At 55.0% G+C, this 57,671-nt stretch carries 42 protein-coding genes; 30 read left to right on the top strand and 12 right to left on the bottom strand.

Going from position 1 to position 57,671, the window contains the following annotated elements; translation table 11 throughout:
* Window positions 1-74 precede the first annotated feature (74 nt).
* Window positions 75-182 carry a YjcZ family sporulation protein gene (locus AC0LWM_RS30230; RefSeq protein WP_474678758.1) on the top strand — a complete coding sequence of 36 codons (108 nt, stop codon included), beginning with the start codon at window positions 75-77 and terminating at the stop codon, window positions 180-182.
* Between the two features lie 86 nt (window positions 183-268).
* On the opposite strand, the gene AC0LWM_RS30225 is transcribed toward AC0LWM_RS30230, so the two are convergent.
* Entirely contained in the window at window positions 269-1,246 is a 978-nt protein-coding gene (locus AC0LWM_RS30225) for a LacI family DNA-binding transcriptional regulator (protein WP_474678757.1), read from the bottom strand.
* A gap of 134 nt (window positions 1,247-1,380) precedes the next feature.
* On the opposite strand from AC0LWM_RS30225, the gene AC0LWM_RS30220 reads away from it, so the two are divergent.
* The 5 genes from AC0LWM_RS30220 (at window position 1,381) to AC0LWM_RS30200 (ending at window position 6,723) form a co-directional block, all read left to right on the top strand.
* A complete protein-coding gene (locus AC0LWM_RS30220; protein WP_474678756.1) occupies window positions 1,381-2,670 on the top strand; it encodes an ABC transporter ATP-binding protein in 1,290 nt (429 codons plus the stop codon).
* Window positions 2,671-2,672: 2 nt separating this feature from the next.
* Window positions 2,673-3,329 (top strand): ABC transporter permease, encoded by a 657-nt coding sequence (locus tag AC0LWM_RS30215; RefSeq protein WP_474678755.1) that lies wholly within the window; start codon window positions 2,673-2,675, stop codon window positions 3,327-3,329.
* A 23-nt stretch (window positions 3,330-3,352) separates the two neighbouring features.
* Entirely contained in the window at window positions 3,353-4,252 is a 900-nt protein-coding gene (locus AC0LWM_RS30210; RefSeq protein ID WP_474678754.1) for a glycine betaine ABC transporter substrate-binding protein, read from the top strand.
* Between the two features lie 10 nt (window positions 4,253-4,262).
* Window positions 4,263-4,958, top strand: coding sequence for an ABC transporter permease (locus AC0LWM_RS30205; protein ID WP_474678753.1), 696 nt, complete (start codon window positions 4,263-4,265; stop codon window positions 4,956-4,958).
* A 190-nt stretch (window positions 4,959-5,148) separates the two neighbouring features.
* Complete coding sequence (locus tag AC0LWM_RS30200) at window positions 5,149-6,723, top strand: sigma-70 family RNA polymerase sigma factor (RefSeq protein ID WP_474678752.1); 1,575 nt, start codon at window positions 5,149-5,151, stop codon at window positions 6,721-6,723.
* Between the two features lie 63 nt (window positions 6,724-6,786).
* Here AC0LWM_RS30200 and AC0LWM_RS30195 read toward each other — a convergent pair whose 3' ends face one another.
* The 5 genes from AC0LWM_RS30195 to AC0LWM_RS30175 form a co-directional block, all read right to left on the bottom strand.
* Entirely contained in the window at window positions 6,787-8,535 is a 1,749-nt protein-coding gene (locus tag AC0LWM_RS30195; protein ID WP_474678751.1) for an ABC transporter substrate-binding protein, read from the bottom strand.
* 61 nt (window positions 8,536-8,596) lie between these two features.
* Window positions 8,597-9,433: a carbohydrate ABC transporter permease gene (locus AC0LWM_RS30190; RefSeq protein ID WP_474678768.1), complete on the bottom strand. Its 837-nt coding sequence runs from the start codon at window positions 9,431-9,433 to the stop codon at window positions 8,597-8,599.
* 91 nt (window positions 9,434-9,524) lie between these two features.
* The gene (locus tag AC0LWM_RS30185; RefSeq protein ID WP_474678750.1) at window positions 9,525-10,451 is read right to left on the bottom strand and encodes an ABC transporter permease; all 927 of its coding nucleotides are present in this window, start codon (window positions 10,449-10,451) and stop codon (window positions 9,525-9,527) included.
* A 132-nt stretch (window positions 10,452-10,583) separates the two neighbouring features.
* Window positions 10,584-12,152, bottom strand: a complete 1,569-nt coding sequence (locus AC0LWM_RS30180; protein ID WP_474678749.1) for a response regulator — start codon at window positions 12,150-12,152, stop codon at window positions 10,584-10,586.
* The gene (locus AC0LWM_RS30175; RefSeq protein WP_474678748.1) at window positions 12,145-13,950 is read right to left on the bottom strand and encodes a sensor histidine kinase; all 1,806 of its coding nucleotides are present in this window, start codon (window positions 13,948-13,950) and stop codon (window positions 12,145-12,147) included. The genes AC0LWM_RS30180 and AC0LWM_RS30175 overlap by 8 nt, the downstream gene beginning before the upstream one ends.
* A gap of 435 nt (window positions 13,951-14,385) precedes the next feature.
* Between AC0LWM_RS30175 and AC0LWM_RS30170 the strand changes: the two genes are divergently transcribed.
* Window positions 14,386-15,327, top strand: a complete 942-nt coding sequence (locus tag AC0LWM_RS30170) for an MsnO8 family LLM class oxidoreductase (RefSeq protein ID WP_474678747.1) — start codon at window positions 14,386-14,388, stop codon at window positions 15,325-15,327.
* A 252-nt stretch (window positions 15,328-15,579) separates the two neighbouring features.
* On the opposite strand, the gene AC0LWM_RS30165 is transcribed toward AC0LWM_RS30170, so the two are convergent.
* Window positions 15,580-16,353: a phosphotransferase gene (locus AC0LWM_RS30165; RefSeq protein WP_474678746.1), complete on the bottom strand. Its 774-nt coding sequence runs from the start codon at window positions 16,351-16,353 to the stop codon at window positions 15,580-15,582.
* A gap of 282 nt (window positions 16,354-16,635) precedes the next feature.
* Between AC0LWM_RS30165 and AC0LWM_RS30160 the strand changes: the two genes are divergently transcribed.
* The 5 genes from AC0LWM_RS30160 to AC0LWM_RS30140 all read left to right on the top strand — a co-directional run bounded on the left by AC0LWM_RS30160 (window position 16,636) and on the right by AC0LWM_RS30140 (window position 20,851).
* Window positions 16,636-17,697, top strand: a complete 1,062-nt coding sequence (locus AC0LWM_RS30160; protein ID WP_474678745.1) for a Gfo/Idh/MocA family protein — start codon at window positions 16,636-16,638, stop codon at window positions 17,695-17,697.
* 525 nt (window positions 17,698-18,222) lie between these two features.
* Window positions 18,223-18,981 (top strand): RNA polymerase sigma factor, encoded by a 759-nt coding sequence (locus tag AC0LWM_RS30155; protein WP_474678744.1) that lies wholly within the window; start codon window positions 18,223-18,225, stop codon window positions 18,979-18,981.
* An 89-nt stretch (window positions 18,982-19,070) separates the two neighbouring features.
* On the top strand, window positions 19,071-19,493 hold the full coding sequence (locus tag AC0LWM_RS30150) for a VOC family protein (protein WP_474678743.1): 423 nt from the start codon (window positions 19,071-19,073) through the stop codon (window positions 19,491-19,493).
* A gap of 17 nt (window positions 19,494-19,510) precedes the next feature.
* A complete protein-coding gene (locus AC0LWM_RS30145) occupies window positions 19,511-19,885 on the top strand; it encodes a VOC family protein (RefSeq protein WP_474678742.1) in 375 nt (124 codons plus the stop codon).
* Between the two features lie 114 nt (window positions 19,886-19,999).
* Window positions 20,000-20,851 carry an EamA family transporter gene (locus AC0LWM_RS30140; RefSeq protein WP_474678741.1) on the top strand — a complete coding sequence of 284 codons (852 nt, stop codon included), beginning with the start codon at window positions 20,000-20,002 and terminating at the stop codon, window positions 20,849-20,851.
* Window positions 20,852-20,992: 141 nt separating this feature from the next.
* Here the strand turns inward: AC0LWM_RS30140 and AC0LWM_RS30135 are convergent, their stop codons facing one another.
* A complete protein-coding gene (locus AC0LWM_RS30135) occupies window positions 20,993-21,952 on the bottom strand; it encodes an acetylxylan esterase (protein ID WP_474678740.1) in 960 nt (319 codons plus the stop codon).
* Between the two features lie 33 nt (window positions 21,953-21,985).
* Window positions 21,986-24,172: an alpha-galactosidase gene (locus AC0LWM_RS30130; RefSeq protein WP_474678739.1), complete on the bottom strand. Its 2,187-nt coding sequence runs from the start codon at window positions 24,170-24,172 to the stop codon at window positions 21,986-21,988.
* 333 nt (window positions 24,173-24,505) lie between these two features.
* Here AC0LWM_RS30130 and AC0LWM_RS30125 point away from each other — a divergent pair, with 333 nt between their 5' ends.
* The 13 genes from AC0LWM_RS30125 (at window position 24,506) to cydD (ending at window position 47,306) form a co-directional block, all read left to right on the top strand.
* Window positions 24,506-25,513 carry a LacI family DNA-binding transcriptional regulator gene (locus AC0LWM_RS30125; protein ID WP_474678738.1) on the top strand — a complete coding sequence of 336 codons (1,008 nt, stop codon included), beginning with the start codon at window positions 24,506-24,508 and terminating at the stop codon, window positions 25,511-25,513.
* 433 nt (window positions 25,514-25,946) lie between these two features.
* A complete protein-coding gene (locus tag AC0LWM_RS30120) occupies window positions 25,947-28,166 on the top strand; it encodes a helix-turn-helix domain-containing protein (protein WP_474678737.1) in 2,220 nt (739 codons plus the stop codon).
* 266 nt (window positions 28,167-28,432) lie between these two features.
* The gene (locus AC0LWM_RS30115) at window positions 28,433-29,404 is read left to right on the top strand and encodes an ABC transporter permease (RefSeq protein WP_474678736.1); all 972 of its coding nucleotides are present in this window, start codon (window positions 28,433-28,435) and stop codon (window positions 29,402-29,404) included.
* A gap of 14 nt (window positions 29,405-29,418) precedes the next feature.
* Window positions 29,419-30,318, top strand: a complete 900-nt coding sequence (locus AC0LWM_RS30110; protein ID WP_474678735.1) for a carbohydrate ABC transporter permease — start codon at window positions 29,419-29,421, stop codon at window positions 30,316-30,318.
* 169 nt (window positions 30,319-30,487) lie between these two features.
* On the top strand, window positions 30,488-32,149 hold the full coding sequence (locus tag AC0LWM_RS30105; RefSeq protein ID WP_474678734.1) for a type 2 periplasmic-binding domain-containing protein: 1,662 nt from the start codon (window positions 30,488-30,490) through the stop codon (window positions 32,147-32,149).
* 109 nt (window positions 32,150-32,258) lie between these two features.
* Complete coding sequence (locus tag AC0LWM_RS30100) at window positions 32,259-34,574, top strand: glycoside hydrolase family 3 N-terminal domain-containing protein (protein ID WP_474678733.1); 2,316 nt, start codon at window positions 32,259-32,261, stop codon at window positions 34,572-34,574.
* Complete coding sequence (locus tag AC0LWM_RS30095; RefSeq protein WP_474678732.1) at window positions 34,571-37,765, top strand: alpha-mannosidase; 3,195 nt, start codon at window positions 34,571-34,573, stop codon at window positions 37,763-37,765. Before AC0LWM_RS30100 ends, AC0LWM_RS30095 begins: the two co-directional genes overlap by 4 nt.
* 121 nt (window positions 37,766-37,886) lie before the next feature.
* Window positions 37,887-38,549 carry a response regulator transcription factor gene (locus AC0LWM_RS30090; RefSeq protein ID WP_474678731.1) on the top strand — a complete coding sequence of 221 codons (663 nt, stop codon included), beginning with the start codon at window positions 37,887-37,889 and terminating at the stop codon, window positions 38,547-38,549.
* On the top strand, window positions 38,539-40,017 hold the full coding sequence (locus AC0LWM_RS30085) for a HAMP domain-containing sensor histidine kinase (protein WP_474678730.1): 1,479 nt from the start codon (window positions 38,539-38,541) through the stop codon (window positions 40,015-40,017). Before AC0LWM_RS30090 ends, AC0LWM_RS30085 begins: the two co-directional genes overlap by 11 nt.
* Before the next feature lie 112 nt (window positions 40,018-40,129).
* Window positions 40,130-40,546 (top strand): hypothetical protein, encoded by a 417-nt coding sequence (locus tag AC0LWM_RS30080; protein ID WP_474678729.1) that lies wholly within the window; start codon window positions 40,130-40,132, stop codon window positions 40,544-40,546.
* 163 nt (window positions 40,547-40,709) lie between these two features.
* On the top strand, window positions 40,710-42,095 hold the full coding sequence (locus tag AC0LWM_RS30075) for a cytochrome ubiquinol oxidase subunit I (RefSeq protein ID WP_474678728.1): 1,386 nt from the start codon (window positions 40,710-40,712) through the stop codon (window positions 42,093-42,095).
* Window positions 42,096-42,136: 41 nt separating this feature from the next.
* On the top strand, window positions 42,137-43,144 hold the full coding sequence (gene cydB, locus AC0LWM_RS30070; protein WP_474678727.1) for a cytochrome d ubiquinol oxidase subunit II: 1,008 nt from the start codon (window positions 42,137-42,139) through the stop codon (window positions 43,142-43,144).
* A gap of 1 nt (window position 43,145) precedes the next feature.
* Window positions 43,146-47,306 (top strand): thiol reductant ABC exporter subunit CydD, encoded by a 4,161-nt coding sequence (gene cydD, locus AC0LWM_RS30065; RefSeq protein WP_474678726.1) that lies wholly within the window; start codon window positions 43,146-43,148, stop codon window positions 47,304-47,306.
* A 219-nt stretch (window positions 47,307-47,525) separates the two neighbouring features.
* On the opposite strand, the gene AC0LWM_RS30060 is transcribed toward cydD, so the two are convergent.
* The 3 genes from AC0LWM_RS30060 to AC0LWM_RS30050 are packed head-to-tail and all read right to left on the bottom strand — an operon-like array spanning window position 47,526 to window position 51,216.
* Complete coding sequence (locus AC0LWM_RS30060) at window positions 47,526-48,632, bottom strand: Ger(x)C family spore germination protein (protein ID WP_474678725.1); 1,107 nt, start codon at window positions 48,630-48,632, stop codon at window positions 47,526-47,528.
* On the bottom strand, window positions 48,619-49,710 hold the full coding sequence (locus tag AC0LWM_RS30055; RefSeq protein WP_474678724.1) for a GerAB/ArcD/ProY family transporter: 1,092 nt from the start codon (window positions 49,708-49,710) through the stop codon (window positions 48,619-48,621). The genes AC0LWM_RS30060 and AC0LWM_RS30055 overlap by 14 nt, the downstream gene beginning before the upstream one ends.
* 15 nt (window positions 49,711-49,725) lie before the next feature.
* A complete protein-coding gene (locus AC0LWM_RS30050) occupies window positions 49,726-51,216 on the bottom strand; it encodes a spore germination protein (protein ID WP_474678723.1) in 1,491 nt (496 codons plus the stop codon).
* Between the two features lie 249 nt (window positions 51,217-51,465).
* Here AC0LWM_RS30050 and iolD point away from each other — a divergent pair, with 249 nt between their 5' ends.
* The 5 genes from iolD to iolC are packed head-to-tail and all read left to right on the top strand — an operon-like array spanning window position 51,466 to window position 57,356.
* Window positions 51,466-53,331, top strand: coding sequence for a 3D-(3,5/4)-trihydroxycyclohexane-1,2-dione acylhydrolase (decyclizing) (gene iolD / locus AC0LWM_RS30045; RefSeq protein ID WP_474678722.1), 1,866 nt, complete (start codon window positions 51,466-51,468; stop codon window positions 53,329-53,331).
* A gap of 36 nt (window positions 53,332-53,367) precedes the next feature.
* Entirely contained in the window at window positions 53,368-54,246 is an 879-nt protein-coding gene (iolE, locus tag AC0LWM_RS30040; RefSeq protein WP_474678721.1) for a myo-inosose-2 dehydratase, read from the top strand.
* Complete coding sequence (gene iolG, locus AC0LWM_RS30035; RefSeq protein WP_474678720.1) at window positions 54,243-55,316, top strand: inositol 2-dehydrogenase; 1,074 nt, start codon at window positions 54,243-54,245, stop codon at window positions 55,314-55,316. Before iolE ends, iolG begins: the two co-directional genes overlap by 4 nt.
* On the top strand, window positions 55,294-56,127 hold the full coding sequence (gene iolB, locus AC0LWM_RS30030; protein WP_474678719.1) for a 5-deoxy-glucuronate isomerase: 834 nt from the start codon (window positions 55,294-55,296) through the stop codon (window positions 56,125-56,127). The genes iolG and iolB overlap by 23 nt, the downstream gene beginning before the upstream one ends.
* A complete protein-coding gene (gene iolC, locus AC0LWM_RS30025; protein WP_474678718.1) occupies window positions 56,124-57,356 on the top strand; it encodes a 5-dehydro-2-deoxygluconokinase in 1,233 nt (410 codons plus the stop codon). Before iolB ends, iolC begins: the two co-directional genes overlap by 4 nt.
* Window positions 57,357-57,671 lie beyond the last annotated feature (315 nt).

Here is a 57,671-nt window from a genome sequence, read left to right as displayed (position 1 = left end):
TATAGACGATCGACCAGAGCAACCTTAGGTTTATTACATAGGATGCTAATGGAATAAGGGAGGGGGTTGAACTCATGGGCGGCTGCTTCGACGGAAATGTAGGAGGTATCTTTACTTCCACCGGTGTAATCCTGGTATTGTTCATTCTGCTGGTGATTGTACTTCGCGGTTTGTGCTTCTAATCATACCCGTAATGAACTTCCAGACAAGAAGCCGGCTGCAGTGCGAAACTGTGCCGGCTTTCTCGTTTTAGGAGATGCTGTACGGATTATACGGTTGAACGTTCGATTAGCTGAAAATGCATTTCCCGCTTCTGGGGCGCCGATTGCGGATTCGTCACTTGTTCGTGGACGATGCGGAAAGCCGTGCCCCCCATTTCGGCTAACCGGTTGTCGACGGTCGTCAAGTCGAACACTTTGCCGATCGGCTGATTATCGAAGCCGATAATCGCTAGATCCTCCGGGATGCGGATGCCATGCTTTCTCGCTTCGGTCATGATGCCCGCGGCTACGTGGTCGCCCGTTACGAGTAGGGCCGTAGGCCGCTCGTCCATGGCAAGCAGCCGGTGCACGATATCGACGCCGTTTTCGATGGCGATGCACTTCGTGAACAGCCATTCCTCGCGGCAAGGCTCGTTAATTGAAGCAAGCGCGTCGTTGTACGCTTGCCGGCGGATCAAGCTGCTGTCGCTGTCCGGCCTTCCGATGCTGAAGCCGATGCGCCGGTGCCTTTTCTCGATCAAGTAGTCCAGCGCCATCCGGAAGCTGCCGTAATAATCGTGATAGATCGTGGAAATCGCCGGGCTGGCGACATCGGCGCAAGCGACGATCGGGCCAAAAGCGGCAAAAGGCTCGATTTCGTCCCACGACATCGTCCTCGAACAAATGATGATGCCGTCGATTTGTTTCATTTTGAGCAGATTAAGCGTCTTGCGTTCTTCATCGGGATTGTAGTTTGTCTGACACAGCATGAGCTGCACGTTGGCGGGCAAAGCGGCATTGGCGATCCCTTCGACGAGCCTGGAGAAATAAGCGTGATTATGATAAGGCAGCATAATGCCGATGATGTTCGTTTTCCCTTTGATGAGATGGACCGCATTCATGTTGCGGGAATAGTTTAATTGCTCAACGGCTGCCTGTACGGCCTTTCTTTTGTCTTCGTGCACATGGGCGTAGTTGTTGAGCACCCGCGAAACCGTTGATACGGAGACGCCGGCTATTTTGGCAATTTGTTTAATATTCGCCATCGTCGCAGCCTCCTTTGGCCGGAGTATAATGCTATTTTACACATGGAAATGGAAATTGGGAAATGCTCAAGATCAAATCGCGTTGGTAAAAATATCAAAGTTGGGGATAGTATGTCGTAGAGGCGGGTGATTGCATGATTGAGATCAAAAACGTGAACAAAATATACCCAGACGGATTTCATGCGTTAAAAAATATTAATTTGGAGTTCAAGAAAGGCGAAATGACCGTCCTGATCGGCCCGAGCGGCTGCGGAAAATCGACGACGATGAAGCTCATCAACCATCTTATTACGCCTTCCAGCGGTTCCGTATTGATCAACGGCAAAGATACGCGGGAGATCGATACCGTCGAGCTGCGCCGCAGTATCGGCTATGTCATTCAAAGCATCGGTTTGTTCCCGCATATGACGATCGGGAGGAATGTCGGGGTCGTCCCCCGTTTGCGCAAATGGCCGGCTGGCAAGATCGATAAGAAGGTCGACGAGCTGCTCGATCTTGTCGGGCTGCCTCCGGACATTTACCGGGATCGTTACCCGTCGGAGCTGAGCGGCGGCCAGCAGCAGAGGGTCGGCGTTATCCGCGCGCTAGCGGCGGATCCGGACATTATTCTGATGGACGAGCCGTTCAGCGCGCTTGACCCGATCAGCCGCGAGCAGCTGCAGGACGAGCTCGTGCGGCTGCAGCAGGAGCTGCACAAAACGATTGTGTTCGTGACGCACGATATGGATGAAGCGCTCAAAATCGCCGACCGGATCGTGCTGATGAAAAGCGGCGAAGTCGTGCAAAGCGATACGCCGGAAAAAATACTGCGCTACCCGGCGAACGAATTCGTCGAATCGTTCATCGGCCAGAAACGGCTGCACCAGGAGAATATATACGATATCCCCACCGTTGATGAGGTGATGGTGAAGCAACCCGTCGTCGCATACCCGAACAGGGGATTGGCGGAGGCGATATCGATGATGGAGCGGCGCAAGGTCGATTCGCTGTTCATTATCGACCGTCAGCGGAAGCTCAAAGGGATCGTATCGATCTTTAACGTGCTGGAACATTACGGCGAGGAAAATATTAAAGTCGCCGACGTGATGCGGCCGATCGGGTTTTCCGTACGCAGCGGCTCCCCTCTGACCGAGTCGGTCGAAATCATGAGCCGGAACCATCTTTCCAACCTGGCGGTCGTGGACGATCAGGATCGGCTGATCGGCCTTGTTACGCGCGGCAGCGTCGTGCGGCATTTGGCGGAGGTATTGCCTACGCTGAACGAAACCGAAGAAGCGCCTAAATCGGAACCGGCGCCGGGCAACCCGGCGGATGACCCGGCGGGCGACCCGGCAACAGTTACCGGTGAACTTTCGTCCGAAGCGGCCGGAACAAGCGGAAGCGGTCCATCCCCTAACGCCGCGAAGACCGAGGAGGAGCAGTGAGCATGCAAGCGTACTTGAGTTTTTTGCAAGAACGGTATGCGGATATTCTGAAAGCTCTTCAGGAGCATATGGCCATCTCGCTTACGGCCATCGTTCTTGGCACCATTGTCGCCGTCCCGCTTGGGATTGCGCTTGTTTATAACCGGGCGGGGTGGATCAACAGCATCGTCTTCTTCGTAGCCAACCTGCTGCAAACCGTGCCAAGCCTCGCGCTGCTGGCCATCCTCATCCCTCTCATGGGGATCGGCACGAAGCCGGCCGTTCTTGCTTTGCTTCTTTATGCCATTATGCCGATTCTCCGCAATACATATGACGGGTTTGAAGCGGTTGACCGGAGCGTGCTTGAAGCGGCGAGAGGGATGGGGTATGGAACGATGCAGCGCATTCTCCGCATTCAGCTGCCGCTCGCACTCCCCTATATGATGTCGGGAATCCGCGTCACGATGGTTTATATTATTAGCTGGGCGACACTCGCAACGTTGATCGGCGCAGGCGGACTCGGCCAATTGATCGTATCGGGCATGGGGGTCAACAAACCGGAGTTGATCGTTACCGGCGCTCTAGGCGCGATTGTGCTGGCGCTGCTCGCGGACCTGCTGCTGGGGCTGCTTGAGAAATGGCTGACCGGCCGGTTCGGGCAGACGACGAGGACGGCTTGAGAAATAGAGGGAGACGATGGACGATGACAACGAAACTGAAAAAAGCGGCGGTTGCGCTTAACCTCGTCGCAATGCTGGCCGTCCTTGGCGCATGTAGCACGGGAAATAAAATCATCGTTGGCGCTCAGACGTTTACCGAAACCAAAATTTTGGCGGAAATGTACAAAGCACTTATCGAGGACCGGACGGATGTGGGCGTGGACATTATCCCGGATCTCGCTTCCAGCCCGGTCGTTCTTCAGGCGATGAAAAGAAACGATGTTCAGATGGGGACGCTGTATTCCGGCGAAATCTTCAATAACCATTTTCCGATCGAGGACACGAAGGATCGGAAGAAGGTGCTGGAGCAGGCGCAAGTCGGTTTTAAAACATATTTCGATTTTGAATGGCTCAATCCGCTCGGATTCGAGAATACATACGCCTTTACGGTGCGGGAGGATCTGGCAGCATCCAAAGGGTACGACAAAATTTCCGATATTGCTCCCGATGCGGGAAGCATGCGGCTTGGCGTCGACACCTCCTGGCTCGAGCGCCCGTCCGACGGATATCCCGCATTTTCCAGGTACTACGGCATTACGTTCGGCCAAACCTTCCCGATGGAGCTGAGCCTTGTCTATAATGCGGTTGCCCAGAATCAGGTCGACATCGTCCTCGCTTATTCAACGGACTCGCGCCTTAAGGCGTATAAGCTGAGGACGCTTAAGGACGACAAGCATTTCTTCCCGCCTTACGACGCTTCGCCGGTTATCCGCGGCGACGCCGCCAAGCTGCATCCGGATGCGGTAGCCGCCGTGTCGGAACTGATCGGCACCATTGACGTGCAAACGATGATCGATCTGAACTATGAAGTCGACGTGGAGAAAAAAAGCGAACGTGAGGTCGCGCTCGCTTATTTGAAGCGAGTCGGCCTGCTTAAGGCATAGGGAGGCCAAAATGATTGAACGACATCTGACGATCTGGGATTTTTTCGATTATGTGCAGCGAAATTCCGGCATGCTGTGGGGCTATCTCTGCCAGCATGTCTTGATGGTGCTCATCGGTGTTGGCCTTGCCTTTGTCGTTGGCGTCCCGCTTGGAATTTTATGCGCGCGGAACCGGGGGCTGGCCCGTACGATTCTAGCGGTGACGAATATACTGCAGGTTGTACCGAGCTTGGCTATGCTGGTGCTGCTTCTGCTCATTATGGGTCTCGGAACCAAAACAGTAACCGTAGGGTTGTTTCTCTACTCGCTGAACCCGATCGTGCGCAACACCTACGTCGGGCTGCAGCAGGTCAATCCGAGCTACGTGGAAGCCGGGCGCGGCGTCGGCATGAGCCGGCTGCAAATTTTGTTCAACGTGCGGCTGCCGCTCTCGCTCACGTATTTGATGAGCGGCCTGCGGATTGCCGCCGTCATCGCGATCGGCGTCGCGACCATCGCCCCGCTCGTCGGCGGAGCGGGCCTTGGCCGGGAAATTTATGCGGGGATCAGCAACGGCAACTCGCTTCGTATATTTGCCGGGGCGGTTCCGGCGGCTTTGCTGGCGGTCATCGCGGACATTGTGCTTGGCGTGCTTCAGCGGAAGCTGAAGCTGGAGGGCAAACGTTCGAAGAACGTACTGCCGCCTCTGCCGAAGCCGCAGGGATAAAGAATGGAGTAATTAAAGATAAGCCTCCGAACCACTGTCAAAGTGGGAGCGGAGGCTTTATTCGTTTCGATCGATGCGTCCGACTTTTAATAAGTAGGCTTCTTGTCCAATCCTTGTTATGATCTTTAAAGTAACCTTTGTGCTGTTAAGCGGCACTTCTCTATAGAACGGATGAAAGGAGCCGGAGAACATGCTCCAGTGGATTGAAGCGGCGAAGCAAGGAGACCAAGAGGCGTTTGACGGCATCGTCCGGAAGTTCGCTTCGATGGCGTATGCCGTCGCTTATGAAAGGTTGCGCGATGTCCATCTGGCGGAGGATGCGGTGCAAGAAGCGTTTGCGGAAGCTTTCGTGGGCCTTGGCCGTCTGAGGGAGCCTGAGGCGTTCCCCGGCTGGTTCAAGGTGATCGTCGCGCGTCAAGCGAACCGCATCATTCGCCGGAAACGGCATCCGTCCGTGCCGCTGGACAAAATGTCCGGGATGGCCGGAGAGGGGAAAGGCTTGGCGGACATCGTCGAGCAACGGGAAATGCGGCAGCTGCTCCATCAAACGGTAGCCGAACTATCCTCGAACATGCGCGTGGCGGTGCAATTGTTCTATTTTTACGGATATACCTTGCAGGAGATTTCCGCTTATCTGGGCGTACCCGTCCCCGTGCTGAAGAAACGGCTGTTCGACGCGCGGCGGAAGCTGAAGGGCATGCTCCCCGTTGCCGATTTCATTCATGTGTTCAACGATTTGTATGAAGGAGGAAAAGGCATGCTGCACATTGTAAATGGCGATCACGTGGCGGAAACGCTGCGCGGCGTCGTTCAAGGCGATATTCTCGTCTGGAGGGAGGTCTATCCGGACGGGCCGAATTTTGTTGACCCTGCAAAGCCTGCCAACCGATTGGCGCGGGCGCAATATTTGGAGAAGGCGATGGGGGTTCCGGTCGCGGAGTTCACCCGGCTCTCCGAAATGCAGGAGCAAACGCTAGCTCAATTCGATCGTCACGAGGAGGTCGTGTTATGGTTCGAGCACGATTTGTTCGACCAGACGATGCTCTGTTACTTGCTCCATTGGTTTGCGCAGCGGCCGCTCGGCCGTACCAAGCTAAGCTTGCTGTGCATCGGATCGTTTCCGGGCATCGAATTATTCCGCGGCTTGGGGCAGCTGAACGCGGAGCAGCTCGCCACATTATCGGGCACGTGGCAAACGGTCGGGCGAGATCAGCTGGCTCTGGGCACGGCGCTATGGGAGGCTTACGCATCGTCCGATCCTCGCCGGCTCTCCGAGCTTCTGGGCGGGGATACGTCGGCGTTGCCTTTTGCACAGGCAGCGTTCCGGCTGCACCTCGCCAGGTTCCCTTCCGTGCGGAACGGGCTAGGCATCGTCGAGCAGTTGACGCTGGAGCAAGTCGATCGCGGTGTCGGTTCGCCGTACGCCTTATTCCGGCAGGTGGGCGATCGGCTGCACGAGCTGGGCATGGGGGATCTGCAGTACTGGCACGTCTTGGCGAAGCTGTCGCAAGGATCGCACCCGCTGCTGCATATCGAGGGGCTGGAAGCTTTCCCGGATTTTCAAAGCGCGGCGCCTTCTTTTCAAGATTGCCATGTTTCAATGACGGAGCTGGGCCGCCAAGTATTGGACGGCAGGGCCGATTGGGTATCGCTGAGCGGAATCGACACGTGGTATGGCGGCGTTCTTGTGCAAGGGCGGTCGGTGCCGTGGCGGTGGGATGCTGAGGGGCAAACGATTGTCGAAAGCGCAGACACGAAAATTTGACGATTGTATACAACATTAGCCCCGGGGGCCGGCTCAATGCTCGGCAACCGGGGCTAATGTTACTCATTCATTCCATAGCTTGATTCGATCCTGCAGAAGCTTGGTGAACGCTACCTCCATCTGATGGACGCCCGCCGCTTCCAGCTCCTTCATGAATTCGTCCCAAACTTGATCGAAGTTTTCAGGGGCGGCCAAGATCGCTTCCGGTACTTTTTTCTTCACGATGTCTTCGCATTTTTGCGAGATGACGGCCGCTTCCGTATTTTGCGGGATATTGATTTGCCAAGCCTTCCCCCAAGGCTTAACCGGGAATTCCGTGGCCGCCGGGTACAAATCCTTCCACATCTTGGCCTTGTAGTGGGATAAAACGTCTTTTTCCGCATCGGTGTAACTGTCGATGATTTGCTCGATCGAATCGGTAGCATACGTTTGGCCGGTGGAATCCACAACGCCGACGCCGTATTGCGGGAACGGATGGGTGTATAGGCCAATGCCGGTTTTTTTGATGTATTGCGGATCGTTGTTCCGTTTGTCGAGCTCTTCTTTGGGGATGACGCGTTTGCCGTTTTCGATCTTGTAGTGGACGCCTTCAATTCCCCAATAGTTCAAAATTTGCCCTTCGTCGGATGCGAGCCAATCGAGGAATTTGATCGCGCGGACCGGGTCTTTACATGATTTGCTGATCCCGACGCCCCAGCCCGCAGAGTAGCCGGCGTTTTGGAAATCGGCGTATTTAATGCCTTCATGGAGCGTGAGCGGATACATGCCGTACATGCGCTCCGGCTTGCCCGCTTGTCGTAACGCTTGCTCGGCGGTGCCGTATTCCCATTTGGCATCGCTTAAGGCGAGCACGCGGCCCGATGAAATTTTGGCCTGGTACTGGTCGAATTTCTGGACGAAGCTTTCCGGGTCAAGCAAGCCGATGTCGTTCATATGGTTCAACCAGCGAAAATATTCTTTTTCTTCCGGGCGGGTATAGTGAAATACCGCTTTATGCGTTTGCGGATCGATATAAAATTCCCCGTCGTCCGGTCCGCCGGTGGCGAATAAGGCCGGATTCGTTACCGTAATTTTGTACCGCCAATCGTCGGCCAGCAAGGAAAGACCGATCGTCGGCTGCCCGTCGATCGTCGGATATTTGTCCTTGTACGTTTTGATGGCGTTCTCAAAGTCCTGCAGCGTCGACAGCTTCGGATAGCCGAGTTCCTTCACGACGGCATGCTGAAGCTGAAACCCGGTGTTCGGCTGCCATTGCTGGTCGTTTACGCCGAAGGAGCCGAGGAAATAAATCGACTTGTCGGCCAGACTCCAACGCAGCCGTTTCAAATAGTCGCCATACAGCTTCTTAATATTCGGCGCGTATTTGTCGATCAGATCGGTTAAGTCGATGTATGCGCCGGCCTCGACCAGAATGCTTTCATTGCCGTTGCCGTAAATAAGATCGGGATATTCGCCGCTTGCGGCCATCAGCGATATTTTTTGCTTTTCGTCTCCCGCGACATACTCGATCTTGAGCTTGACGCCCGTCAACTCCGTAATTTTGCGCCCGACGGGACTTTCCATGTTCTCATAGTTCGAGTTAGGCTGGCCGGCATACATCGTAAACGTGATCGGCGATTTGTCGTCCGCGGCCGGAGTTGTACCGTCGTCGCCTTTTCCGGTATCGTTCTTCGCCGTGTCTCTTTGCTTCGTATCGTCGGAAGCCGTCTCTGGGGAATCGGACTTCTCGGAGGAGACGCATCCGGCCAGCGGCACCGCGAGCAGCATCAAGACGGCGATGAGAATCAACGACTTGCTCCATTTCCTTTTCACCCTGTACCCTCTCCTTATCTACCCTTATCGTATCAAACGGATTTCCCCCTGTATACGATCTTCAGCTTTTTACGGCGCCGAGCGTCAGTCCTTTGACGAAATATTTTTGAAGGAACGGATAAACGACAAGGATTGGCACCGTAGCGACCATCGTAATCGCCATGCGGATTGATTCCGGCGAAACGCGGCCCGCTTGAGCGGCTTCGCCGCCGTACGCTTGGTTCCGGCTGCCGCTGAATGCCGTGTTTTGCAATATTTTCATCAGCTCGTATTGCAGGGTGGTCAGTCCGGTTTTGCCGCTGTTATACAAAAACGTGTCGAACCAGGCATTCCACTGCCCGACGGCGATGAACAACGCGATCGTCGCGAGCACCGGTTTGCTTAGCGGCACAATGATCCGCCAGAAAATCGTCCAATCGTTCGCACCGTCAAGCTTGGCGGATTCCTGCAGATTGTAGGGCAAGCCGTCCATATAAGAGCGAAGCACGAATATGTTCCAGGCGTTGACCAGCCCGGGGAAAATGTAGACCCAAAACGAATTCAGCAAGTGCAGGTCGCGCAGCAGCATATAAACGGGGATCAGGCCGCCGGAAACATACAACGTCAGCGCCAGCGCAACCGAAACGAAGCGGCGTGCGGCAAAATCTTGCCGGCTGAGCGTAAACGCGATCATCGCGGCGCTGAACAATCCGAGCACCGTGCCGATGACGGTGCGCAGCACGGAGTTTTGAAAAGCGGTGAGCAGGTCGGCATACTGGAAAATCGCCCGGTAATTGTCCAGCGTAAACAAGCGGGGCCACAAATAAATGCCGCCTCGGACAGAATCGGTCGCATCGTTGAACGAAATCGCCAATATGTTCAGGAACGGGTAAAGCGTAACGACGCCGACACAGGTCATGAACACATAGAGGCCAACGTCAAACCTGATGTCGCCGGTGCTCCGGCGTATTCTGGCTGCGGTTCCATGCACCGGAACTCCTCCCTTGTCGTTAAATGACGCTTTCTTTTGTCAACCGTTTGAAAATGCCGTTCGAAACGAGCAGCAGCATAATGCTGACGACCGAATTGAACATCCCGATCGCGGTCCCGTACGAATAGCGTCCTACCTTGATGCCGTAGTTCAGTACGTACAAATCAAGCACTTCGGCATAATCCTTCACGAGCGGATTGCCAAGCAGGTATTGCTTCTCGAAGCCGATGCTCGTCAGCCAGCCGATGGACAGGATCAGCATCACCATAATCGTCGTCCGGATTCCCGGAAGCGTAATATGCCATATGCGTCTCAGCCTCCCCGCACCGTCGACCGTAGCGGCTTCGTACAGCTCCGGATCGATGCCGATAATCGCCGCCAGGAAAATAATCGAGTTCCAGCCCGTTTCCTTCCAAATGTCCGCTAACGTCACGATCCACCAAAACATATGCTCATTCGCCATAAATTGAATCGGCTTATCGATCAGATGCAAGCCGAGTAGAATGTCGTTCACGATGCCGCCGTCGGTGGATAGCATTTTGGTTACTAGGCCGGCCGCGATAACCCAGGAGACGAAATGCGGGAGATAGGCGATCGTCTGGACGGACCTTTTGAAAGCGCGCAGGCGAACTTCGTTGAGCAGGATGGCGAACAGAATGGGCACCGTGTAACCCGCGATCAAATTTAAAAAGCTCATGGCCAGCGTATTGCGCAGGACGAGGTAAAACCTTTCATCGGAAAACAGCTCCGCGAAGTGTTCGAGGCCTACCCACTGCTGGGCCCAAAACGGCTTCCCGGGACGATAATTTTGGAAAGCCATCGTCCAGCCCCAGATCGGAATGTAGTTGAATACGAACAGCCAAGCGATAAAAGGAAACGACATCAGAAACAAATACCGCTGCCGCAGCAGTACGTGCCATCTGCTTTTTTTTCCGCGAGACCCCATACAATCTCTCCCATGTGTCCTTGATTTCCCCGTCCATCAAGCGTAACAAAATCCGCCCGAACGAAATACCCGGCACATTGGCGTTGTTTTCCCGCAACAATTAGAGGTGCACCCGGAAGCGGGAGCACCTCGTTACTCGGGATGTTCGCGATAAGCGGAAGGGGGCATCCCGACATACTTTTTAAATTTGCCGCAAAAATAATCGACGTTCGCATAACCGACCTTTTCCGCCGTTTGGTGCACCTTCCAGCCTTGCCGCAGCAATTGCTTGGCGCCCTCGATCCGAAGGCGGTCCAAATACGTATTGAAGGATTCGCCCGTATGCTGCTTGAACAGCTTGCCGAGATAGCTGCTGTTATAATGGAACATTTCCGCGAGCGCCTCCAGCTTCAACTCTTTGTTGTAATGGCGCCGGATAAAGTCCAGCATGTTCAGCAGCGCAGCGCCCGGCCTATCCTTGTGAAGCGCGTCCGACAGCTCCGACAGCTTGGCGTGAATGTACGCCAGAAGTCCTTCCAGCGTGCGATGCCCGTACAACTCCGATTGAATCGCCAAAAAAGGGGATAATAGGTCGCGCAGCGGTTCGTTCGCATGCATAAGCTGATGGATGGCGGTTACATATAACAGGGCAAGCTGCATGGTCACGCTCTCTTGGGACCAGGCGCCGCACAGCAGTCCGCCCGCCGCTTCGTCCAAGCGTTGCCGGATGATGGCAGAATCGCCCGCATCGATGGCAAAAGCGAGCTTTTCCGCCGCTTTCCCAGGGTCGTACGCTTGGATCGCGGTTGCGGTTTGCACCGAAGCGGAGAATCGCCGCTTCTCGGCTGTTTGCTCCTCAATCCAGAAATCGTCCTCCGGACGAAGGATAAATTTATTTCGCGATAGCGTCTTCGCGCTTTCGTACGAAGCGTTGATCTGAGAAGCTTCCTTCACCTTGGCGCCGGCGCAAACAACCAGATCATGCCCGAATTCGACAAGGATGCCGCTGCGCAATTCCGCCAGCAACGGCTTCATAGCCGCCGGCGATACGTCCTTTGATAAGACGGCTGTATTATCGTCGAGCTTGAGGGCATATCCTAGTGATTCCGCTTCCAGGCGAGATTGCAGACGCTGTTGGACCGTATGGCGGACTTCCGCCGAATCGGGCTTCGGCTCGATCTCCGCCAAGAACACTTGGTAGCTTTTCCATGGGAAACCTAGGCTAGGCAGGGCGGCGGCATACGACGGATCGTCCGCGGCGGAGGTATCGCCTAGCAGAAGTCTTTGCAGCAGCCGTTCTCTCTGCAGTACGAGGGAGCCTTCCCGTTGTTCGCGCAGTGCCTTCTCTTGATCGATCATGGAGCGCAGGCGGCTTAACTTATCGAGCAGTTCGACGGGATCGACCGGTTTAAGCAAATAGCTGTCCACGCCGTATTCAATCGCTTTTCTCGCGTAATGAAACTCGGAATATCCGGTTAAAATGATGAACCGGCAGGACATGCCGCGTTTGATGATTTCTTCGATCATATGCAAGCCGTCCATCCCGGGCATTCGAATGTCGGCGACAACGACATCCGGCTGCAGCTCGGCGCACCGGCGCAAGCCGTCCTTTCCGTTCGCGGCGTCGCCGCATACGGCAAATCCATGCCGATCCCAATCGATCAATGTTTTGAGACCCTCGCGAATCGAAGGTTCGTCATCCACAAGCAGCACCTTATACACGGGGGTCCTCCTCCGCCGGCATCGTAATCGCCACAACCGTTCCCGTTCCTTTTATGCTTTCGATGGAAAGGCCGTATTCCTTGCCGTACGACAGCTGGATGCGCTGATGTACATTGCGCAAGCCGATCCGCGATTCCGTCTCGTTCCCGTCCCGGTCTTCAGGTTCGCTTAGCCGTTTGGCGATTTGCCGCAGCCGATCCTCCTGTATCCCGACTCCGTTATCAACGACGACAATCGAGAGCATTCCATCCGTTTCTTTGCCGATGACGGTAACCGTTCCGGCACCCTCTTTGCACTCCAGGCCATGAATGACCGCATTTTCGACAATGGGCTGCAGGATGAACGGAAATACCAGGTATCGCATCACTTTGCTTTCGATGTTCAAATGAAACGTCAGACGGTCGCCGAAGCGGAATTTTTGAATTTCCAGGTAGCATTTCACGCGTTCGATTTCTTCCGACAGCGGCATTTTTTCGTTGCTCCGCTCCAAGCTTTTACGCATCAATTTCCCAAGCAGGAGGACGGCATTAGCGATTTCACCCTCGCCGTTGTTGTGAGCCTTCATTCGGATCGTTTCCAATGTGTTGAACAAAAAGTGCGGATTAATCTGGCTCGCCAGCATTTTTAATTTGATTTCCTTTTGCTTGATGACAAGCTGGTTTTTTTGCTCGTTGGCGGTTTGGACTTCGTCCATCAAGCCGCGGATGCTATCCACCATCCGGTTGAACTGCCGGGACACTTGCCCGATCTCGTCTTCTCCCTCGAGGGAGGAGGAGACGCGGAAATTGCCGGAAGCGACCTTCTTGATTTCTTTGCTTAAGCGACGCAGCCGCCGTCCGAGAATGTTGGAGAATACGAGGATAAGGACGAATGCAAGCAGCATGCTGGCCAACATAATGAGCAGGCTGACTTTGCTGATTTGATTGGCGTCCCCGACGATGGCTTCGATCGGAAAAACGGAAACGATCCAAACGCCATTGTGACTCGACTCGGGTTCGTACCGTTCGATAATCACCTTGGAAGGTTTTCCGTCGTATACCGCCTCGAACGTTCCGCTACGCGGCTTGTTCGAAGCCAAGGAATATTGCAGCTGCTCGATGCTTTTGCCGATCAATATGTCGTTGTTCGAGGCGGCGACAAGTCCGTCATCGGTAATGATCATCGTTTCGAACGGCTCGCGGTCGAGCAGCGATTGGATGACGCTCATATCGACCCCGATTACGAGCATGCCGTAACTTTTGTCGTTCTGGTAGGCGATTTTCCGGACAAGACTTAGCTCAAACCGGTTTCCTTTGGTTTCGTCGCCGATATAATGCCAGCCCATCCGGCCTTGGGCCGTTAATGCCTGCCGATACCAACCCGATTCGGAAATTTCGCCGGTTTCGCGGAAAAATTCCCAGTTATTCAGCATCGTATCGTTTTTCGTATACATGCGGATCGAAGAAATTTCCTTGTACAGCCGTACGTAATCTTTAAAATCGGTAAACTCGGAGTACGCTTTGACCACGTCAAAGGTTGATTCATAACGCGTATTGACTAGCTTTCTCAACTTCTTGTCGATAAAGATTTGATTGGAAATATCGATGGGCACGCGCAAAATTTCCGCTGTCCGTTTCTTGATGTTTTCCACGCTGTCCGATGATTGCCGGATCGCTCCGTTCAGCGCCATTTCCCGCAGCGAGTGGGTCAGTGCAAGTCCAACCAGCATAACGGGGACGGCCACAACGACGAGGTAGGTGATGATCAGCTTGTTTTGGATGTTGATATTGTTGGCGGCTTTCATGAGTCTGGCTAACATTTATGTATCTCCGGATTGATATGGAATGCCCAGCTGTTTGCAAGCGTCTCCGAACAAAAATGACAATCGATCCATGCCATGATGGATTCCTCCGGTTTCTCTCCATTAGAGTAGAAAAATCTAGAAATCATTGTAGGGCATCCGTTGCAGGTTGGCAATAAGGGAATTTTTAAAGAAATCGGTCATACATGGGTATGCGTGAATGAGACATCGGGTGCAAACCTTACGGCTGTGCGGAACCGATGAGGAGGAGGCGGGGGCTGACCATCTCTAATTTGGATAGGATAAATGCGCTAATTTTACGGGTAATACGCCCCATGCCCGATCATGAACTCGTAAAAAAGCGCGAAGCTGCCCCGCGTTTCGCGCCGCAAAGGCAAAGGTCCATAACATATGGCTTTTCATGGTATATTAAGAGTGAATGGAGGACCAGTGATGATGATCAAATTAAGCCTGCTTGATTTTGCGCCGATTCTGCAAGGAGTCGAACCGCGCGAGGCATTGCGGCAAACGGTGCTGCTGGCGCAAGCCGCCGAACGGCTTGGCTTCACCCGCTTCTGGGTGCCGGAGCACCATGACATGGAGCATCTCGCCTCCATGTGTCCGGAAGTGCTGCTCGCGCATATCGGAGCGCAGACGGAGCGCATTCGGCTCGGCTCAGGCGCGGTATTGCTGCCGCACTATAAGCCGATCAAGGTTGCGGAGACGTTCCATCTGCTGGCGACGCTGCACCCGGGGCGAATCGATTTGGGCATCGGCCGGGCGCCGGGCGGATCTGCTCACGTAACGATGGCGTTAAGCGACAACTTTCTGGACAACGTGCGCCGCTTTCCCGAATCGCTGCAGGCTTTGACGGAGCTGCTCGACGGAAAATACCGGGTGGAGGATACGCCCGTTGCGGCGCGGCCGGTTCCGCCTTCGCCGCCGGAGCTTTGGCTGCTCGGCACGAATAGGAAAAGCGCGGAATACGCCGCCCGTTACGGTACCGGTTACGTGTTCGGGCAGTTCATGAGCGAACGGGATGCGGCCGAGGCGCTGTCCATCTACCGGGGCGAATTCCGGCCGTCCCGGCTGCTGCAGGAGCCGCGGGTGATCATTGCCATCGGAGCGATCTGCGCGGAGACGGAGGCCGAGGCCAGGCGGCATGCCGCAGCAGGGGCGGGCCGGTTGTTCGCAGGTGGCAACGATGCGGACGATAGCGGGGCAGGGCTATCGGATCGGCTGCTAGTCGGGACGCCCGAGCAAGTAAAGGATCGCCTGCTGCGAATGGAAGACGATTACCGTGTGGATGAATTTATGCTGGTTACCCCGGCGCCCGATTACGCTTCCCGGCATCGTTCCATTGAGTTGCTGGCGCGTTCTGTTTTGACGGTATAACAATACCTTATGCGGCATGGGCTGCAATCCGAACGGGAGAAGGCACATGTTGGATAAGTATGCCTTGTCCAGGCTATTATTCGGAGCTAGCTCCTCGATGGATGAAACTGCGTGATAGGTAGCCTTTTTTTAAAATATATGGAAACAATAAAAAACAGCCCCGGTGAACTGCACCTCCTTTGTTAGTCGTGTCTAACAAAAGGGGTGCAGTTCATGAAGGGGCTGCTTAGTAATCGTGTGCCTCAGTACGGGTTATGCCAGGGCTCGTTCCAGAACGATGCGATTGCGCAGCATCCATGCCGCGGCGCGGGCTTTCCAGGCGAAGCCCCACAGCGGGCCTTGTCGATTCGGCGTAACCTTTTGTTCAATGGCTTCATTGGCGGTTTCGCATACGGCGACTTCGATGATCCGTTCGAGAAGAACGCGCCGTACGCCGGCCGCAGCGCCGTAAGCATCGGCGAGCAGCCGCAATTGCCGCGCCCGAACGTCCAGGGAAGGCAGACCGACCCTCTCGGCGACATCGTCGTCATGCAGCTGCGGGTACAGCCAGCATACCCGGGCAAGCTCGGCGATCGGATCAACCGGGCCGGCATATTCCCAATCGATCACGGCGATTGGCAGACCGTCCCTCGTCACCGTGTTCCACGGCGCAAAGTCGCCGTGGCCGATCACGCGTCTTCCTTCGCCCAAGTCGCGCAAGAACCAAGGCTGCCATACGGCATCGGCGGCAGGCTCGAACGTAGCGGTCGCATCATGGAGCCGCCGCAGCATCCGACCGACTTCGACGATTCCTTCGTCGCTCCAAGGACCGGGATGAACGAATTCGCCTTCGATAAAGCCGAGCATATCGCGTCCGTCCTCGCTGAATCCGGAGCCGATTACGCGCGGAGCCGGAAAGCCTTCGTTCTCCAAATGCTTCAATAAAGCGTGTACGCTCGTGGTCCACGGGCTTGCAGGCCGGAGCACGACGTCATCCTTGCGGTTCACCGATTTGTCTGCTGACAATAAAGTTTCCTGATTGTTCATGAGTATACCCCTTTCGGATGGCGAGGGGTCGCGCGGTTTAAAGGGCGAGTGATGCGTGACTCCCTCGATTTTTCGCCCATTCCGTATATACTTTGCTTTCCATATAAACGCCTCCCGATGATATAGTCAAGATTAGCGTACCATACTCGATTTTTCTATTACAGGGAAACTTTCAGTATACTTGAACAAATCGAATCCGCGCTTGGTTTGGCGGCGATAATCGAAATCAGTTACAATGAACGTAACAAAATAAAAACACATATCCAGGAGGCATTGAATGCGATGAGCACGGTACGTATCGGCGTTATTGGAGCAGGCAACATCGGAAATGTACACATGTCCATTTTTGGCGCATTGGAAGAAGCGCAAATCATTGCGGTGACGGACACGTTCAAGGCGCTTGCCGACAAACGGGCACAAGAATACGGCATCCCGAAAGTGTATGAGACGCCGGAGGAGCTGATAGACGATCCGGACATCGACGCCGTCATCGTCTGCGTGCCGAATAAGTGGCATGCGCCGCTTGCGATCCGCGCCATGCAGGCGGACAAGCACGTGCTGCTGGAGAAGCCGATGGGTATCGACGCAGCTTCGGCCAAGTCGATCATGCAGGCGCAGCAGGAAACCGGCAAGGTGCTGATGGTATCGCATCAGATGCGCTGGGAATGGATGGCGCGCCAAGTGAAGGAGCAGGTCGACAAAGGCGCGCTCGGCACCATTTATAACGCGAAAGCGGGCTGGTTCCGCCGCAAGGGCATCCCGGGCTGGGGCACCTGGTTCACGCAAAAAAGCGAATCGGGCGGCGGTCCGCTGATCGATATCGGCGTTCATTTGCTGGATTTGTCGCTGTACTTGATGGGCAATCCGAAGCCGGTTTCCGTTTACGGTTCCACCTACGCGGAGTTCGGACCGAAGAAACGCGGTATCGGCACGTGGGGTACGCCGAACTGGTCCGGTTATTACGATGTAGAGGACTTGGCTACCGCGCTGATCAAGATGGACAACGGCGCCACCTTATCGCTTGAGGTCAGCTGGGCCGTGCATATGGATACGGACAGCGGCTCCTTCATCCATCTGATGGGAACGGAAGGCGGCGTATCGATGCACGGCGGCAAGGGCAAGCTGCTGACCGAGCAGTTCGACCGCGCGGTGGATGTCGACCTCGTAAAGCCGGACAATCCGGAAGACGAGCGGACGCTGATGAGCAAGCATTTTATCGACTGCATCGTGCATGGCAAGCAACCGCTGACCTCGGCGCTGACCGGCTACACGAACAATCTCATCCTCGAAGCGATTTACGAATCGTCGCGAACCGGCAACGAAGTGAAGCTGGTTTGGGACTAGGCGAATGAAGGACGCCCCATGAAAAATGACCGCCGAGTCGGACTCGGCGGTTCATTTTGTTGTTATCCAACGTATTCGTTATCGCGAAGGGAGCGCGGGGGAACCCTATTCGCTTGGGCGAGAAAAGTATACTAGTTTGCTGCAGTCTCAATCCATTGCACAACATGCAATGGTTGCGGAGATAAGCGACCGTAGATCTGATTTCTATTGCACAACATACAATACGAAGACTCGTTTTTGGGCATTTTCGCGATAAAATCGCAAATTCATTGTATGAACTGCAATGTTATTTTATCTCGAGTCCGATTTAGTGAAATCGATTGTACGAAATACAATCGTTTTTTGTTTGATCGCTCTTTCAATCACCGCAGTTAGTGCCTGATCCTCCCTACTGACAAAACGATGATGATCCACTTCTTATTCTGCTACGGGTATATTCCTCCCCATTCCACAGTCATTAGCAGGGAATCCTTTCCTTCCGCCGAAATGATGAGGTATCACTATGCGGGAAAGGCAGGAAGCCGGATGAACGACAAGCATGCTCCGGAGACATCCAAGGCGTATATGATCGATATCGTCAACCGGTATCGAAAAGAACTGTTCAGGTATTGCATGCTGCTGACGAAATCGTCATGGGAAGCCGACGATCTTGTACAGGAAACGTTGACCAAGCTGTTCGCATTAGGCTTGAAGAAGCCGTTATCCATACAAAAAGCATATCTGTTTCGCGCGGCGACGAACGCTTGGATCGATATTTGCCGTAAGAAGAAGGCGTATATCGAAGAGCCGCTGGACGAATATGCCCCCGCGGCGCAAGATGCCGATCCGCTGGAATTGCAGGATTCCATGCAATATATGCTGCATTTGCTGCCCGTCGGACAGGTCGTCGTTGTGCTGCTGATCGATGTTTTTCATTTTACGCCAAAAGAAACGGCCGAAATGTTATCTTCGACCGAAGGCGCGGTCAAAGCGATGCTGCATCGCGCTCGTTCGGCGCTGCGGCGACAAGCACAGCTTGGCGGAGGAGCCGGTTCGCTATGGAAAGAGAAGCGTGCGCCCATTAAGAACGGGCGCAACTCGCCGCAAGAGCCTCCCGGACATTGGATGGCCCGGTTTGTCGCTGCATTCCGGCGCGAAGATCCGCTCGAAATTGCGCGTTTGTACATGTCTCTGCAGCAGAACGAGGTTGAGGTTGGGCATACGCCGGCAGGCAACGGCTTATATTTCCGTTTTCGCGATCCATCCGGCGGATGGTGCGTTGTGGAATCGGAACAACTATTTTAACAGAGTAGAGAAATTTTATCGCGATATCGTATCGATTTCGATTCGTTTCACGTTATACAAGCGAATCCGATTATCGAAGGAGGACTGACATGAACGAAACCATATTAAACCGGATCCGCATGGTAACGCTGCGCGTCTCGAATCTATCCGCTTCCGAGCAATGGTATTCGGCAAAGCTAGGGCTTCGCGTCATTTGGCGCAACGAGTCGATGGTCTGCTTGCAGCCGAGAGAGCCGTGGGGAACGGTTATCGTGTTGGTGGCGGCGGATAGCCCGGGCAGGTTCGAACGGGAATCGGCGGTTCATTTTACGACAAAGGATATTCAAAAGGCTTATGATAAGGTGCGGCAAAGCGGGGTCTATTCGGAACCGATTCGGAAGTCCGGACCGTTGTCGGCTTTTTATTACCGCGATTCGTCGGGACAACCGACCATCCTGTGGTCGCCGGACCCGGTCGAGTATTGCGAAGATATGGCCAATATGATGGCGCGTTTCGCGCCTGCCTTTGCATAGCGGAGAGGAGCGAGAGTATGAGTCAAAATAGTCAGCTATTATCCCATATCGGGGTCGTGTTTCGCCATGTGGACAAGGTGGATGAGCTTCGCGATTTTTATGAACAGGTGCTAGGCATGAAAAGGTGCTGGATCGACGGGAAGACGGGGGCTACCGGCTTACAGGGCGGCCTTGAACCGGGCCCTACCTTTATTGTCGATTCTCGCGGGCACAGCCACGATAGTGAAGTTGTTTGCAATTTTGAGACGGGTGATGTACAGGCGGTTCATTGGCAATTGCAGTCGAACCAAGTTCAAGTCGGACCGATTCAAACCTTCAAAGACCGGTCGGCGCTGTTTCATTTTATCGATCCGGACGGCTATACGCTGATGATTTGGGGCTGCGAGCAATAGTTTACGAAAAACACACCTTTTTCCTGTTGCAAGTTGCCCGGGCGTGCTCTATATTCAATCTGGTGATTGTTAGAGAGCCGATTTTGAAGCAGCTAGAGGAAGGAAGTGTCCAGGGTGTTCGCGCTATCGATAGCGCTCGTCATCGCCTCGGGCTTAACGCATGCGGTGTGGAATTTGTACACCAAGCAAAGCCGTGACAAAAGCGCGTTTTTGTGGCTGATTAACGCGCCGACGACCGCCTTACTATTGCCTTATTTCATTTGGGAGCTGGCGACGAGGGATATCCCGCCGGAGGCGTATGTATACATGCTGGCCTCGTTCCTGCTGCAATTCGTTTACGCCCGCTTGCTCTGCAAAACGTACGAGGCGGGGGACATGTCCCAGGTGTACCCGATCATGCGCGGTACTTCGACGCTGCTCGTTCCGGTATTCGGCGTGGCGATATTCGAGGAATCGTTATCGGTCGTCGCATGGATCGGCCTCGCGGGCATCATCGCCGGTTTTTTCATTAACGGCGGATGGATGGAGCGCCGCGGGAGAGCCGACATCAACCGCAAGGCGCTGCTGCTTGCGATCGGCGTTGGGTTGATCACGACGTTGTTCGTGCTGGCGGATAAGATGAACGTGAACAATTTGTCTCCGTTCTCCATGCTGGAGGTCGCCAATCTTGGCTTTATCCTTGCGCTCACTCCGGCTACGCTGCGTGAATCGCGATGGAAGCGGGAATGGCAGGCGAACCGGAATGTGCTGCTGCTCGGCATCGTTCTGTCGCCGGGCTCGTATATATTGTTCCTGCTGGCGATGAAGCTGGCGCCGATCGCGTACATTTCCCCGATCCGCGAGATCGGTACCGTATTCGGAACGGTGCTCGGAATCGCCGTGCTCAAGGAATTGCAGGGCCGGCGACGCATTATCGGGGCCACGGTCATCGCGTTTGGCATTGTGGCGATCGGCATGGCGGGATGAGCACAAAGTCGCGGATCGCTATCGTTCGGAGGAGTAGACACTCGTAATCCATGATTACAAACAAACCGGCAATACGCAGATTGGAATTCATCCACTCTGCGCATTGCCGGTTTTTTGCGTGCATTCGATTCGTAAATTCCTTTACAAGTCCAGCAGGAACAACATCGTTTGGTCGTTGAAGCCGGGCAAGCCTTCATGGCCGAAATCCGGGTATAATTCGATTCGTTTCTTCGCCGTCATTTTGTTGAAAACGGCGTATTGGGAGGACGGCGGGCAGACGGTGTCCATGAGGCCAACGCCGATGATCGCTTCGCCTCGGATGCGGTCCGCCAAATGCTGAATATCGATATAGCCGAGCTTGGTGAAAATTTCGTCTTCCCGCTTATGCTGAGGATCATAATATCGGAAGTATGTTTTCAGCTCCGCGTAAGCATCCCTCGCCAGATCCATCTCCCATACGCGCTTATAATCGCACAGGAACGGAAAGATCGGCGCGAGCTTCTTGATTCTCGGCTCCAGCGCGGCGCAAGCGATCGTAAGCCCGCCGCCTTGCGAGCCGCCCATGGCGGCGACACGCTCCGGGTCGACCTCGGGCAGCCCCATCACGATGCCGGCCAGCTGCGCGGTATCCAGGTAGATATGGCGGAACAGCAAGTTGTCCGGATGGTCGCTCAGCCCACGGATGATATGGCCCTCGTAAGTATTGCCCTTAACACCGCCGGTATCCTCGGAATAGCCGCCTTGACCACGGCAGTCCATGGCAATGACGGAATAACCGAGCGATACGTAATTCAGCTTGTCGTGCCAGTCGCCTACATGGCCCGAATAGCCATGGAACTGGATGACGGCGGGATGCGGTTTCTTCGCATGCAGCGGACGCAAATATTTGGCATGAATGCGAGCGCCGAGCACGCCGGTGAAATACAGATCGAAGCATTCGGCGTTCGGCACCTGAAAAGCGCTCGGCACGAGCTCGAGCTGCGGATCGACGGCTTTCATTTCGGCGAGAGCCCGGCTCCAATATTCCTCGAAGTCCACGGGCTTAGGATTCCTCCCCTGATAACGTTCCAGCTGTTCCAGCGGCATATCCACTAATGGCATAAAACGATCGTCCTCCCTGTTATCGTAGAAACGTTAATTCACGCGCTTCAACCGGAACATCCAGCTTTGATAATCGCCGTACATCGTCGGCACGTGAGCGCCGCCGTACATCAGCTCGTCGCCGCCGATTTGCTGTCCGGTTTCGACAATGACGTAATCCGCTTCCGCGGCAAGACCTTTCAGCCGCATCCGTTCAAGCGGCTCGTGAGGAACCGCAAGCACGCGGCTGTATACGACAAGCGCCTCGCTCCGGTCTTCGCTGACGAACATCCATGCCGCCTCATTGCCTTCGAACGGATTCAGCAGCCGGTAGAAGTCGCCGAACTGGACCAACGGGCGAATTTCCTTGTACAAGGCAACCTGTTCCTTGACGATTTCCTTCTCCTCTTCGGTGAACTTCGTCAAGTCCAGCTCGTAGCCGAAGTTGCCGGACATCGCGATGTTGCCGCGCATCTTGAGCGAGGTCATCCGCCCGACCTGATGGTTCGGCACCGCCGAGACATGTGCCCCCATGGAGCTAACCGGATACACGATGCTTGTGCCGTATTGGATTTTCAGCCGTTCCACGGCATCGGTGTTGTCGCTCGTCCACGTCTGCGGCATGTAATGCAGCATGCCGGGATCGAACCGGCCGCCGCCGCCGGAGCAGCTCTCGAACAGGATGTGCGGGAACTTCGTCGTGATCGTTTCCAGCACGCGGTAGAGGCCGAGCATGTAACGGTGGGCCGTTTCCCGCTGGCGGTGCGGCGGCAGCAGCGCGGAGCCGATCTCCGACATGTTGCGGTTCATGTCCCATTTTACGTACGTAATCGGCGCGCTGTCCAGAATGTCCGACAGCATCCGGATAATCGCGTCGCAGACGTCCTGGCGCGAGAAGTCGAGGATGAGCTGGGTGCGCCCGAGCGATCTCGCGCGATCCGGCACATGGAGGCACCAATCCGGGCGACTGCGATACAGCTCGCTGTCCGGCGAAATCATCTCCGGCTCGAACCATAAGCCGAACTGCAGCCCCAGCTTGCGCACACGTTCGACCAAGTCCTCAAGCCCGTTCGGCAGCTTGATCCGGTCGACGAACCAGTCGCCGAGCGAGCTGCGGTCGTCGTCGCGCTTGCCGAACCAGCCGTCGTCCAGGACGAACAGCTCGATGCCGAGATCTTTGCCTGCTTCGGCGATCGCTTCGATTTTGTCGGCATTGAAGTTGAAATACGTCGCTTCCCAGTTGTTCACGAGCACCGGGCGCGGTTCGTCGCGATACAATCCGCGGCATAAGCGCGAACGGTATAGTTTATGATACGTGCGGGACATGCCGCCAAGACCTTCGGCCGAATAAACGAGCACCGCTTCCGGCGTCTGGAACGATTCGCCGGAATCAAGATGCCAGCTGAAATCGAACGGATTGATGCCGATCGAAACGCGTGTCGTGTTAAATTGCTCGACCTCCGCTTGGGCAATGAAGCTGCCACTGTACACGAGACTAAACCCGTATACGTCGCCGTTGTCTTCCGTCGCATCCTTCGCAAGCAGCGCCATGAACGGATTGTGCATGTGCGAACTGGAGCCGCGGCGGCTTTCGATCGATTGCATGCCGTGCGCCAGCGGACGCTTCTGCACATGCCGCTCGCGCGCCCACGAGCCCGTCAAATGCAGCATGTCGAACCGGCTGTGCGGCAAATCGACGCTGGCGCTTAAGCCGCGCAGCAGCTTGAGCGGCGCCGCGCCTTCGTTCACGAAGCGGACCGAGCGGGCGATCGCGTCAAAGTTCGCGAATGCGGTATACGAAAGCACCACCCTCAGCCCTGTTACTGCGTCGCGCAGCGTGATCTCCAGCGTTTCCGCTTCGCCCTCCTTCTCGACATACGTTGCGGGAAGCCCTTCGAGTCCCGGCTTGCCCGAAACGATGACGTGCGATTCATAACGCAGGTCGCTGACCGTCGATCCGTTCTCCAATTGAACCTGGTACGCGGGAACGCGGAGGTCGCCTCCACCGTAAGCCGGATATTCCATCGGGTACGTATCCAGAGAAAATCTTGCATCCATGTCGGCCGGATAAGGGGAGAAGGAAGCGCGGACCGTGTGCTGGATGCCTTGCGCTTGGCGGCGCAGCTTGCGCCCCCAATACACATGGGCGATGTAACCGCCTTCTAAGATTTGCAGAATATAGCTCGTTTGCTTCGCTTGCAGATGAAAAATGCGGGAAGATGCATCGTATGAAATGCCCATAAGCGCCTCCTGAGATAGTAGAAATACTTGATTTAAGCGGGTTCTCCCATCTATTATATCGGGGATTTTGTACCAACCATATGGAGCCTTGTTCGCTCGACATGGACAAATGTAGTTTTGCTTTTTGTAAAATCATACAAATGTCCATATAAAAGCTATCACCGCCACAATCGTTCCGATAACGAATGCTGCCGCGGGAACCCAACCAAATGATACAGAATTGCGTAAATTGCGGCGCAACGTTTCTGAAATAATTCTTTTGGTGTATAATGTTTAGCATTGGACGTATGGCAAAGCCATGCCCGTCAAGTCCGGAAGAAAGGAAACCTTTCATTGAAACCGACCATTTACGATGTAGCCAAGGAGGCCGGGGTATCGATCGCAACCGTCTCCAAGGTCATTAACCAAACGGGACGAATCAGCGATAAAACAAGAGCGCACGTGAACAAAGTGATGGAGCGGCTCGATTACCAGCCGAGCGTTGTCGCATCGGCCCTCACCGGCAAAAGCACCTATACGATCGGACTGCTGATTCCCGATTTGGCCAACCCTTTTTTCGCCGAAATCGCCCGCAGCGTCGAGGACCGGGGAAGCGAGCTTGGCTTCAACCTTGTCATTTGCAGCACGGACAACGAACCGAACAAAGGCATTCAGTACATCTCGTTATTGAAGCAAAAAAGAGTCGACGGCATCATCATCGCAACCGGCTTGCAGAACGAGCTGATGAAAGGACTCGCCGGCCAAGGCATTCCGCTCGCCCTGATCGCCCGGGAAATGCCGATGCTTGCTGTTGATACCGTGCTCGTCGATGATTACATGGGCGGTTATTTGGCGACGTCTCATTTGATTCGGCTCGGGCATCGGAGAATCGCCATTATCGCGGAAGACTTGGAGCTCATGAGCAGTAAAGAACGGGTGCGCGGTTACCGCTATGCGCTGGAGGAAGCGGGCATTGCGGCGGAGGAGCGCTTCGTGACCGAAAGCGAGCTGTTCACGCTCGAAGGCGGCAAACAGCAGACGCGCAAGCTGCTGGAGCAGCCGGACGGTCCAACCGCCATATTCGCCTGCAACGACTTGCTGGCGATCGGCGTCATGCAAGCGGCCCGCGAGCTAGGCGTGAACGTGCCGAACGATTTGTCCGTCGTTGGCTTCGACAATACGATTCTGGCGACGATCACCGATCCGCCGCTCACTACCGTCGCGCAGCCGATCCAGGATATCGGCCGGCAAGTCATCGACCTGCTCGTGCAGGAAATCAATCGGCAAAAAACATCGAAGCAGCGCATCATTCTCGTTCCGAATCTTGTCGTACGCAGCACGACAAAAGCGATAGCGGAATAATGGAAAGCCCACGAAGCGGCAACGCTTCTTTTTTTTATCAGAAGGCTCCGAAAAGGAGTTTTTTTTAACTCCGTCGATTCCAAGAAAAAGCGTTGTCCGGCGCGGCTTTTCCGGCGCTGCTGAGGGAAAATGCGACATCGTAGAAAAATGTCCTTTTTGTTCCGATTGCACCGGCGGAAATATGGGATGACGACGGAATAGTGGGGATTGCGGGGGGACCGACGAACATTCACAATAATCGGATATACAAGGATGAACGGCTAACGTCGTCTTTTTCGGCGTAACCGTTTACCGATGAAAAATAAGATAAGTGGACGATAAACATGATCTTCTTAATGTAGAAAAAAGTCACTTATCAATGAAAAAGGCTTATTCTGGATAACTTAAATAAGCCGGTACGGGGCTTGTCCATTAAAGGGGGATCGACCGGGGAATGAAAAAAATTTGGTTGCGCCGTTTGTTGTTGTCGTATTTGCCTGTATTTTTTATTGTGTCGATGATCTTATTTCTGTTGTTTTTTCAGACGTTAAATGAACAAAATCGAAGCGAGGCGATGAAGGCCAACGCTTTTTTGACGCAGCAGGTGGACCGTTATACCGAAAATTCGCTCAAATCGATTGATTATCGAGTCGTTCGCGATATTTTAACGAACGAGGATGTGAAATATTTTTTCAGCCGGAAGAACGAGGACGTCTATGCCAACATTCAAGCGGTGAAGGTGATGGACGATTTGAAGTTCAATTACCCGATGATCGATTCGGTGTATTTCGTCCGATTTGCGGACGGCTTCGTGCTAGGGCCGGGTTCAAGCACGATATCCAATTTTGCGGACGAGCCGTTCATCCGGTCGTATATGCAAAACGGAATGACGGCCAAATGGACCGGACAACGGGACTTTAGGCCGTTCATCAATCCGAAGGACAAGCCGGAGAAGGTCGTTACGCTCGTTCGGAAAGCGCCTTATTTTACTTCAGAAACTCAAGGCTTGTACGTCGTAAATGTCAGTTTATCGAAGCTGCGCCAATTCATCGGGCAAATGTACAACGCGGACACCAGTTTCGTGCGATGGATCGATTCGGACGGGAATAACTTGCTGGCAAGCGGGAAGCAAGAACCGAAATCGAGCGAAGTATTTTCCAGCGTCAAGTCTGCGTACACCGGATGGACGACCGAAAGCGGCCTAGTGAACGGAAGCGTCGTGAAATTCACGTTTACGCTGTACAACATTTGGATGGTGGGCGCCGTTATCGTCGTGCTGATCGGCATCGCCTGGCTGTTCTATGTCACGAAGCGCAACTACAAGCCCGTCCAGCAGCTCGTGTCGCTCATTGAAACGTATTCGCTGAAAACGCAGCCCGCCATCAAGGAAGACCGAAACGAATTCGGCTTCATTCAATATGCGCTCGAAAACTTAATGGAGCAGAAGGAGCAATACCAGCAGAAGTACAAAGAGCATTTGATTATGCAAAAAAAATACCGCTTTCAAGAGCTGCTGGAGGGTACGACCGCAATCAACGAGCAAGAATGGGCGGCCGAGCTGCTTCGTTACGATTTGAACGTGGAAGGCAAAAACGCGATCGTGCACGTGAGCGAAATCGACGGTTATGGCGGGTTTATGCGGGCCTACAACGAGCAGGACCAATCACTGCTTAAATTTGTCGTGATCAGCGTATTGCAGGAAACCGCCAAAAATCACGAAATGCCGGTATGGGCGGAATGGGTGGAAGACAATCGGTTGGCAAGCATTGTCTGGCTGCCGGAAGATGAAGATTCAGAAGCTTCTCACGATCAGCTGATGCAAGCATTCGGGCAATGGATCGAGCATAATTTATCGTTCACCGTAACGATCGGGAAAGGCAAAATGGCGAGGACGGCGGGAGAATTGCGCGAATCCTACGAACTCGCGCTTCAATCCTTGGATTATAAACCGGTCATCGGGGTCAACCGGATCATCGAACCGATGCAAGTGACCCGTTCCGACAATGAAATTCAGGAGTACTTCAAATCGATTTATTTGCTCGCGCAATCGCTCAGGCTGTCCGAGGATGAATGGAAGCAGCATCTCGATTCATTTTTTAACATGCTGAAGGAAGCGTATTCCCCTCGCAAAGAAATCGAGAGCTTGCTCCAATTTCTCATGCAGCATTTGGACCGCGAATTTTTGGAACTTTCGAAGGAATATCGGGATGTTTGGAAAGTCGCCTTGAAGGAAATCAATCAAATCGGCCCTTACTGGGACACGCTTGAGGAATTGCATGCCGCTTTCGAACGGATTTTCTTGACGTTAACGGCGGAGATGCAGACGTTGCGGGATTCGCGCAGCAATCGATCGATGATCGGCGACATCCGCAATTATATCGAAGCGAATTTTGTCAATCCGAACCTTTCGCTGGATTTTCTGAGCGAGAAGTTTCAGCTGAGCGCCAAATATTTGAGCAAAATGTTCAAGGAAGAATTCGGCGAAAATTTCGTCGATTTCATGATCGGGCTTCGCATCAATAAGGCGAAACAAATGCTGCTGGAGACGGATGCCCCGATTCAAGACATCAGCCAGCAAATCGGCTACGTGAACTACAAATCGTTTAATCGGGCGTTCAAAAACGTCGTTGGGCTATCGCCGAGAGACTTCCGCAAGCAATATCGCGAATCGTAATCAGCAACAATTCCCCGTTCGTCGGCAGACGAAGCGGGGATATTTTTTTCGAGACCTCACAAGCGGCGAATAATGGGTCATGCTCCGGGAAAAATGCACCAAGCTCAGCAGCAGCACGGGCGCAGCCGCGCGAAATGAAAAACGGGAAGTCGGCAGAATCTTGCGTATTGAGCAAATGCACCGGGATTGCATACAATCGATTTTGTCGAACGAGGGCGTCAAACGAAATCAAGTTTTCGAATTATTTAGGCAAAGGGGAATTGCGGATGGACGGAATCAACACGAATCCTTCGGCTGGCGGCAGCCTTGCGGTCAATCTGAAGAAGAGCAAAAGAAAAACGACGCTCAAAAATGTAAAGAGACACTGGGAGCTGTACATCCTCGTGCTTCTGCCCGTGCTTTATCTGATTATATTCAAATACATTCCGATGGTCGGCGTGCAAATCGCGTTTCGGGATTTCAACGTCGTGCAAGGCATTTGGGGCAGCCATTGGGTCGGCCTCAAATATTTCGAGCAATTTTTCAATTCGCCGAATTTCTGGCTGCTCATCAAGAATACGATCGGCATCAGCTTCTACAGCTTGCTAGCCGGTTTTCCTGTTCCGATCCTGCTGGCGCTTGCGCTGAACGAAATTCGGACGGGTTTCTTCAAACGGTCGGTACAAATGATTACGTATGCACCGCACTTCATTTCAACCGTAATCATGGTTTCCATCATTATTCTGATGCTGTCTCCGCATGTCGGCGTCGTTGACAAATTGTTTTCGATGTTCGGCTTCGAAACGACGAATTTTATGGGCATTCCGGAATATTTCAAATCGATTTACGTCTGGTCCGGGGTATGGCAGGAGATGGGTTACGCATCGATCATTTATATCGCGGCGCTTGCCAGCGTAGATCCGGCGTTATATGAAGCGGCTCGGGTGGACGGCGCGTCGAGATGGAAAAAGATCATTCATATCGACATTCCGGCACTGATCCCGATTTCGATTACGCTGCTTATTCTGAATTTAGGCAGCATCATGGGCGTAGGCTTCGAAAAAATCTTTTTGATGCAAAATCCGTTAAACGTTAGCGCCTCCGAGGTCATCTCCACTTACGTTTACAAGGTCGGTCTCGTAGGAGCCAACTTCAGCTTCTCCGCCGCCGTCGGGTTGTTTAACTCGATCATTAACTTGATCCTGCTCGTCGTAGTCAATTACATCGCACGTAAAGTTTCGGATACGAGCTTGTGGTAAAGGAAGGGACGCACATGTTTAATAGACGGAAAATAAGGGAATCTATAGGCGATCGGCTGTTTCTTCTTTTCATTTATATTTTTCTTGGGGCGATAACGCTTGCCGTATTGTATCCGATGCTGTACATCATCAGCTCGTCATTCAGTTCGCCGAAAGCCGTCGTTTCGGGCGAGGTATGGCTGTTTCCGGTCGATTTCTCGCTGAAGGCTTACAAATCGATATTCAACAGCAAGCAATTGATGATGGGGTATTACAACTCGATCATTTATACGGTGGTGGGTACGTTCATCAACGTCGCCTTTACGATCATGTTTGCGTATCCGTTGTCCAAGAAGACATTTGTCGGACGGAATTTCCTGACGATTCTGATGATGATCACGATGTTTTTCAGCGGAGGTTTAATTCCGACTTACCTGCTTGTCAAAAATCTTCACATGCTGGATACCCGCTGGGCGATGTGGCTCCCGGGCGCGATGTCGGTATTCCAAGTCATCGTGGCGAGAACGTTTTTCCAAACCTCGATTCCCGAGGAATTATCGGAGGCCGCGCAAATTGACGGCGCCAGAGATTTGCGATATTTGGTCAGCGTTGCGCTTCCGCTCTCCAAGCCGATTATTGCCGTCATGTCGCTCATGTATGCGGTAGGACATTGGAACGCTTATTTCGACGCTTTGGTATACTTGCGCACGGAAAGCTTGTTCCCGCTTCAATACGTGCTGCGGAACTTGCTCCTCCTGAACGCGACCGATCCGGAAATGCTGGCGAACACGGCTCAGCAGCTGCGGGACCAAGGGCTCGAGCAGGTGTTGAAATACGCGCTGATCGTTGTGGCGTCCGTACCGGTACTGATTATGTATCCGTTCGTGCAGAAGCATTTTGTCAAAGGGGTTATGATCGGTTCATTAAAAGGTTAACGGCGCGGCTGAATCTGCTTCGAAGCTAAGCTCCACTTTGTGGGGAATCTTGAGAGGGGGGATGCCGGGAGACGAAGGGAAGGACGTTTCCCGAATCGGATGGAAGACGAAGGGCATTATGCTTCATATTTGTTCATCTTGCTTCATCACAAAAAAGGAGGAGTTCAATTTGAAAAAATCGTTATTTCTGATTCTTTCGCTCGTGCTGACGCTCACCTTGGCGCTGTCGGCCTGCTCCAGCAACAAAGAGAACGGGCAGTCGGAGACGAAAGACAACGCGCAAGGCACCGATACAAAGGCTGAAACGCCAAGCGAACCTGTGAAAATGACCTTTTTCGCACCGCAAGGAAAGGCTCCGCTGGAAGACAACGATTATACGAAATGGGTCGAAAAGAAATTCAACGTCAACATTAAATGGGACCTGGCGCCGGCTGACGCGCTGAAGGACCGCAGACAGCTGCTGCTTGCAAGCGGCGATTACCCTGAAGTATTCCTCGAAGGCGGATTCAATAACTCGGAATTGATGACGTACGGCAAGCAAGGTGTCTTCATTCCGCTGAACGACCTGATCGAGAAGTACGCGCCGAACATTAAAGCGATGATGGAGAAAAAGCCATACTTCAAAGAAGCGATTACGGCGCCGGACGGCAACATTTACGGGCTGCCTCGCCTGAACGAATGCTATCATTGTACGTATTCCCAAAAATACTGGATGAACAAAGAGTGGCTGGACAAGCTCGGACTGCAAGTTCCTACAACGACGGACGAGCTGTATACTGTACTTAAAGCGTTCAAAACGCAAGATCCGAACGGCAACAAAAAAGCCGACGAAATTCCGCTTACGGGCGCACCGAACAAAAACGTCTGGAACGGAAACATGGACGCATTCCTCATGAATGCATTCATCTACAATGACAACGACAAATATTTGACGGTGAACGGCGGTAAAGTTGACTTTGCGGCGAACAAGCCGGAATGGAAGCAAGGCCTCGAGTATATGCATAAATTGTACGCGGAAGGACTGATCGATCCGGCTTCGTTCACGCAAAACGACCAAGCGGTCGGCCAGCTCGGCAATCGCGAAGGCGACGAAATCGTAGGCTCCATCACGACGGCGCTAATCAGCTATCTGGTTAACGTTTGGGACGACAACATTACCCGCCACAAGCACTGGGTCATCGTACCTCCGCTCAAAGGACCTAACGGCGTTCAGCTTGCAGGTACTTCGAGAGGCATCAGCAGCTTCGTCTTTACGATCACGAACAAAGCAACCGAAGAGCAGCAAATCGCGGCGATCAAAATTGCCGACTATGCATTTAGCGAAGAAGGCGCGCTGTACAGCGAATATGGCCCAACCGAAGGCATCGGCTGGAACAAGGCGGGTGCGGATGAGAAAAACATCAGCGGCGAACCTGCAAAATACACGTTCGAAAACTTGAAGAAGCAAGACGAAAACGTCGTAAGAAACGACAGCTGGTCGCTCCTTGGGCCAAAAGACTTGTCCAAAGAGTTCCGCGACTTGTTCGCGACGGCGCAAGATCCGCTGACAAGCAAAGGTTATGAGAGAAGACTGGCTGACGCGACGAGCACCTATGCACCGTATGAGCCAAAAGAGATTTATCCTGGAGGCGTCTACATCAAACCGGAAGATACCGACACTGCGGCGCAGCTGACGACTTCGATCAAGGATTATGTCGAATCGAACATGGCACAATTCATTATCGGCAGCAAGAGCCTCGACAAGGATTGGGACGCATACGTCAAAGGCTTCGACGGGCTGAACCTGGCGCAATACATCGAGATTTATCAAAAAGCGATCGAGAAGAAATAAATTTCCGAAGATCGACTTGAAAAAGCAAAACGGATGACGTAGCGGGAAGTAAACCCTTCGGGTTTGCTTCCTTCTGCTATCCGGGGAGCTGTGAGAGGAGAAGATAAAAATGACCGTAACATATAAGGATTCGTCCGCGCCGATTGCCGAACGGGTGCAGGATCTGCTCGGGCGCATGACGGCGGAGGAGAAGATCGGGCAGCTCGTGCAGCCGTTCGGCTGGAAAACATACGAGAAGGCGGGCGGCAAAGCCGTCCTGACCGAAGAGTTCAAGGAACGGGTTCGCCGGGGAGGCGTCGGTTCGCTGTACGGCGTGCTGCGCGCGGATCCATGGACCGAGGTGACGCTTGCGAACGGCTTGTCGCCGAAGGAAGGGGCGGAAGCGATCAACGACATTCAGCGTTTCGCGGTTGAGGAGTCGCGGCTTGGCATCCCGATCCTGTTCGGCGAAGAATGCTCGCACGGCCATATGGCGATTGGAGCGACCGTGTTCCCGGTGCCGCTGTCGCTCGGCAGCACATGGAACGTCGACCTGTACCGCCGCATTTGCCGGGCGATCGCCGTCGAGACGCGTTCCCAGGGCGGGGCGGCGACGTATTCGCCGGTGCTGGACGTCGTCCGCGATCCGCGCTGGGGCCGCACCGAGGAATGCTTCGCGGAAGACCCGTATCTTATCGGGGAGTACGCCGTTGCCGCCGTCGAAGGCCTGCAGGGTGACGATGTAGCCGGCGAAGACAGCGTGATCGCCACGCTGAAGCATTTTGTCGCCTACGGCAGTTCCGAAGGCGGGCGGAACGCGGGTCCCGCGCATATGGGCATGCGCGAGCTGCACGAAGTCGACATGTACCCGTTCCGCAAGGCGGTTGAGGCAGGTGCCCTGTCGATTATGCCGGCCTACAACGAAATCGACGGCGTGCCATGCACGTCGAACGCGTATTTGCTGCGGGACGTGCTGCGCGACGAATGGGGCTTCGATGGCTTCGTCATTACCGACTGCGGCGCGATCAACATGCTCGCTTACGGACACGACGTCGCCGCGGACGGAGCGGAGGCGGCCGGCATGGCGCTGAAAGCGGGCATCGACATGGAGATGTCCGGCGAAATGTTCGGCAAGTACTTATTGTCCGCGCTGAACAACGGACATATTGATGAGGCCGATCTTGACGAGGCGGTTTCGCGCGTGCTGCGGATGAAGTTCCGGCTCGGCCTGTTCGACAGCCCTTATGTCGATCCGGAGCGCGCGGCGCGGCTGATCGGCAGCGCAGAGCACCGGGAGCTGGCGCTGCAAGCGGCCCAAGAGGGCGTCGTGCTGCTGAAGAACGATGCCGGAACGCTGCCGCTAAGCCGGGAGATCGGGACGATTGCGGTGATCGGTCCGAACGCGAATCATTCGTACAATCAGCTCGGCGATTATACGTCGCCGCAGCCGCGGGAGAACATCGTCACGCTGCTCGACGGCATTCGCGGCAAGCTGGGCGAAACGGCTTCGAGCCGGGTGCTGTACGCGCCGGGCTGCCGCATCAAAGGCGATTCGCGCGAAGGCTTCGAGCACGCTCTTGAGTGCGCGCGGCTGGCGGACGTCGTCGTCTTGGCGGTTGGCGGCTCCAGCGCGCGGGATTTCGGCGACGGTACGATCGACCTGCGTACCGGCGCATCGGTTGTGACCGAGCATGCGTGGAGCGATATGGAATGCGGCGAAGGCATCGACCGCTCCGGATTGCAGCTGCTCGGCGTACAGCTGGAGCTCGTGCAGGAGGTGCACAAGCTCGGCAAACCGGTCATCGTTGTTTATATCAACGGCCGCCCGATTACGGAGCCATGGATCGACGAGCATGTTCCGGCTATATTGGAAGCCTGGTATCCGGGACAGGAGGGCGGCGGCGCCATCGCCGATATTTTGTTCGGGGACGTCAATCCGTCCGGCCGGTTAACCGTGTCGATTCCGAAGGATGTCGGCCAGCTGCCCGTCTATTACAACGGCAAGCGAACACGCGGTAGACGTTATCTGGAAACCGATTCGAAGCCGCGGTACCCGTTCGGCTTCGGGCTTAGCTATACGGAATTCCGGTACGACAATTTGAAGGTGTTCCCGGAAGTCATAACGCCGGACGGCGAAGCGACCGTGCAGGTGGACGTGACGAATATCGGCGAAGTCGCGGGAGCGGAAGTCGTGCAGCTGTACGTTTCGGACAAAGTGAGCAGCGTCACTCGTCCGGAGAAGGAGCTGAAAGGGTTCCGCAAAGTTCATTTGCAGCCTGGCGAAACCCGGACCGTGGCCTTCACGGTCGGACCGGAGCAGTTGCAGTTGCTCGATCTCCGTTTGAATCGAGTTGTGGAAGAGGGCGAATTTGGTATTATGGTAGGGAAACATGTTGAAGACGTGTCGAGTGTTTCGCTTCACGTCCGTAAAGGAGAGCAGAGATGAACCGAATCCGCCGTTTTATCCAATCGATCGCAGGCCGGCAATGGTTCGAGTCGATCGAACTGAACGACTGGCAAGTGCGCAAAGCCCGTTACGTATTGCCCGGGCAATATGAATTCGAATCGGAGGACTATGGCACGATACAGCTGGACCCGCTGAACAGCAAGCATGGCGTCACGTATTTCCTGAAGGCGCAGCCGGAAATTCCGGCCGCATGGGCGGACGGCAGCGGCGCGATCGGGCTCGTATTCGAAGCGGGCGGCGAAGGGCTGCTGCGCGTGAACGGCACGCCGTACCACGGCCTCGACCGCAATCATACGTACGTTCCGCTTGGGCTGAGCGGCATTGGACTCGAGCCGCTGCTTGAGATCGAGCTGTACGACCCGATTCCGGAGCCGGTCGACCCGCTCAACAATCAAGCCGTTATCCAGCCGCCGATCGCCTCGATTCGCAGCAAGCTCGTCCGCGTGAACCGGCCGGTGCAAAGCTTGCTATACAGCTTGCAGGTCGCCTATGACGCCGCAAATCTTCTGCCCGAGCCGGAATTGAAACGGATGCGAATGGTCGAGGTAATGTATGCGACGATGAACGAAGCGGATCGTGAGCCCGAAGGCCGCTGGACCGACGGCGAGTGGGTCGCTTCGCTCGAAGCGAAGCTGCAGGCGTCGATCGAAGCGCTCATGCCGGAGCAGCGGCTGAACGGCGTCATGCACATGGTCGGCCAATCGCACATCGACGTCGCTTGGCTGTGGCCTGTCCGCGAGACGGTGCGCAAGGTGAGCCGGACGTTTTCGACGATGACGACGCTGATGGAGGAATATCCCGACTTTGTCTATTCACAAAGTCAACCGCTGCTGTACGCTTTTGCGAAGGAGCATTACCCGGAGCTGTACGAGAAGGTGAAGGCGAAAATCGCGGAAGGGCGCTGGGAGCTCGTCGGCGGCATGTGGGTCGAGCCGGATCTCAACATTCCGAGCGGGGAATCGCTCGTGCGCCAGCTGCTTTACGGACAGCGATTCTATAAGAAGGAGTTCGGCAAAACATCGGCGATCGAATGGCTGCCCGATACGTTCGGCTATTGCGCGTCGCTGCCGCAAATTTTGAAGCTGGCCGGCGTGAACTATTTCATGACGTCCAAGCTGAATTGGAACGACACGAACAAGTTCCCTTACGACTTGTTCCATTGGGTCGGCATCGACGGCACGTCGATCGTTTCGTATTTGAACCACGGCTTGAACGAGCATACGACGCCGAAAGACGTGCACGAGCATTGGCAATCGTACCGCGAAAAAGGCAAGCACGACGAGCAGATGCTGCTGTACGGCCACGGCGACGGGGGCGGCGGCGTCACTCGCGAAATGATTGAATATATCGGCCGGTCCGGGCTGATGACGGACTTGCCGGTCAGCCGCTTCAGCACGGCGGAAGCGTTCTTCGGCAGCATCGCCGAGCGTCGTCCCGCGCTGCCGAAATGGCACGGCGACTTGTATCTCGAGCTGCACCGCGGCACGTATACGACGCATGCGCGGAACAAGCGGAGTAACCGGAAGGCGGAGGTGCTGTACCGCGAGGCCGAGCTGTGGAACCGGTTCGCTGCGCCGCAGATCGATCCGAACGAGGCGGCTTGGGAGCTGGCCGTGCTGCATGACGGCTGGAAGCTCATCTTGCTCAACCAGTTCCACGATATCGTGCCGGGAACGTCGATTCCGGAAGCGTATGTGACGTCCGCCCGCGAATACGAGCAAGTATTCGCCGCCGGAAACGGCAGCTTGGACCGTTCACTCCGGACGATCGCAGGGCAGATTAACGTCTCGGGGCAAGGCACGCCGTACGTTGTGTTCAACAGCCTCGGCTGGGTGCGCGACGAAGTGATCATGCTCGAAGGCGATATGCCGTGGGTGGAGCTTGCGGCCTACGATGCGGAAGGAAATCGGCTGGATGCCGACGTTGTCCGCACCGACGACGCGGGCGGCAAGGTTTCGCTGGCGGTGCGCGTGCCTCGTATCCCGGCGTTCGGCTACACGACGATTTGGGTGCGGCCGGACGAGGCGGCAAGGATCGGAGCAGACGCAGCTCAGATGCCGGCGTCGGAGCCGCAAGCGGATACGCGGTCGGACTCGCAACCGGCACAGCCGGCATCCGGGCAATCCGACGACTGGACCGTTTGGGAAACCGCGCGCTACGCGCTCGAATTTAACGCCTTGGGCGAAATCGTCCGCTGGTACGACAAGATTGCCGGACGCGAGCTGCTGCCGGAAGGCGGCAAGGCGAACGAGCTGCAGTTTTTCCACGACAGGCCGATGTATTGGGACGCCTGGGACGTCGATCCGCGCTTCGAGGAGCAGCGCGCCGGCGCCGTCGAGCTGATCGACAAGCAGGTCGTGCTGCGTGGGAAAACGAAGGACGTGCTGCGCTTCCGTTGGAAGCTGAACGAGTCCGCCATTTCACAGGATGTCGTCCTGTACCACAAGCATGGCCGGGTCGATTTCCAAACGAAGGTGCAGTGGAACGAAGCGCATAAGTTGCTCAAAGTCGCGTTCCCGGTCGACATCGTGACGAACAAAGCGACGTACGAAATTCCTTTCGGCGCCCTGGAGCGCCCGACCCATACGAACACGAGCTGGGAGCAGGCGCAGTTCGAGGTTTGCGGCCACCGGTGGGCCGACGTGTCGGAGGGCGGCTACGGCGTCAGCCTGCTGAACGATTGCAAATACGGCTACGACATTAAAGGCAGTACACTGCGGCTATCGTTGCTGCGCGCTCCGAAATGGCCGGATGCGACGGCGGATCAAGGGGAGCACGAATTTACGTATTCGCTGTATCCGCACGAGCAAGATTGGCGCGCCGCACACGTTGTTCGCGCCGCAGCCGAGCTGAACCATCCCGTTACGGTCGCAGCAAGCGCTGCCGAGCCTGAGGGACAATGGCCGCACGAGCAGTCACTGATCTCGTTTGAAGCCCGCCACGTTATGCTCGATACGGTTAAAACGGCCGAGGACGCCGACGGCACGATATTCCGGATGTACGAAACGTCCGGCGGCCGCGAGAAGGTCAAGCTCGCCTTGCCGCAAGGAACTACACGCGTCTGGACTGTGAACCTGCTCGAAGAAGCCGTTGCCGAACTGCCTGTTAACGATGGCGCCGTCGAGCTGGATTTTGCCCCGTTTGAAATCAAAAGCGTCAAGTTCGCATAAACCAACGAAGAGATACCGGATCGAGGTCCAGTATCTCTTTTGTTTTGAGCGCGAAGCCCTCATACCTTCACATCAACTCCAGATCGCTTTGCTATAATGGAATCCTGGGAGAGGTGAAACGATGCCGTATCGGATACTCGTCATGGAAGACGACCAAGATATCCAGGAAGTGATCAAAGAATTTTTATCGGCGCAAGATTACAAGGTTCATGTCGCTTCTGACGGACTGGAAGGAATCCGGCTGTTTAACGATTTTCAATTTGATCTGGTCCTGTTGGACATTATGATGCCGAAGCTGGACGGTTATCAAGTATCCGGGTGGATAAGGGGCAGATCGAACGTCCCGATCATGATGCTGACGGCGCTTGAAGACGAGCAGGATCAGTTGAAAGGTTTCGAATCGGGAATTGACGATTACATTACGAAACCGTTTTCGTTCCATATCTTGATTAAACGGGTGGAGGCCGTGCTTAGGCGGAGCCATTCGAAAGACAATCGGAATACGATAAAATTCCATCAACTCGAAATCGATTGCGATCGGTACAAAGCTTATGTGAATGGCGCCGAAGTCGCGTTAACGACGAAAGAATTCGAAATCGTCCAGACGCTGCTCGAAAACAACGGAAGGCTCGTCACCCGGGAAATCATGATGGACAAGCTGTGGGGATACGACTACTACGGAGACACGCGAATTATCGACACGCACATTAAAAATATTCGCAAAAAACTGAACGTGCCGTATATCAAAACGGTGAAAGGAGTAGGTTACAAAATTGACGAATAAACCCCGGCAATGGATCGGCCGCCAGAGCATCACGTTTAAAATTTTTGCCGTGGCTTCGCTGGTGTTATTTGTTTCCGCCGCGGTCATTTATGCGGCGCTGTACTTTGGGCTTCCGAAGTTTTACGAAAACTACAAAAAAACGCAGCTGGATCGTCATGTCGAGGAATTCGCCGAGGAAGTCCGAGACGTCGATTATGCCGATGCCAAAATACATATCGATCGATTTATTCAAAAAACGAACAGTTTGCCGTTTTTAATCGATCGTCGCGGCCAACTTATTTATCCCGAGCTCGGAGGAGGGACGGTCATCCTGAGCGGCAATTCCATCGAAGGCGCTGTTCCGTCCGATCCCGAGACGACGCCGCCGCAGCCGGGACCGATTCCGCAACAATATACCGTGACGGCCGAGATTGCTTTCAAAGACCGAGTCATGACGCTTCGGGCGCATGCGACGCTGCAGCCCGTCGACGAGGCTTCTCAAGTATTATTCATATTGCTTCCATATGTCGGCCTTTTCATTATTGTCATTTCGATCGGCGGAGCTTATGTGTTCTCCAAGATCATATCCAGGCCGTTGCTTGTTATGAATCAGGCGGCCAAGAAGATGTCCAATCTGGATTTCACGGTAAAAATCGAGCTGCATTCCGCGGACGAAATCGGCCAGCTGTCGAACAGCCTCAATGAAATGTCGGCAAACCTGGAGCGAACGATGCGGGAATTAACCGCCGCGAACGACAAATTAAAACACGACATCGTCAAGGAACGCGAAGCGGAAGCCAAGCGAAGAGAACTGTTCGGCATCATTTCCCATGAGCTGAAATCGCCCATCACGGCCGTGAAAGGCCAGCTGGAAGGCATGATTTATGAAATAGGGGCGTATAAAGATCGCAATGCGTATCTGAAAAAATCTTATGCCATCATGGACAACATGGAGCGCATGGTTCAGCAAATTCTTCAAATCTCCAAACTGGAACACCCCGCTTTTACGCCCAAGCTGGAACCAATCCATTTATCCGCGATCATCCTCGCCGCGATCCGAGATCACGATTATTTTGCCAATCATAAACAGATACAAGTCATTCATGAAGTCGAAAACGGCCACCATATCGATTCGGACAAAGATTTGTTGGAAAAAGCGTTAAGAAACGTACTCCACAATGCAATTGTCTATTCCAATCCGTCGGCGCAAGTGCTCGTTCAATTGCACAAGAACGATCGCGGAACGCTGGATTTTAAAGTATTGAACACGGGAGCGCGCATTCGGCAAGAGCATTTGCCAGCATTATTCGAGCCCTTTTACCGCCTGGAAAAATCAAGGAACCGGAATTCGGGAGGAAGCGGATTGGGGTTGTATATTGTCAAAAAAGCGTTCGATGCCCTTTCCATCGACTATAGCTTGAACAATACCGAGCAAGGCGTCCTGTTCCATGCCGAAATTCGCGGAGAATCCGCGCAAACTCCACGATAACTTCACATCGGCTCCATTTCTGATCCATATCGGGCAGTTACATTAAGAACAAGGAGATGATGGAAAGGACGTCATTCGATCTCCTTGAACAAAACAAATGGAGGAATTCAGTATGAAAAAAGTGATTGTAGGAATGTCCGTATTAGCCGCCGCACTTGCCCCGTTAAGCGCATTTGCCGCCAAAGAAGAGTTGCCCGCGGGCAAGCTTCCGAATCCGGTAACGAAAAAATACGAAGCCAAGAACGGAGACGCGTCCAAATCCGCGCCGCCTAAAGCCGTCCCGCCGGGAAAAGCGGCCGGACAACTCGTCGTCATGATCGGCGTGCTGCCTTCAGCCGAAAAACTTACCGCATTGATCGATAAAATCAAAAGCGATCTGGGCAAAAACGAAAAAACGAAACCGGAAACGGCCACATTGCTGTTTCAATCCGCCGACGACCAGCCGCAGCAGTCCATTACAATTTCGCTAAGCGACTCGACGGAACAAATCGTGAAACAAATCAATCAGCCCTCAAAAAAACAAAAATGATGTTTTGAACGAATGCAAATCATCCGAATGATTCAACTCCTGCTTTATGAGCAGGAGTTTTTTTGCTTACCATGCGCCTCGCAGTCGTCATATGTGAGATTTATCACATGTACGTCTTCCGATTGTTTATATAATGAGTTCGACATGAAGGGAGGCGTTGTTTTTGGAAGCAGTGGATTTGGCACGATGGCAGTTTGGCGTTACGACGGTTTATCATTTTTTGTTTGTCCCTCTATCGGTCGGCACGGCGTATTTGATTGCCTTTATGCAGACGATGTACGTGGTTAAGAACGATGATAAATACAAAAAAATGGCGAAATTTTGGGGCAAGCTGTTTCTGCTCAACTTTGCCGTCGGCGTTGTGACAGGCATTATGCAGGAGTTTCAGTTCGGCATGAACTGGGCCGATTATTCCCGTTTCGTCGGGGCGGTGTTCGGCGGGCCGCTGGCCGTAGAGGCGTTAGTGTCCTTTTTTCTCGAATCGACGTTTTTGGGCATCTGGATCTTCGGGTGGGATAAGCTGCCGAAAAAGGTGCATCTCGCATCGATTTGGCTCGTTGCGATCGGCGCGACGTTATCCGCACTCTGGATCTTGAGCGCCAATTCGTTCATGCAGGAGCCGGTCGGCTTCGAAATTCGCAACGGCCGGGCGGAAATGACCGATTTCTTCGCCTTGCTCGGGAACAAGCAGCTGTGGGTGGAATTCCCGCACGTCATATTCGGCGCTCTAGTAACCGGCGCATTGTTCGTTACCGGGATCAGCGCTTATAAACTGCTGCGCAAGCAGCAAACGGCCATGTTCAAAGCATCGTTTACGATCGGCATCGTCGTGGCGCTGCTGTCCAGCTTCATGGTTGCGATGTCAGGGCACGATCAAGCGCAGCATCTGATGAAATCGCAGCCGATGAAGATGGCCGCGGCCGAAGCGCTATGGAACACGACCGGCGAAAGCGCGCCGTGGACGGTGTTCGCTTGGATCGACCCGCAGAAAAAGGAAAACTCGATGCAGGTAGAAATTCCGTACGCGCTCAGCATTCTTTCCTACAATAAGCTGAAGGGCAGCGTGCCGGGCATGAACCAGCTGCAGGCGCAATACGAGGACAAATACGGTCCGGGCAACTACATTCCTCCGGTCCGAACGACGTTTTGGAGCTTCCGCGTCATGGTCGGAGCGGGCATGCTGATGATTGCGCTTAGCTTGTTCGGCGTATACTTGGCCGCGCGGAGACGTTTGGAGAAGTATCGTTTTTATTTGAAATGGATGATTCCGGCCATTGCGCTGCCGTACATCGCGAATTCCGCGGGCTGGATCATGACCGAGGTCGGCAGGCAGCCGTGGATCGTCTTCGGTTTGCAGAAAACCGAAGATGGCGTTTCACCGCTCGTTTCCACCGGCGAGGTAGCCACGACATTCATTGGGTTTACGCTCATTTACGGATTGCTGGCAGCGGCATTCATCTATCTTGTCGTACATTTCGTCCGGAAGCATAACGACGAAGATGAGGCGGCGGAGGACCAAGCGCATGCAACGGCTTCCTCTTTAATATAACGGGCGATTCGGATGCTCAGGAAAGCGAGGTAGTTCAGCCTATGGAAACGTTATGGTTTGTATTAATTACCGTTTTGTTCGTCGGTTTTTTCTTTCTCGAAGGCTTCGATTTTGGTGTCGGCATGCTTTCGCAAATATTGGGCAAAACGGACACCGAACGCCGCGTGTACATTAACACGATCGGCCCGGTATGGGACGGCAACGAAGTGTGGCTCATTACTGCGGGAGGGGCGATGTTCGCCGCTTTCCCGAACTGGTATGCAACTCTGTTCAGCGGCTTTTACATGGCTCTGTTTCTAATGCTGGTCGCATTGATCGGCAGAGGAGTGGCCTTCGAATTCCGCAGCAAGCTCGAAAATCCGAGATGGAGAAAAATGTGGGACATCATTATATTTGCGGGTAGCCTGCTGCCCCCGCTGCTGTGGGGCGTCGCGCTGGCGAACTTGATGCGCGGGGTTCCGATCGACGCGAACATGAACTATGTCGGCTCGTTCTGGGATTTGCTCTCCCTTTATTCGGTGACGGCCGGCGTGAGCATCGTGCTGCTGTTTCTGCTTCACGGCGCCTTGTTCCTGTCGCTGAAGACCGAAGGAGAATTAAAGGAACGAGCACGTAGATTCGCGAACCGGATCGGCGCTTGGACGAGCGCGGCGCTGTTTCTGTTTGTCATATTGAGCTATTTCGAAACGGACATGTTTACGCGTGAAGGAATTAATCCCGGCATGGTGCCGATCTTGGCTGGAATCGCGCTGCTGTCGGTACATTTCTTCCTGAAGGCCGGCCGCGACGGCTGGGCGTTCGTCATGACGGGCACGACCATCACGCTGTCCACAATTACGGTGTTTATGTCCCTCTATCCGCGCGTCATGATTTCTTCGCTGAACCCGGATTGGTCGCTGACGATCTATAATGCCGCATCCAACACGTATACACTCGAAGTGATGACGATCGTCGCCTTAACGACGGTTCCGCTCGTGGTCGCTTACCAGGCATGGACGTATTGGGTGTTCCGCAAACGGGTCAGCGCGAGCGACCATTTGGATTATTGATATGCTGAAAAAATTGTTCCTTCAAGTTAGCGGCGTCCGCAAATTGTTCGCGATCAGCGTCGTGCTCGGTTTGGCAGCGGGCGGACTGCTCATTCTGGAAGCGGCCGGCATCGCGCAGATCGCCGATCGGGCGTTTCTGCGAGGCGAAGGTCTCGTTTCGCTGCTGCCGCTCTTCGGCATGCTGCTCGGCTGGATGCTGCTGCGGGCGGCGATCCAGACGGCGGGGGAACATGCCTCGACGCATATGGCGCTACGGATCAAAAGCGATCTTCGCAAGAGACTGATGCACAAGCTGGCTTTGCTTGGCCCGAATTACGCCAAGGGCGAGCGAAGCGGTGAAATGATCGGCACCGTATACGAGGGCGTCGAACAGCTGGAAGCGTACTTGGCCCGGTATTTGCCGCAGATGGCGTTGTCGATGCTCATTCCCGCAGCCGTATTTTGCGTCGTGCTCGGATTGGATCTCGTGTCTGCGGCCGTGCTGGCGATTACGTTGCCGCTGCTCGTTCTGTTCATGATCTTGGTCGGGGTAGCGGCGAAATCGAAAGCCCAAAAGCAGTTCAAAACGCTGGGCCGGCTCGGCGGCCATTTTCTCGATGTGCTGCGCGGCTTGCCGACGTTAACGGTGTTCAACCGCAGCAAAGCGCAAATCGGCATCATCGCCCGTATGAGCGAAGATTACCGCCGAACGACGATGGGTACGCTCAGGCTGGCGTTTTTGTCGGCATTCGTCATGGAGCTATTCGCTACGCTGAGTACGGCCATCGTCGCCGTGTTTTTGGGGCTCCGTCTCATCCAGGGAGAAATAGGCTTCGAGCAGGCGTTTCTCGTGCTGCTGCTGACGCCGGAGTTTTACGCTCCGGTTCGGGCGCTCGGCACGCAATTCCATGCGAGCACGAACGGCATTTCCGCCGCGGGCCGGATTTTGGCGATTTTAGAGACAGAGTCGCCGGGCTGGGCGGAGCGGGAAGATGCGATCAAACCGGCTGCCTGTTCGCGCGGTTACCGGATCGAATTTCAACAGGTGAGCGTATGTTATCCGGGCGAGAAGCGACCGGCATTGTCCGGCATCACGCTAACGCTGGAGCCGGGCGAGCGGGTTGCGGTCATCGGTCCGACCGGCGCGGGCAAAAGCACGCTCCTCGACCTGATCCAAGGGTTCGTCCGTCCGACGGAAGGACGAATTCTCGTGAACGGCATCGATATGGCGGAGCTGTCGATGGACTGGTGGCGGGGGCAGCTGTCGGCTGTCGCGCAGCATACGCGGCTGCACCACGGCACCATCCGCGACAACTTGACGATGGGCCGCCCGCAGGCGAGCGAAGCCGAGATTGCGGAAGCCGTCCGCGCAGCCGGAGCGGATTTTATCGATTCGCTTCCGGCGGGATGCGAGACACAGGTCGGCGAATCGGTGCGGCTGTCCGGCGGGCAGGCGCAGCGGATCGCGATCGCGCGGGCGATGCTGAAGAAAGCGCCGCTGCTGCTGCTCGATGAGCCGACGTCCGGGCTCGACCTGGTGCATGAAGCCGCCGTGCGCCGCGGGCTGGATGCGCTTCTGCGGCATCGCATGTCGGTGACGGTCGCCCATCGGCTCGAAACGGTGCGCAGCGCCGACCGCATCATCGTCATCGCCGAAGGAAAAGTCGCCGAAGCCGGAGCGCCGGCGGAACTGCTCGCCGCAGGCGGATTATACGCCGCGATGATGCAGGCGTATCATGCCGATGAGCTCGATCAAGGCGGCGATAATCCGCCCGAGCATGGGACATGCGAAGGGGAGAGCGATGGAAACGAGCTGATGGCTGAGGATGCTGCGGCCGCCACAGATGAGGGCGAGCGTGCCTCGCGATCCGTCGACGGCATGGGCGATCCGCAAATGGTTAACGGCACAGGCAATCCGCGAGCCGTAAGCGAGACGGGCAATCCGCAGGTGGTTGGCGGTATCGGTGAGGTGCCGTTGGCCGCTGATAATGGCGAAACTCGGGCGGATGTCGACGCAGGCAATCTGCAAGCGATTGGCCAACCGGACGATGCGGATGTCCGAAACGCCCGGTGGAAGGAAACGCTCCTCCGCATGCTGCGATTCGTCGGCCCGTTCAAAGGGCGAACGGCGCTTGCGGCGCTGCTTGGATTCGCGACGGTTGCCGCCAACGTCGGTTTGATGGGCACATCCGGATATTTGATCGCAAAGGCGGTGCTTCGGCCGGAAACGGTGCTGCTGCTCTGGATGCCGATTGTCGGCGTCCGGTTTTTCGGCATCTCGCGCGGCGTCCTGCGGTATCTCGAACGTCTCGCTTCGCATGATTTGACGTTCCGCATCCTCCACCGCATCCGCGTATGGCTGTTCGAGCGGCTCGAGCCGCAGAGCGGAACGCTGCTCGAAAGCCGCCGCAGCGGCGACGTGCTCGGCTCGATGCTGTCCGACGTGGAGCAGCTGCAAAACCTGTACTTGCGCGTGCTGGCGCCGCCTCTCGTTGCCGTAATGACCGGCGTGCTTGGATTCGCGGTGATGGCCTACCATCATGTCGGGCTTGCGTTCCTGCTGCTTGGCGTTATGCTGGCGGCAGGCGTCGGCATCCCGTGGGCGAGCGGCCGTTTCGGCCGGCAGCGGGGAGCCGACATCGTCGCAACACGGGCGGCATTGTATACGGAAACGACCGATTTGGTCGCAGGCTTGAAGGAATTCACCGTCTTCGGCCGGATTTCCGACCGGCTGAACCGGGTCGGAGCGGCACAAGCCCGCATGGACGACCTGCAGGCCGGGCAGAACAAGCTCAGCGCCTATATGGGCGGCAGCATGCTGGCCGCGGCGCACCTCGCGATGTGGCTAGTCCTGCTCGCTTCGGTATATCTCGCCGAAGCCGGCTCCATCGGAGCGGTCGCGATCCCGGCGCTGGCCATGATGGCGCTCGCTTGCTTCGAGGCGGTCATTCCGCTGCCGGGCGCCTTCCAGCAGCTGAGCCAGACGATGTCGGCGGCCGATCGGTTGTTCCGTCTCGCCGACGGGCGCGGAGAGATCGGCCAGCCGGCGAAGGCGGCAGATCGGGCACATGTGTCAGGGCCGGCGGCGAAACCGCGGGCTGAAACAACGGGTGGCGCGGCGGCGAACCCGGCGCCAGAATCGACGGACACAGCGGCGACGGAACCGACGGACGCAGTGACGCAACAAGAATGCACAGCTGCGAACTCAGCGACGAACCCGACGGACGCAGTGACGCAACAAGAATGCACAGCTGCGAACTCAGCGACGAACCCGACGGTCGCAGCGGCGCAGCAAGAGCGCCTAGCGGCCAGCCCGGCGGACGGGGCGACGTACCGGGCAAGCGCACCGGCCGACCCTAACGTCAGCGCTCCTTCAGCACAGCCCGTCAACGATGCTGCCGCCCCAGTCGCCGCCTGGGAAGCGCGTATCAGCGGCCTTTCGTTCCGCTACGGCCATCATGAGCCTTACGCGGTCCGGAATTTGTCGCTTACGTTGCGGCAAGGGAAACGAACGGCGATCGTCGGCGAAAGCGGCGCGGGCAAAAGCACGCTGCTGCAGCTGCTCCTGAAGCTGCGCACGTATGAAGAGGGCTCGATCACGCTGAACGGAGCGGAGTTGCACCAGTTGCCAGCGGACGCCGTCCGGTCGGCTTTCGCCGTCGTCTCGCAGAACGTGCAGCTATTTAACGCTTCGGCCGCCGCGAACTTGCGCCTTGGCCGAATGGACGCGACGGACGAGGAATTGCGGCAAGCCGCTCGCTTGGCGCTGATCGACGACACCCTTGAGCAGCTCCCCGATGGCTATGACACGCTGATCGGCGAATGGGGAGCCCGGTTGTCGGGCGGGGAGCGGCAGCGGCTCGCACTGGCGCGTGCGCTGCTCCGGCAAGCACCGGCAGTCTTATTCGACGAGCCTGCGACAGGGCTCGATCCCTTGACGGAACAGGCGTTCATGGGCAACATGAACGATCTGCTAAACGACAAAGCCGTCCTGTGGATCACGCATCGGCTGTCGGGACTTGAGCGAATGGACGAAATCATCGTCCTCCACCAGGGGGACGTTCGCGAGCGTGGAACGCATGAAGAGCTAATACGGCGCAAAGGGCATTACTGGCGCTTGTGGCAGCTAGAGCGCGAAACGGATTGGAACAAGGCACTGGAACGGTTAAGCACCGGCGCCTAACAGGTTGTACAATNGCTAATACGGCGCAAAGGGCATTACTGGCGCTTGTGGCAGCTAGAGCGCGAAACGGATTGGAACAAGGCACTGGAACGGTTAAGCACCGGCGCCTAACAGGTTGTACAATCAACCGAACTTCAGAATCGGACCTCAACGGACCTCTAGCCGTTCAAGAGGTTCGTTTTTTTTTTTTTTTCATGTCCCACACGCCTGCAATTCCCTTTACTTGAATTTTCCGAAGTTCGTAATTTTGATGGTGGACAAGCATTGAACGTCAACCTGAGGAAAAGTTTCCCGCCAATCGAGTTGTTTCCATTCCGCATAGCTGAGATGGTTGCGTACGTATCGGCCGATCCCTAAACTGTCGACTTTATGCTTTTGCATCAGCTTGATCAGCCGTTCGGCGTTACGGTTAACATGCTCCGACGTTTTTCGTTCCAATGACCGGAGGTCTTGATCTCGGCTAAGGTGCAATCCGCCGGTATATTCAAGAACCGTCCCCTTTATTTTGATTTCGATTGTGGCGTGAAGTTTTCCGGTGTTGTCCCGGTGTATCCGTATTTTTCTTTTATTGACCAAATAGCTGAACATGACGGTTTCCGGTTTGCCTTTGCTGCGCCCTAGATTAAAGTTGATATCTCCGCTTTTAAAATCATCATACAGCAATGAAAAAAACATCGTATCGTCGGTTCCGATTCGACCGACATATTTATCCTTCGCAAAAAGAGCGACCCCGTCGATCAAAACGTTACTTTTGCCTTCCTTGATCAATGGCGCGACAGGATCAATCCCTTCATCGTAATAATCCCGGGTAAATTTGAACAGCGACGTTTTGGGGATGGCATGGGCTTTTGCTTCTTTTTCCAGCATCCGGTCGATGTATTGCCCCGTTCTCGGGTGCTGCCCGTAATCTTTGGATAACAAACGTCCTGCGTTTCCGTTGACGATAACGACCTTCACCCGCGAAGGGATGGACGGATCGCGGATCAACGTATCGATATAATCCCATATGCCTTGTTTGGCCAAGTCGATACTGAGTAGCGCATTTCGCATTTGTCCGCTGACAAGCAGACGATCCGTTTGCTTCGACAAGTGAATTTTTGCCTCTTTGCTGGTCGTAGCGATCGTTGTCAATACTTCTCTTGCCGTTTTTGCCTTCGGATCCGTTTTGGGAATGCTGTTGGTCACCTTCAATTTATGACCCGGCAATAAATCGTAGGCCGTCGTTTGCGTAAACCCGAGCTTCTCCAGTACGCGTTGGTCGCCGCACCCGGTCAGAACGGCTGCAAGCATCATGAACAGGATGGCGGTCTTCTTACCGCTGCGCATGCTGACGCCCTCCTTTGGCTCGCTCGAACTTAAGCAGGACGATTAAGGCGAGGGGCAATCCGAAGGAAAGGATCGTTTCAACGGTGCCAAACAGTTTCAGCCAATTTTGGACATCGGGAAGCGAGTCAGGTATGAAGGAAATGATGTAGGTGCCGGCCACGATGATGAAGACGATTAACTTTTTCCTGCCTTTTGCAAAAAGGCGCATGCTGGTTTCCAAAGCGGCAAACCAGAACATAACGATGGTGATGACCGTCGTGAATAGAATAAACCCGTATAACAAGTTTTCTAGGCGTTCGATAAACGGAAGCCGAATGTAGGCCAGCATGTCCATTAAAGGATATATCAGCATTTTTAACTGCCCCAAACTAAAAAAACCGAACGCCACGATGCTGAACGACAAATAGGTTAGCGTAACGCCGAAGTTGCCCCAGAACACGCTTTTAAAAAAAGAAGTTTTTCGCTCGATGTAGGGGAACAGCGCCATTAACAATTCATAACCTAGAAACGAAAAGTACACGGCTAACGCTCCTTGGGACCAAGACTCCCCGTCCTGGAATATATGGGTCGTGTATCTTACGAGACGAATTTCGGGTATAAAAAAAAATAGCAGAAAAAACATCCAAACGATAAGCCAGAAAAAAATGGTAGAAGCTCTTGAGATCGCCTGCAGGCCTTTCATGAGCAGCATCATGACGACAAAATCAAGAAACAGTTTAAATAACATCGGCGATGTGGTCGGAAATGAAATCATTTGGTAGAGGAGAAGGTATTGCTTGGAAACCAGGCTGCCGATAATGGCCCATAAAGAGACCAGTCCGATATAAATAGGGACTAAAATAATTTTGGGAACGGCTTGTTCAAGGATGTCGAAGATCGATCTGCCCTCCCCCCATCGGTAAACGAGAGAGATTAAATAAATATTGAAAGTCACGACCAGCGAGATCAAGATCAATGCCAACCAGCCGTTCGTTCCGAAATATTGAGCCAGCACCTGCGACAGGCTGAAAGCGGCAACTCCCGTTTGGGTCATAAAGCACAAGATGCCGAGATGGAAAGGATTCAGTTTTTCGGACATGTGCTCGCCCCATTTCTACTTGACCATTTTATTGCGATTTTTATTTTCGGGTTTAGGCAGCGTCGGACGCTTCTTGATCGACCAGAACGGCGCCCGGATGAAGACGTCCTTCCAATCCTCGAACCGGAACGGCGCTACCGGATTCAAATAAGAGGTGCCCAGGCTCGTTAGGCCGGACAGGTGAATGACGGTCGCCGTGATGCCGAGCATAAGGCCGAAATTGCCGGACAAGCCTGCAAGCATAATCAATCCGAAACGGATCAGGCGAATGGATGCGCTCATGATGTAGCTCGGAATGACGAAGGATGCGATGGCGGACGACGCAACGGCGATAATTAAAATATTGCTCGTAAATCCGGCTTGTACGGCGGCCTGTCCGATGACGATACCGCCGACGATGCCGATCGTTTGGCCGATTTTCGTCGGCAGGCGCGCGCCCGCCTCCCGCAGCAGCTCGATCGTCGTTTCCATGAGCAGCGCTTCGTACAAGGGAGGAAAAGGCACTCTGCTTCTGGATTCGGATATAGTGATCAGCAGGCTTTCGGGAATCATCTCATAATGATATGTCGTGATGGCAACATAAAACGCCGTAAAGGTGATTGTAATGATAAACGCCAAAAAACGCAGCGCGCGCGTAGCCGTGCCGAGAATCCACCTCTGGTAATAATCGTCGGAGGAAGAAAAAAACTCGAAGAAGGAGGTCGGTGCGCAAAACAGGGTGGGGCTGCCTTCCATCATGCCGACGATTCTTCCGGATACAAGCTTGGACGCAACCGCGTCAGGGCGTTCTGTCGGCAAAAATTGCGGGAATACCGAATTCGGGTTATCGTCGATGCATTGAATCAACATGTTCGTATCGTGTACCGCATCGATTTCGACGGCCCGGATCCGCTCAATCAACGTTTGGACGAAAGCGGGATTGGCGATGCCGTCGATATACATGATAAAAACGTCCGCTTTCGAAATTTCGCCGACGGAAAGCTTGATGATTTTCAGGTGACAGCTTTTGAGCCTCCGGCGAATTAGCGACAGGTTCGTTTCCGCTTGCTCCACGAATGCATCATGAGGGCCGGTAATGACCGTTTCCGTTTCCGATTGTTCAATGGAGCGGGAAGGAGGGCCGTACACGTCTGCCAAAAATACCCGGTCCAAGTAAAATACCGCCGCTTTTCCGGATAAGATGCCGTCAACCAGAGGCTCGCATTCCTTAATTTCTTTAAGATTGGCAAACTCCGGAGACCCGTCACCATTTTCCAGATCATGAAACAACGGGTTCAGAACATCGTCCATCAGTCTTTCAACGTCGATCAAATGGTTGAAATAGAGCACGTCCACATGCAAGTTTGGATACGTCCGATGCTTTAAATCCGCGCAGTCGGCAAATTCGTCCAGTGCAAATGCGAGCGTGGGCTTCTCCTTGGGGGGCCCCGGAACCGGCTTGCTGCGGTCGTGCTGGGCCATGCGATTTTTGAGCAGTTGGGAAAACAAGCTTCGCAGTTTCGGCATAATGGCGTGCTCCATCATATGGAAGAATGAGTTATTGCTATAATATGCCTAGTCCCACAACGGATTATGCAACCGGCGGCACGTCGCGGCACGGCATAAAGAGACGATTGACAAATATAATCGTACTGAGATAGAATACGGTTAGGGAAAGCGCTTAACCTAAAGATCGCATATGTCGTTCGGGGGAGGCGCTTTCGATTGTTTCGAGCATCGGGAATTTATCGCATTTACATAAAGGAGTGACACGGAATGAGCACGGTTTCGCTTACGATGGCACAAGCATTGATTAAGTTTATGGATCGTCAGTATGTCGAGCTGGACGGGCAGGAGTATAAGTTTTTTCAAGGTGTCATGGGTATTTTCGGCCATGGCAACGTAACCGGAATCGGGCAAGCGCTTGAGCAGGATGCGGACGGTCTGACGCTGATTCAGGGCAAGAACGAACAAGGCATGGCGAATGCGGCGATAGCGTTCGCCAAGCAGCGCAATCGGCTGCAAACGTATGCCTGCACGTCGTCGATCGGACCGGGCGCCCTCAATATGGTGACGGCGGCGGGTACGGCAACGGTGAACCGCATTCCGGTGCTGTTCCTGCCAGGTGACATTTTTGCCTCGCGCCAGCCCGATCCCGTACTGCAACAAATTGAATATCCGTCCGATTACACGGTGACCGCGAACGACGCGTTCAAGCCGGTCAGCCGCTATTGGGATCGGATCGTTCGGCCGGAGCAGCTCATGACGGCGGCGCTGAACGCGATGCGCGTATTGACCGACCCGGCGGATACCGGTGCGGTGACGCTGTGCTTGCCGCAGGACGTGCAGTGCGAGGCGTACGACTACCCGGCCGAGTTTTTCGCGAAGCGGGTGCACCCTATCGACCGCAAGCCTGCGCCAATGACGGCGATCAGTCGTGCGGCGGCTGTATTCCGCGGCAGGAAAAAGCCGCTTCTCGTTTGCGGCGGCGGCGTCCATTATTCGCTCGCGACGGGAGCGCTCGTTCAATTCGCGGAACGGTTCGGCGTTCCGGTCGTCGAAACGCAGGCCGGCAAAAGCGCGATCGCATGGGACCACCCGCTCAGCTTCGGCGGCGTAGGGGTTACCGGGACGGCGGCGGCGAATCGCCTAGCGCACGAGGCCGACCTGGTCATTGCCGTCGGAACGCGCTTGTCCGATTTTACGACGGAGTCGAAAGCCGCTTTCCGTAATCCGGACGTCGAGTTCGTCTCCATTAACGTATGCGCCGCTGACGCGATCAAGCTGAATGCCGCGGCGATCGTCGCCGATGCGGCGGAAGGGCTTGCGGCGCTGACCGAAGCGCTGAGCGCGGACGGCTACGCCGCTTCTTATGGCGACGGCGAGCTGGCACAGCTTAAGGCGACCTGGGACGCCGAGGTTGATCGGCTGTATACGCTCGAGCGGCCGGACGGATTCGCGCAAACGCACGCGCTCGGCGTATTCAACGCCTTCGTGCCGGAAGACGCCGTCATCGTTTGCGCGGCCGGCAGTCTGCCGGGCGACCTGCACCGGCTGTGGCGGACGAAGCAGCCGAAGACGTACCACATGGAGTACGGCTTCTCCTGCATGGGGTACGAGGTATCCGGCGCTCTCGGCATCAAGCTTGCCGAGCCCGACCGCGAGGTGTATGCGGTTGTCGGCGACGGCAGCTACCTGATGCTGCATTCGGAGCTTGTGACCAGCTTGCAGGAAGGGCGGAAGATTACGGTTGTCCTGTTCGACAACAACGGCTTCCAATGCATCCACAACTTGCAGCGCGGCCACGGCAGCGGCAGCTTCGGCAACGAATTCCGCCGCCGTTCTCCGGAGACCGGACGCCTGACCGGCGAATACCTTTCGATCGATTTTGCCGCGCACGCCCGCAGCTTGGGCGCGAACGGATATACCGCGCATAACGAGCAAGAACTGCTGGCTGCGCTGCAGCAAGCGAAGCAGGATACGGTTTCGTCCCTGATCCATATTAAAGTGCTGCCGGGCACGATGACGGACGGATACGATTCGTGGTGGCACGTCGGCGTAGCGGAGGTTTCGGAAAGCGAGAAGGTAAAGGAATCGTATTTGGAGCTTCAGCAAAGGCTGCAGGAAGCGCGAAAATATTAATGATAATTTGAGCCGATTGGCGAGGGGGGATTGCGCATGAGCTACAAACTGGGGATATCTGCGATTAACTGGGTCAACGAGGACGTGCTTGCGATCGGCGACCATTATACGTGCGACGACGTGCTTACGGAGATGTCGCAGCTCGGTTTTCTCGGAACGGAATACTGCCGCAAGTTCCCGCGTGACGTGGACCAATTGAAGAAGAAGCTCGCGGACAAGGGCATGGTGCTGACATCGCAGTGGAAATCGGTCATGTTCAGCGACCCGGACCGGCGCGAGGAAGAGATGAAGGCGTTTCGCGAGCATGCGGACTTTTTGCGGGCAATGGGCTGCGGCCATGTCGTGACCTGCGAGACGAGCTACGCGTTCTCCGATCCGCGAGGGCGGCGGACGTCGCTAACCGACGAAGAATGGTCGCATATGGTCGAGGGTTTGCATGCGGCCGGACAGTATTGCCGTGATTATGGCATGAAACTGGTGTACCACTATCACGCTGAGACCGTCGTCGAAGGACGGGAGCATATCCGCAGGCTTGTCGAAACGACCGATCCGGAGCTTGTCCACCTGTTGTACGATACCGGGCACGCTTATTACGGAGGGAGCGATCCGCTGGAGCTGCTTCAATCGTATTACGACCGGATCGCATACATTCACTTGAAGGACGTGCGCAAGGACGTGCTGGAGTGGAAACGGGCGAACGGCATCGGGTTTACCGACGCGGTCATCCAAGGGCTGTTCACCGTTCCGGGCGACGGCTGCATCGATTTTCGGCCGATTCTGCGCGAATTGAGGGACCGTGGCTACGACGGCTGGATCATTATCGAGGCGGAACAGGATCCGGCGGTCGCAGAACCTGTAGAATACGCGAACAAAGCGTTAGACTATATCGATCGTGTGAAGAAGGAGCTCCAATGAAAAAAGTAAACATCGGCATTATCGGCATCGGCCGGATCGGCAAGCTTCATATCGAAAACGTGTCGAAGCTGCCTGAGGTACAAATCGCAGCGATCTCCGACATCCATGTAGACGAACAGCTCATCGAATGGGCGGCACGTTACGGCATTCGGAACGTCAGCACGGATTATCGGGAAGTGATCGGCCATCCCGACATCGACGCCGTCTTTATCTGTTCGTCCACCGACACGCATGTGCCGCTGATCATTGAAGCGGCGCATGCCGGCAAACATATTTTTTGCGAAAAACCGGTCAGCTTCAGTTTTGAAGAGACGAAGCGGGCGCTCCAAGCGGTCAAGGACGCCGGCGTTCAGCTTCAGGTCGGCTTCAACCGCAGGTTCGACCATAATTTCAGCCGCGTGCGCGAAATGGTCGAGACGGGCCAGGTCGGCGAAACGCATATCATCAAAGTCATTTCCCGTGATCCGTTCCCGCCTAGCCCGGAATATATCAAAGTTTCCGGCGGCATGTTCATGGACATGACGATTCACGATTTCGACATGGCGCGGTATTTGGCCGGCAGCGACATCGTGGAAGTGTACGCCAAAGGCGGCGTATTCGTCGACCCCGTCTTCGCGGAGCTGGGCGACATCGATACGGCCGTTATTACGCTGACGTTCGCCAACGGCACGCTTGGCATGATCGACAACAGCCGGAAAGCGGCTTACGGATACGATCAGCGGGTTGAAGTATTCGGCTCCGGCGGCTGCGTGACGGTGCAGAACGACTACACGAACACGGCGAAGCTCGTGACGGCGGACGGCGTTTATCAGGACAAGCCGAAGCTGTTTTTCGTCGAGCGTTATCGCGAGTCGTACGAGAAGGAAACAAGAGATTTTATCGATTGCATCGTGAACGGCACTCCCGTGCCGGTATCGGGTTATGACGGCTTGCAAGCCGAGCTGGCGGCTTATGCGGCGAAGCAATCGCTGCAGCTCGGCAGACCGGTTCGATTGGAAGAAATCGCCGAGCTGTCGGCTTCCGCAAACCGCGGGGAGGAGGATGGACATGTCAAAACTGTTGGTGCCTAGCTCCCGGACGCCTGAAGCGAACGGCAGCGTATTGAAGATTACGCCGGAATCGGCAGGGTGGAGCTATGTCGGGTTCGAGGTGTTCGTATTGCAGCCGGGCCAGACGTGGAGCTTCGAGACGGGAGATCAGGAAGCGTGCGCCGTACTGCTTACGGGCATCGCCGACGTCTCGACGGTCACGAAGAGCTGGTCCGGCATCGGACGACGCATGTCCGTATTCGAGAAAATTCCTCCGTATTCCGTGTATGCGCCAAGCGGCGACCGCATCGAGCTGAAGGCGGTAACGGCCATTGAGCTGGCGTTATGCCTTGCGCCGGGCAAGGGAACTTACGAAGCGAGACTGATTACGCCGGAGGACGTCGGCGTGGAGCTGCGCGGCTACGGCCATATCGAACGGACGGTGCACAATATCCTGCCGGAGCAGCAGCCGGCGGACAGCTTGCTTGTCGTGGAAGTGTTCACGCCGGGAGGGCATTGGTCCAGCTACCCGCCGCACAAGCACGATCAAGATAACCTGCCGAACGAATCGCTGCTGGAAGAGACGTATTACCACCGCATTCATCCGGAGCAGGGCTTTGCGGTGCAGCGCGTCTACACGGACGACCTGTCGCTGAACGAGACGCTCGCCGTGCAGAACGGAGACGCCGTACTCGTGCCTCGCGGTTACCATCCCGTATCGGCGCCTCCGGGTTATGACGGCTATTATTTGAACGTCATGGCGGGTCCGGTCCGGACGTGGAAATTCTATAACGATCCGAAGCACGAATGGCTCATGCCGAAGCCTTACGGAGGGAGCGAAGCGACGAAATGAACAGCCTGAAATTCGATGGCGGCCGACCGCTTGATTTTATCGGTCTCGGACGTCTGTGCGTGGATTTGAATGCCAATGAAATTCACCGTCCGATGGAGCAAACCCGGACGTTTACGAAATATGTCGGCGGATCGCCGGCCAATATCACGATCGCGGTCGCTCGTCTCGGTCAGCGGGCGGGCTTTATCGGACGGGTCGCCGACGATGCGATGGGCCGGTTCATCACAGGCTATTTGCAGGATAATGCAATCGATACGAGCCATGTGATCACCGATCGATCCGGCAGCGTAACCGGCCTCGCGTTTACGGAAATCAAGTCGCCGACCGACTGCAGCATTCTCATGTACCGCGACAATGTCGCCGACTTGAAGCTCGAGCCGGGCGATATCGACGAGCAGTACATTCGCAGCGCCAAAGCGATCTTGATCTCCGGCACGGCGCTTGCCCAGAGTCCTTCGCGGGAGGCGGCGCTTCATGCCGTTGACCTCGCGGTGAAGCACGGAACAGTCGTTATTTTCGATATCGACTACCGGCCGTACACGTGGGTTTCGCGGGAAGAAACCGCCGTTTATTGCAAGCTCGTCGCGGAGAAAAGCGACGTCATTCTCGGCGGCCGCGAAGAGTTCGACCTGCTGGAGCATCTGGACGGTTCTGGCGCGGATGTGGATGCTGCCGGGCATGCGGCGAATGCGGACACGGATGCGGATGCTGCCGGGCATGCGGCGAAAGCGGACACGGATGCGGATGCTGCCGGGCATGCGGCGAAAGCGTACACGGATGTGGATGCTGCCGGACATGCGGCGAAAGCGTACACGGATGTGGATGCTGCCGGGCATGCGGCGAAAGCGGACACGAATGTGGATGCTGCCAGGCATGCCGCGAAAGCGGGCACGGCAGCGGCTAACCGCGACCGGGCGACGGCGCAACGCTGGCTCGGACATCGCGCGCAAATCGTTGTCGTCAAGCGCGGAGGCGACGGTTCGACGGCTTACACGCGGGACGGCGCCGTGTACAAAGGCCGGACGTATCCGGCTCAAGTCGTGAAGACGTTCGGCGCGGGCGATTCGTTTGCCGGAGCGTTCATTTACGGCCTGATGCAAGGCTGGGACATCGGCAAGTGCCAGCAATACGGCAGCGCCGCGGCGTCGATTGTCGTATCGAGCCACAGCTGCTCCGACGCGATGCCGACGGTGGAACAGATCGAAGCGGTTATTCGGAGCAATGAGTAGGCGTAAGCAACAACGCGTCTGAAGCTCGAACGATGACGGCTTGGTCTGCAGCAAAAGATTTAAATAGATGCAAACGTGCATCTATTTAAAATACAGTTAGCCGACGGGTGCCTATTACTGCAAAAGTACATTTATTTTTACACGTAGGCTCGGAATCCCGTTTGAAATGGTGAGATTACTGCACTTTTGCAGGTATTCTGTTGAAATGAAGTTGAGTCTATATAATTGTGTAAAATGCTAGGTTCTCTAAAAAAGGGGGAGCCATAGGCAGAATCCTCGTTTAGAATGTAGTTGTCGAGACCCATTCAGAGGAGG

The sequence above is a fragment of the Paenibacillus sp. sgz302148 genome, assembly GCF_056120465.1.
Note: the sequence above shows the minus strand (reverse complement) of the source record. Positions and strands in the feature narration are given on the sequence as shown.

Bases quoted from the DNA above. Each gene is read 5' to 3' on its own strand.
- AC0LWM_RS30230 (WP_474678758.1), top strand. From the start codon at position 75: ATGGGCGGCTGCTTCGACGGAAATGTAGGAGGTATCTTTACTTCCACC.
- AC0LWM_RS30225 (WP_474678757.1), bottom strand. From the start codon at position 1,246: ATGGCGAATATTAAACAAATTGCCAAAATAGCCGGCGTCTCCGTATCA.
- AC0LWM_RS30220 (WP_474678756.1), top strand. From the start codon at position 1,381: ATGATTGAGATCAAAAACGTGAACAAAATATACCCAGACGGATTTCAT.
- AC0LWM_RS30215 (WP_474678755.1), top strand. From the start codon at position 2,673: ATGCAAGCGTACTTGAGTTTTTTGCAAGAACGGTATGCGGATATTCTG.
- AC0LWM_RS30210 (WP_474678754.1), top strand. From the start codon at position 3,353: ATGACAACGAAACTGAAAAAAGCGGCGGTTGCGCTTAACCTCGTCGCA.
- AC0LWM_RS30205 (WP_474678753.1), top strand. From the start codon at position 4,263: ATGATTGAACGACATCTGACGATCTGGGATTTTTTCGATTATGTGCAG.
- AC0LWM_RS30200 (WP_474678752.1), top strand. From the start codon at position 5,149: ATGCTCCAGTGGATTGAAGCGGCGAAGCAAGGAGACCAAGAGGCGTTT.
- AC0LWM_RS30190 (WP_474678768.1), bottom strand. From the start codon at position 9,433: ATGACCTGTGTCGGCGTCGTTACGCTTTACCCGTTCCTGAACATATTG.
- AC0LWM_RS30185 (WP_474678750.1), bottom strand. From the start codon at position 10,451: ATGGGGTCTCGCGGAAAAAAAAGCAGATGGCACGTACTGCTGCGGCAG.
- AC0LWM_RS30175 (WP_474678748.1), bottom strand. From the start codon at position 13,950: ATGTTAGCCAGACTCATGAAAGCCGCCAACAATATCAACATCCAAAAC.
- AC0LWM_RS30170 (WP_474678747.1), top strand. From the start codon at position 14,386: ATGATGATCAAATTAAGCCTGCTTGATTTTGCGCCGATTCTGCAAGGA.
- AC0LWM_RS30165 (WP_474678746.1), bottom strand. From the start codon at position 16,353: ATGAACAATCAGGAAACTTTATTGTCAGCAGACAAATCGGTGAACCGC.
- AC0LWM_RS30160 (WP_474678745.1), top strand. From the start codon at position 16,636: ATGAGCACGGTACGTATCGGCGTTATTGGAGCAGGCAACATCGGAAAT.
- AC0LWM_RS30155 (WP_474678744.1), top strand. From the start codon at position 18,223: ATGAACGACAAGCATGCTCCGGAGACATCCAAGGCGTATATGATCGAT.
- AC0LWM_RS30150 (WP_474678743.1), top strand. From the start codon at position 19,071: ATGAACGAAACCATATTAAACCGGATCCGCATGGTAACGCTGCGCGTC.
- AC0LWM_RS30145 (WP_474678742.1), top strand. From the start codon at position 19,511: ATGAGTCAAAATAGTCAGCTATTATCCCATATCGGGGTCGTGTTTCGC.
- AC0LWM_RS30135 (WP_474678740.1), bottom strand. From the start codon at position 21,952: ATGCCATTAGTGGATATGCCGCTGGAACAGCTGGAACGTTATCAGGGG.
- AC0LWM_RS30130 (WP_474678739.1), bottom strand. From the start codon at position 24,172: ATGGGCATTTCATACGATGCATCTTCCCGCATTTTTCATCTGCAAGCG.
- AC0LWM_RS30120 (WP_474678737.1), top strand. From the start codon at position 25,947: ATGAAAAAAATTTGGTTGCGCCGTTTGTTGTTGTCGTATTTGCCTGTA.
- AC0LWM_RS30115 (WP_474678736.1), top strand. From the start codon at position 28,433: ATGGACGGAATCAACACGAATCCTTCGGCTGGCGGCAGCCTTGCGGTC.
- AC0LWM_RS30110 (WP_474678735.1), top strand. From the start codon at position 29,419: ATGTTTAATAGACGGAAAATAAGGGAATCTATAGGCGATCGGCTGTTT.
- AC0LWM_RS30100 (WP_474678733.1), top strand. From the start codon at position 32,259: ATGACCGTAACATATAAGGATTCGTCCGCGCCGATTGCCGAACGGGTG.
- AC0LWM_RS30095 (WP_474678732.1), top strand. From the start codon at position 34,571: ATGAACCGAATCCGCCGTTTTATCCAATCGATCGCAGGCCGGCAATGG.
- AC0LWM_RS30090 (WP_474678731.1), top strand. From the start codon at position 37,887: ATGCCGTATCGGATACTCGTCATGGAAGACGACCAAGATATCCAGGAA.
- AC0LWM_RS30080 (WP_474678729.1), top strand. From the start codon at position 40,130: ATGAAAAAAGTGATTGTAGGAATGTCCGTATTAGCCGCCGCACTTGCC.
- cydB (WP_474678727.1), top strand. From the start codon at position 42,137: ATGGAAACGTTATGGTTTGTATTAATTACCGTTTTGTTCGTCGGTTTT.
- cydD (WP_474678726.1), top strand. From the start codon at position 43,146: ATGCTGAAAAAATTGTTCCTTCAAGTTAGCGGCGTCCGCAAATTGTTC.
- AC0LWM_RS30060 (WP_474678725.1), bottom strand. From the start codon at position 48,632: ATGCGCAGCGGTAAGAAGACCGCCATCCTGTTCATGATGCTTGCAGCC.
- AC0LWM_RS30055 (WP_474678724.1), bottom strand. From the start codon at position 49,710: ATGTCCGAAAAACTGAATCCTTTCCATCTCGGCATCTTGTGCTTTATG.
- AC0LWM_RS30050 (WP_474678723.1), bottom strand. From the start codon at position 51,216: ATGCCGAAACTGCGAAGCTTGTTTTCCCAACTGCTCAAAAATCGCATG.
- iolD (WP_474678722.1), top strand. From the start codon at position 51,466: ATGAGCACGGTTTCGCTTACGATGGCACAAGCATTGATTAAGTTTATG.
- iolE (WP_474678721.1), top strand. From the start codon at position 53,368: ATGAGCTACAAACTGGGGATATCTGCGATTAACTGGGTCAACGAGGAC.
- iolG (WP_474678720.1), top strand. From the start codon at position 54,243: ATGAAAAAAGTAAACATCGGCATTATCGGCATCGGCCGGATCGGCAAG.
- iolB (WP_474678719.1), top strand. From the start codon at position 55,294: ATGTCAAAACTGTTGGTGCCTAGCTCCCGGACGCCTGAAGCGAACGGC.
- iolC (WP_474678718.1), top strand. From the start codon at position 56,124: ATGAACAGCCTGAAATTCGATGGCGGCCGACCGCTTGATTTTATCGGT.